Below are 55,455 nucleotides of genomic sequence, written 5' to 3'. Positions count from 1 at the left end.
CTCGCCCGACGCACGGCCCCGGCGTCACCGGATGCCCGCTATCGCGGGCATTGAAGGCATTGGGGCGAGGCGGTTCCAGCTGAGCGCTACCGCACAAGACGCCCGCCCGCCCCCCAGGCGGGCGCTGCCCTCTCGGGGGCGCGTGGCGGGCGGGACGCCCTCGGATCGTGCGCAAGCGCAGCGATGCCGTGCCTCCACCGGGGAAGCATCCCTACACTTGCGGATGGGACGACTCACCAAATGTTGTATTCGCATTTCCGAACCCGTGTCGGACTGTCGGCGTTGAGGCGGCCGGAAACCGAGAAACGGGGGACAACGGAATGCGAACGAGACGATCTTTCCTGGCCGGTGGGGCCGCGGGGCTGGCGCTGGCGGCGACCGGTGTGCGGGCGCAGGGTACGCCCGTGCCGAACTACGACCTGCCGCCGCACCTGATGCCGCAGGAGGTGCGCGTGGGCGGGAACTTCGCCCCCGGCGTGGTGCACGTGGTGCCGGACGAGTACGCGCTCTACTGGACGCTGCCGGGCGGGCGGGCCATCCGCTATGTCGTGGGGATCGGGCGGCCGGGGCTCTATGAGCCGGGCGAGTTCTTCGTGGGCGCGAAGAAGCGCTGGCCAAGCTGGACGCCGACGCCGGACATGATCGATCGCGAGCCCGAGAAGTACGCCCAGTACGAGGACGGGATGCCGGGCGGGTTGTCGAACCCGCTGGGTGCGGCGGCGCTGTACCTCTTCACCGAGGAGCGCGGCGACACCTTCCTGCGCATCCACGGCACCGACGACCCCTCGACCATCGGCATCGCCGTGTCGAACGGCTGCGCGCGGCTGGTCAATGACCAGATGGTCGACCTTTACAACCGCGTGCCTGAGGGCTCGAAGGTCATCCTGTACGAGAAGATGCGCGCCTGAGGCGGCCCGCCGCTCAGGCGGCGGGGCCGCAGCTCGTGCACTCGCTTAAGCTGGCCATCCGGCGTCCTGGCGCGGGATGGCCCAAGCCTGCTCAGCCAAGCGCGGGCAGGCGCGTTGCCGCGAGGTGCATCGACACGGCGGCGAAGAACGTCACGCTCGCCGCCAGCACGAAGACGTGCCAGATGGTGCGGTGAAACGGCAACCGCTTGAAGACGTAGAACACGAAGCCGGAGGTGTAGATCAGGCCGCCGATCACCACGAGCGTGAGCACCGGCCCCGGCAGTTCGCTGAACATGCTGGATGCGGCGAAGGCGCCGCCCCAGCCCATCACCAGGTAAAGCGCGATGGCGTAGGGCTTGGTCGATTGCGGCGCGAAGACACGCATCCCCGTGCCCATCAGCGCCGCGCCCCAGAGCCACAGCACCACCACCAGCGCATGCCCGCCCGAGAGCAGGCTGAACGGCGTGTACGTCCCCGCGATCTTGAAATAGATCGCCGAGTGATCGAGCCGGCGCAGCACGTTCTTCCATGTCCCCGCCGGCGCCATGTTGTAAAGCGCCGAGCACAGGATCATCCCCACTAGGCACAGCCCGTAGATCGTGGCGGCGGCCACGGCCGACAGGTCGCCGTGCCAGACCACGGCCAGCGTGATCAGCACCGGCACGGCGAGGATCGCGGCGGCAAGACCCGCGACGTGAACCACGGCGTCGGAGAGATTCTCGGCGGCGGAGTAGCCGGAGCGGGGGGCAAGGCGGAGTGTCATCCGACAAGCTTACCCCACGTGCCGGCGGACTCAAAGCAAAGCTATCGTGACGGGTGCCGTGACGCTCCGTCAGATCAGCCGTTGCAGCAGCGCGCGTGACGGCTCGCCCGTCACCGGCAGCCCGGCGCGGGACTGGAAGGCGCGGATCGCGGCGCGGGTGTCCGGGCCGATGACACCGTCCGCGCCGCCGGTGTCGAAGCCGCGCGCGGTCAGGCGGCGTTGCAGCAGCTTGCGGTCCTCGAGCGTCAGGCCATAGGCGTCGGGCGGGAAGCCCGCGCGCAGCGGCGGACCACCGGCGAGGCGGTCGGACAGGTGGCCCACGCCGATCACGTATTTCTCGGCGTTGTTGTAGCGCGCGATGACGCCAAAATTCGGGAATACCATGAAGGCCGGCGCGCCCAGCCCTTGCGGGATCAGGATCGAGGCGGGCCCGTGGTCGGGCACCGGCCGCCCGTCCGCGCCCCGCACGCCCAGCGCCGCCCAGGAGGCGGGGCTGCGTGTGGTGCCGCGCCCGGCCAGCGAGGTGTCGAAGCCCTGCGGCAGCATCACCTCGACCCCCCAGGGCTGGCCGCGCCGCCAGCCGAAGCGCGACAGGTAGGCGGCGGTCGAGGCCAGCGCGTCGGTCGGGTCCTCGGACCAGATGTCGCGCCGCCCGTCGGCGTCGAAATCCACGGCATAGGCTTCGTAGGACGTGGGAATGAACTGCGTGTGGCCCATCGCGCCGGCCCAGCTTCCGGTCATGCGGGCGGGCGTGATGTCGCCGTTCTCGAGGATGCGCAGCGCGGCGATCAGCTGCCGTTCGAAGAACGCGCCACGCCGCCCGTCATAGGCCAGGGTCGAGAGCGCCGAGATCACCGGCACCTCGCCTCGCCGCGCGCCGTAGCGGCTTTCGAGCCCCCAGACGGCGGTCACGACCGCGGGCTCGACGCCGTAGCGCGCCTCGATCCGCGCCAGGGACGGGCCCCAGCGGCGCAGCATGGCGCGGCCCGTCGCCACCCGCTCGTCCGAGGCGGCGATGGCCAGGTAATCCTCGAGCGTACGGGTGAACTCGGTCTGGTTGCGGTCGCGCTCGATCACGCCGGGCAGGAAGCCCACGCCCCGGAACGCCCGGTCCAGCGTGCCGGGCGCGATGCCCTGCGCCTGCGCCCGGCCGCGGAACGCCCGCACCCAGGCGTCGAAGGCCGGGTTCGGCACGGCGACCAGCGTCTCGTCCCGCGTGGCGGGGGCGAGCGCGGGGGGCGGGGGCCCGCAGGCGGCGAGCCCGAGCGCGAGAAGGCCGAAGGTGGCGGATCGTCTGGTGGTGCGCATCTGTGTCCCTGCCATCATGGGTAGACTCCCTGCCTAGCCCAGGGCGCGCGGGCCGCAAAGGGGCGCGATCGCGGGTGGCGGGGCGTTGCCGGGCATGGCATCACGCAGCCATGACCGAGCCACGCGACATCGAACTCCTGCGCGACGGCCCCCGCGACGCCCGCGCCACGCTGCTTCTGGCGCACGGGGCGGGCGCGCCCATGGATTCGGAGTGGATGGAGGCGGTGACGGCGGCCTTCGCCGCACAGGGACTCGCGGTCGCCCGCTTCGAGTTCGGCTACATGGCCGCGCGCCGCGCGGGCGGGCCGAAGAAGCCGCCGCCGCGCGCCGAGCGGCTGATGGACGAGTATCGCGCGGCGGTCCACGCGCTGTCGGCGCAGAAGCCGCTGGTGATCGGTGGCAAGTCGATGGGCGGTCGGGTGGCGAGCCTGGTGGCCGACGATCTGCACGCGGCGGGGCAAGTGGCGGGGCTTTTGTGCCTCGGCTACCCGTTCCACCCGCCGGGTAAGCCCGAGCGGCTGCGCACCGCGCATCTGGAGACGCTCGCCACGCCCGCGCTGATCGCGCAGGGCACCCGCGACCCGTTCGGCCGGCGCGAGGAGATCGAGGGCTACGCCCTGTCGGACCGGATCGAGCTTTGCTGGCTGGATGACGGTGATCACGATTTCAAGCCGCGCAAGGCCAGCGGGCACACGCTGGCGGGCCATGTCGCGGCGCTGGCCACGCGCGTGGCGGAGTGGGTCGCGGACTGACGCCCCGGCCCGCGGGCCAAGTGCGCCGGAGCGCGCCAATTTTCGCCGACCGCGCGGGGCACGGGAACAGCCCGGCGTTTCGGCAGTTTTGCCGCCAGAACCGTTTGTCACGGAAAGGAAACGCCATGAAACGCGTACTTGCGACCACCGCGCTGGCCGCTCTCGCGACCGCGCCCGCTCTGGCCCAGGACGGCCAAGCCCAGATGATGCCCTCCGACATGATCGGCGAGACCCTCTACGGCGCCGAGTCGATTCCGGTCGAACCGCTGTCCGAGGTCGACGCCGCCTGGGCCGAACTCGGCGAGGTTTCGGACGTGCTGCTGGCCGAGACCGGCGAGCCCGAGGCGCTGATCATCATGTTCGGCGACCGCGAGATCGAGCTGGCATATGACCAGATCGCCGCGCTGCCCGACAGCGATGACGAGGGCGAGTTCTTCGTCGTTACCAGCCAGGGCGAGGACGCGCTGGCCGAGGCGCCGGAGTTCGATCCCGCGGGCGCCGAGGGCCGCCTGGCCTCGGCCGGCTCCGAGACCACCGGGTCGGAGACCGGGACGGACGAATCGGACGCCGAGATCGAGACCGTCGACATCCAGGAGCCCGTCGAGGGCGAGGAGATGGCCGAGGGCGAGATGACCACCGTCCCGATCCAGGACCCGGACGAGGCCGAGACGGCCGAGGCCGGTGACGCCGCCGCGACGGACGAAGGGATGGAGACGGCCGAGACCGAGCTTGTCCCCGCCGACGAGGAGGCAGAGACCGCCGACATCGCCGTCGAGGAGATGACCGAGGACGCGCCCGAGGCCGACATGGCCGAGGCCGAGATCGTCGAGGGCGACGCCGAGATCATGGCCACCGACGACGTTCTGGCCGAAGAGGCGCCCGAGTCCGACATCGCGGAGGGCGAGACCGAGTTCGTGCCCGCCGACGACACCGAGACCGCCGCGGTCGAGGAAGGCGAGCTGATCGAGGAAGACCCGGTCACCGAGATGGCCGAGACCGAGATGGAGATGGTCGAGGAAGAGACCGCCGATCTCGCCCCCGAGATCGTGGTGGACGGCTATACCCGTCTCGCGTCCGACGCCATCACCGTCGACGACCTGACCGGAGCGTCAGTCTACGGCTCGGATGAAGAGCGCGTGGGCGAGGTGTCGGAACTGCTGCTCGACGACAGTGGCGCGATCTCGCAAGCCATCGTCGACGTTGGCGGTTTCCTCGGCCTGGGCGAGCACTCGGTCGCCGTGGACCTGCAGGAGCTCAACATCCAGCGCTCCGAGGCCGGTGACGACCTGCGCGTCTATGTGGGCGCGACCGAGGAACAGCTCGAGGCGCTGCCCGAGTACGAAGGCCAGTAAGCCAACCGGATGCCGCCCCGCGCGGGCGGTCCATCTTCGGTCCGGAAATATCCCCGCCGGAGGCATCGCGCCGGGCCGCAAGGCCCGGCGCAATCGCGTTCAGCGTGCCCCGAAGGCGCTCATTCATCGACTGGATCCTCAGCCCTTGTGAATCCAGCCGCCGCCGAAGATGCGGCTGCCTTCGGGGGCGTAGAACACGCAGGCCTGACCGGGCGAGACACCTTCCTCGGCCACCACCAGCTCGACCTCGGCCTCGGTCTCGGACAGCGGCCGGATCACCGCCTCTCGCGGGGGGCGGGTGGAGCGGACCTTGACCGACAGGTGCCATTCGGAGCGCGAGGTGAAGGGCGCGTCACCCAGCCAGTTGATCTCACGCACCGGGACGGTGCGGGTGGCCAGCATCTCTTTCGGGCCCACGACGACGCGGTGATTGTCCACGTCCAGCTTCACGACGTAAAGCGGCTCGGACAGCCCACCGATCCCCAGCCCCCGGCGCTGGCCGATGGTGTAGTGGATCACCCCGTGATGCTCGCCCAGCACCCGGCCATCGACATGCACGATCTCGCCCGGCTCGGCCGCGCCGGGGCGCAGCTTCTCGATGACGCTGGCGTAGTTGCCGTTTGGCACGAAGCAGATGTCCTGGCTGTCGGGCTTGTCCGCCACGCTCAGCCCGTAGCGGGCGGCGAGCTTGCGGGTTTCGTCCTTCGAGGCCAGATGCCCCAGCGGGAAGCGCAGGTAGTCCAGCTGCTCGGGCGTGGTCGAGAACAGGAAGTAGCTCTGGTCGCGGTTGGCGTCGGCGGCCGAGTGCAGCTCGGGCCCCGCCGCGCCCATCTTGCGCTGGATGTAGTGCCCGGTCGCCATGCAGTCGGCGTCGAGGTCGCGGGCGGTTTCCAGCAGGTCCTTGAACTTCACACGCTCATTGCAGCGGATGCAGGGCACCGGCGTGGCGCCTGCCAGGTAGCTGTCGGCGAATTCGTCGATCACCGCCTCGCGGAAGGTGTTCTCGTAATCCAGCACGTAGTGAGGGAAGCCCATCGCCTCGGCCACGCGTCGGGCGTCGTGGATGTCGCGACCGGCGCAGCACGCTCCCTTCTTCGCCAACGCCGCGCCGTGATCGTAGAGCTGCAGCGTGACGCCCACGACGTCGTAGCCTTCCTCGGCCAGTTGCGCGGCCACGACCGAGCTGTCGACGCCGCCCGACATGGCCACGACCACGCGGGTCTCGGCCGGGGGTTTGGCGAAACCGAGGGAGTTCAGCTTTTGCGTGCTGTCGAGCATGGCGCGGACCTTCCGGGAAACTGCGCGGAATATAGGAGAATGCGTCCTGCTCACAACCCCGCGTTTCACCGCTTTTTAAGGCACTGCGCCTAGCAAAGGCACATCCGGGTCAGGGGTGAGCGGATAACCAGGGGGTTAAAGGATGTGGTTGAAGAAGGTCGAGGGGCCGCGCGCCGTGCGGCTGCCTGATGGACGCGTGATGACACGCGCGGATCTGCCCGATCCGACGACGCAACGCTGGGTCGCCAGCCGCAAGGCCGCCGTGGTGCGTGCGGTCGAGCATGGGCTGCTTGCCGAGGACGAGGCGCTGCGCCTGTACGGGCTGTCGGAGGAAGAGCTGGACGCCTGGCGCGCGGCCGTGGCGCGCCACGGAGAGGCGGGGCTGAGGGTGACGCGCCGGGCGCGGAAGGTGGCGGAGATCGACGGGAACGAAAAAGACATAGACAACTTTAGGTAGTAAATGCTACTTCTTCCCTAACGGTAAGGATGATTTAACCGCTCCACACCATGGTCGCCGGCGAAGGGAATTGCGGAGAATGACATGCGAGTTCTGCTGATCGAGGACGACCCGACCACTTCGCGCAGCATCGAGATGATGCTGACCCACGCCAACCTGAACGTGTACTGCACGGATCTGGGCGAGGAAGGCGTCGATCTGGCGAAGCTTTACGATTACGACCTGATCCTGCTGGACCTGAACCTGCCGGACATGCACGGCCACGACGTGCTGCGCCAGTTGCGCCTGGCGCGGGTCGACACGCCGATCCTGATCCTGTCGGGCGTGGACGACACCGACAACAAGATCAAGGGCTTCGGCTTCGGCGCGGACGACTACCTGACCAAGCCCTTCCACCGCGACGAGCTGGTCGCGCGCATCCACGCCATCATCCGCCGCTCGAAGGGCCACGCGCAATCTGTGATCCGCACCGGTCAGGTCGAGGTCAACCTGGACGCCAAGACCGTCGAGGTGGACGGCAAGCCGGTGCACCTGACCGGCAAGGAATACCAGATGCTCGAGCTTCTGAGCCTGCGCAAGGGCACGACGCTGACGAAGGAAATGTTTCTCAACCACCTCTACGGCGGGATGGACGAGCCCGAGTTGAAGATCATCGACGTCTTCATCTGCAAGCTGCGCAAGAAGCTGAGCGAGGCGACGGGCGGCGACAATTACATCGAGACGGTCTGGGGCCGCGGTTACGTCCTGCGCGACCCCGAGCCGAAGGAGGCGGCTCAGCGCATCGCCGCCTCTGCCTGACGGCCCGCCGCGCCGCTGGGGATGGCGGCGCGCGGGACCCGGCCACCACTCACGACGACCGGCTGGACCTCCGCCGAGACCGGACCTATCACATCGGCAGGAACCCGGCGGAGGAAGCGGATGGCAAAGCAAAGACCGGTGGAGGAGCTGGATCGCACCGAAGCACAGGCGGAACTCGCGCGTCTGGCCGAAGAACTCGCCGCCGCCAACGCCGCCTATCACCAGGCGGACGCGCCCGAGATCAGCGATGCCGATTACGACGCGCTCAAGCGCCGCAACGCCGAGATCGAGGCGCGCTTCCCCGACCTCAAGCGCGCCGACAGCCCGACGGAACAGGTCGGCGCCGCCCCGTCCGAAGGCTTCGCCAAGGTCATGCACGAGACCCGGATGCTTTCCCTCGGCAACGCGTTCGAGGACGAGGAGATCGCGGATTTCGACCGCAGCGTGCGCAAGTACCTCGGCCTCGCCGCCGACGCGGCGCTCGCCTATACCGCCGAGCCCAAGATCGACGGCCTGTCGCTTTCGCTGCGCTACGAGGGCGGGAAGCTGGTGCAGGCGGCGACGCGGGGCGACGGCAGCGTGGGCGAGAACGTCACCGCCAACGCGCGCACCATCGACGACATCCCCGCCCAGCTTGACGGCGCGCCCGAAGTGCTGGAGGTGCGGGGCGAGGTCTATATGTCCCACGCCGACTTCGCCGCGCTCAACGCCCGTCAGGAGGCGCGCGGCGGCAAGACCTTCGCCAACCCGCGCAACGCCGCCGCCGGCTCGCTGCGCCAGCTCGACCCGGCGGTGACGAAACGCCGTCCGCTGCGCTTTTTCGCCTATGGCTGGGGCGCCCTGTCGGACCCTCTTGCCGGCACGCAGATGGCCTCGATCGAGCGGCTGCGGGACCTGGGCTTCCAGATCAATCCGCTGACCCGCATCTGCGACGGCCCCGACGAGATGCTGGCGCATTACCGCAAGATCGAGGCGCAGCGCGCGACGCTGGCGTATGACATCGACGGCGTCGTCTACAAGGTCGACGACCTCGAGCTTCAGGGCCGCCTCGGCTTCCGGTCGACCACCCCCCGCTGGGCCATCGCGCACAAGTTCCCGGCCGAGCTCGCCTGGACGCGGCTCGAGCGGATCGAGATACAGGTCGGCCGCACCGGCGCGCTTAGCCCGGTGGCGCGGCTGACCCCGGTGACCGTCGGCGGGGTCGTCGTGTCGAACGCGACGCTCCACAACGAGGATTACATCGCCGGCCGCGACGCCCGGGGCGAGGAGATCCGCGGCGGCAAGGACATCCGGGAAGGCGACTGGGTGCAGGTCTATCGCGCGGGCGACGTGATCCCCAAGGTCGCGGACGTGGACCTGTCGAAGCGGCCCGTCGATGCGCAGCCTTATCCCTTCCCGCAGCTCTGCCCCGAATGCGGCTCCGAGGCGATCCGCGAGGAGGGCGACGCCGTCCGCCGCTGCACCGGCGGCCTGATCTGCCCGGCGCAGGCGGTCGAGAAGCTCAGGCATTTCGTCAGCCGCGCGGCCTTCGATATCGAGGGGCTGGGCGCCAAGCAGGTCGAGCAGTTCTACCGCGACGGCTGGATCAAGGAGCCCGCCGACATCTTCCTGCTGCAAGAGCGCTATGGCTCGGGCATGCAGCAGCTCAAGAACCGCGAGGGCTGGGGCGACAAGAGCGCGGCCAAGCTGTTCCAGGCCATCGACGAGGCGCGCACCGTCGACCTGAACCGCCTGATCTTCGCGCTCGGCATCCGGCACGTGGGCGAGGTCGCGTCGGCCGATCTCGCCCGCCATTTCGGCACGTGGGAGGCGCTGACCGCGGCCATCGACGCCGCGCGGCCGGCCGAGCGACGGTACCAGGAGGCCGAGGCCGCCGTCATCGCGGAACGCAAGGCCGCGGGGGCCGAGGGACGCCGGGCCGAGATCAGCGCCGTGCGCACCGCCGCCTGGGACCGCGCGCCCGAGGTGCCGGCCGAGGCGACGGCCGCGTGGGACGACCTGATCGGCATCGACGGCATCGGCGCCACCGTGGCCATCTCGCTGGTGACGACCTTCCACCAAGAGGCCGAGCGCGCCTCGATCGACCGGCTGGTGCAGCAACTGACAATTCGCGAGGCCGAGCAGCGCGGCGCCGTCGACAGCCCCGTGGCGGGCAAGACGGTCGTGTTCACCGGCACGCTCGAGAAGATGACCCGCGCCGAGGCCAAGGCGCGGGCCGAGGCGCTGGGGGCCAAGGTCGCGGGCAGCGTGTCGGCCAAGACCGACCTGCTGATCGCGGGCCCGGGCGCGGGGTCGAAGGCGAAGAAGGCGGCCGAGCTGGGGGTCGAGACCATCGACGAGGACGGCTGGCTCGCGCTCATCGGCGCCGCATGAGTCGGCCCGAGATCCTGTTCCCGCTGTTCGGCGACCTGACGACGCTGGCCGGGGTGGGCAAGAAGACGGCGCAGACCTTCGCGCAGATGGGGATCGAGACGCCGCGCGACCTGATCTTCACCCTGCCGCATTCCGGCATCGACCGCTCGCGCCGCGCCAGCGTGCGCGAGGTCGAACCGCCCGCGACCGTCACGGTCGAGGTCCTGGTGGGCCGCCACATGCCGCCGCGCGTGAAGGGGCGCCCCTACCGGGTCGAGGTGCAGGACGCCGGCACGACGTTGCAGCTGGTGTTCTTCCATGCGCGCGAGGATTGGTTGCGCAAGCAGCTGCCCTCGGGTCAGCGGCGGGTGGTGTCGGGCAAGGTCGAGCTGTTCGACGGCATCGCCCAGATCGTCCACCCCGACCATATCCTGCCGCCCGAGGAGGCCGAGGCGATTCCGCCCTACGAACCGGTCTATCCCCTGACCGCGGGGCTGACGCAGCGGACGATGGCGAAGGCCGCAGCCTCGGCGCTGGACCGGCTGCCGGACCTGCCGGAGTGGATCGACCCGGCGCTGCGCGCGCGCGAACAGTGGCCGTCCTGGCGCGCGGCGGTGCGGGCGGCGCACGAACCGCTCGGGCCCGAAGAGCTGGCGGCGACGGCCGCGGCGCGGCAGAGGTTGGCGTATGACGAGCTGATGGCGCATCAGCTCACACTCGCGCTCGCCCGGCAGGCGCGGGGCAAGGTGAAGGGCCGCGCTTCACGCGGCACCGGAATATTGCAGCGCAAGGTCCTGGAATCGCTTCCTTATCGCCCCACGAACGCGCAGGTCCGCGCGATCGACGAGATCGCGGCCGACATGGCGGGGATGGAACGGATGAACCGCCTGCTTCAGGGCGACGTGGGCGCGGGCAAGACGCTGGTGGCCTTCATGGCGCTGCTCATCGCCGTCGAGGCGGGCGGACAGGGCGTCATGATGGCCCCGACCGAGATCCTCGCCCGCCAGCACATGGAGGGGCTGCGCCCGCTGGCCGAGGAGGCGGGCGTGGTGCTGGAGCTGCTGACGGGCCGCGACAAGGGCAGCGAGCGGGCGGCCAAGCTCGAGGCGCTGGCGAAGGGCGACATCCGCATCCTCGTGGGCACCCACGCGGTTTTCCAGAAGGACGTGAACTTCCACGACCTGCGGCTCGCCGTCGTGGACGAACAGCACCGTTTCGGCGTGCGTCAGCGGCTGGAGCTGGGCCGCAAGGGGGCTCAGGCGGACGTGCTGGTGATGACGGCGACGCCGATCCCCCGCAGCCTCGCGCTGGCACAGTACGGCGACATGGAGGTGTCGGTGCTGGACGAGAAGCCGCCGGGGCGCACGCCGGTCAAGACGGCGCTCGTGTCCTCGGGCCGGATGGACGAGGTGGTGGAGCACCTGCGCAAGGCCGTGTCCGAGGGGCGGCAGGCCTATTGGGTCTGCCCGCTGGTCGAGGAGAGCGAGTCGGTCGATCTGACGGCGGCGGAAGAGCGGTTCAAGGTGCTGCGCGCGGCGCTTGGCGAGGGTGTCGTCGGGCTGGTCCACGGACAGATGCCGCCGGCCGAGAAGGACGCCAACATGGCGCGCTTCGTGGCGGGCGGGACCAGCGTCCTGGTGGCGACGACGGTGATCGAGGTGGGGGTGAACGTGCCCAATGCCTCGATCATGGTGATCGAACGGGCCGAGACGTTCGGGCTGGCGCAGCTTCACCAGTTGCGCGGGCGCGTGGGGCGGGGCAGCGCGGCCTCGACCTGTCTGCTGATGTACCAGCCGCCGCTGAGCGCGACCGGACGCCGCAGGCTCGAGATCCTGCGCGAGACCGAGGACGGCTTCCGCATCGCCGAGGAGGACCTGGCCATGCGCGGGGCGGGCGATGTGATCGGCGTGGCGCAGTCCGGCCTGCCGCGCTTCCGCATCGCCGACCTGGAGCGGCAGTCGGCGCTGATGGCCCTGGCGCAGTCGGACGCACGCAAGCTTCTGGCCGACGACCCGGCGCTCGAGGGCGAGCGGGGGCAGGCAGCGCGGGTGCTTCTGTGGCTGATGGAACAGGACAAGGCGATCCGCCTGATCTCGGTCGGATAGGCGCGTGTTCCGCCGTGTTCGCGGATGTTCTCAAAAAGTTCTTTACCCAAGGGGCGGAGTGTGAGAACAAAGTGGCAACTCGACTCACCAGCCACGGAGCACGACGATGATTTACCAGGTCAAAGCCGCCCTTCGGTCGGACACGCTTGCCCAGGATTTCGTCGGCGCTGCGGCGCTGGTGGTGATGTTGCTGGCGGGGCTCTACCTGCCGGGCCTCGTCTGAGTTTCTGCCTGCGGTCTGTCCGACCGGCGCGTATCCCGTCCCCAACGTGGTGCGCGACCCTGTTCCACGCCCGCGGCCCTGCCTGACCGCCGCGGGCCCCCGGTCGGCCCAACACAGACACGCCACTTCCGCCGCCATCCCCCGGGATGCGCGGCGGTTTTTTGTCAAGAACATGCGATTAGGCCCCTCGGGCCGGCGGTCAGGCGCAGGCGGCCTTCTTCTCGGCCTCTTCCATCGCCTCGGCCGTTGCCTCGATCGCCAGCAGGATCGAGGCGTGGCGGTTCTTGTAGTCGCGCGCGGGTTCGAGCACCGAAAGCGCGTCGAACGGGGCCGCGGGCGCCGGACCGCCGGACTTGAGCATCGCGCGCAGCTCGTCACGTGCGCGTTCGACCTCGGCCCGGGTGCGGCCGAGCACGTTGGCGCCGACGACCGAGGCGGCGGCCTGCCCCAGCGCGCAAGCCTTCACGTCCTGCCCGAAGCGGGCCACGCGCCCGTCCTCGACATCCACGTCGACGGTGACGGTCGAGCCGCAGAGCGGCGAGCGCTTGCGCACGCTCGCCTGCGGCGCGTCCAGCCGGTCGGTGTGCGGGATCTCGGCCGCGAGTTGCAGGATGCGGCCCGAGTAGAGCTTGATGAGGTCGCTGTCGGCCATGGCTTTGCGCTTTCGTGATGCTTCCCCTAGATAGGCGCCGAGGCCCGGCTTGCAAAGGAATTCTCATGCCCTTCGACCCCCAGACGCTGAGCTACAACGACGCGGGCCTGATCCCCTGCATCGCGCAGGAGGACGCCACCGGCGAGGTGTTGATGATGGCCTGGATGAACGCCGAAGCCGTGGCCCGAACGCTCGAGACCGGGCGCGTCACCTACTGGTCGCGCTCGCGGGCGTCGTTCTGGGTCAAGGGCGAGACGAGCGGCCACGTCCAGGAACTGGTCGAGCTGCGGGTCGACTGCGACTCGGACTGCCTGCTGGCGCTGGTGCGCCAGACCGGTCCCGCCTGCCATACCGGGCGGCGGTCGTGCTTCTATACCGCCGTGCGCGACGGAGAACCGGTGGAAATCGCCGCGCCGGTCGCCTGAGGCGAGCGAATTTTCGACGAAAATTCGGGCGCTAGAGGCCGACCATCGCGCGGATGTCGGCGGGCGTCGCGCCCTCTGCCCGGTAGGTGGCGATGGCGCGGGCATCGTCGCGCTTGGCCAGCCGCTTGCCGTCGGCGTCCCGGATCAGGCGGTGGTGGTGATAAACCGGCGTCGGCAGGCCCAGAAGGTGCTGGAGCAGCACGTGAATGCGCGTCGCCTCGGCCAAGTCCTGTCCGCGCACGACATGCGTGACGCCCTGCGCCGCGTCGTCGAGCACGACCGACAGGTGGTACGACGTACCCATGCCCTTGCGCGCGAGCACGATGTCGCCGACCGTCTCGACCAGTTCGGGGCCCGTCACGGCCGCGTGGCTCTCTTGCCCCTCGCCGGTTTCGCGCCAGTCGAAGCGGGCGGCCCTTACGGGTCCGCCGGTACAGGCGGCGATGGCGGCGGCGACGTCGAGCCGCAGCGCCGCACCCTCGGGCCGCGCCCGCGGCGCGCCGGGGGCGGGACGGCAGGTGCCGGGATAGACGATGCCGTCCGGGCCGGTGGGCACCGCCCCTTCCTGCGGGGCCGAGAGCGCGTCGAGGATATCGCGCCGGCGGCAGGTGCAGGCATAGAGCAGCCCCCGCGCCCAGAGCGCATCGAGCGTGCGGGCATAGACCGGAAGCCTGTCGGACTGGCGCATCACCGGCTCGGGCCAGTGGAGGCCGAGCCAGTGCAGGTCGTCGTAAATCTGCGCCTCCCATTGGGGCCGGGCGCGGCTTCGGTCGATATCCTCGATCCTGAGCAGGAACGTCCCCCCGGCCGCGCGCGCCATGTCGTGGGCGCGCAGGGCCGAATACGCGTGGCCGAGATGCAGCGGTCCGGTGGGCGAGGGGGCGAAGCGGGTGGTGAAGGTCACGGGTGCGATACGGCGGCGGCTGGGTGTGGCCCGACCCTAGTGTCCGGCGGCGCGGGGGAGAAGGGGGCCTGAGCCGATTGATACGTGCAGCGGCCCCCTGCGCGGCGGTGATGTTTCCAGCGGGGCGCAGCCCGGGCCGTTCGTTCTGATAATATTCGAGGGGGGCGGGGGCGCTGCCCCCTCTGCGCCTGCGGCGCATTCACCCCCGGGATATTTGAGGACCGAAGATGGAGTCAGGCCGGGACGGGTGTCGTGGTGGCGAGCCAGAATTGCCAATCGTGCTTGGCGCGGTCGGTGTAGGCCTTGTAGCGGTCCTTGCGGCCGCGGCGGCCGCCCTTGGCGTCGATGGGCGGGAAGAGGCCGAAATTGACGTTCATCGGCTGGAAGGTCTTGGCCTCCGCTCCGCCGGTGATGTGGGTGACGAGCGCGCCGGTGGCGGTGGTCTCGGGCACCCCCGGCAGGGTCCGGCCGGTGATTTCGGCGGCGGCGAGGCGGCCGGCGAGCAGGCCCATGGCGGCGGATTCGACGTAGCCCTCGACGCCGGTGATCTGACCGGCGAAGCGGACGTTCGGGCGCGAGCGCAGGCGCATCTGGCCATCCAGCAGGCGCGGCGAGTTCAGGAAGGTGTTGCGGTGGATGCCGCCGAGGCGGGCGAAGCGGGCGTCCTCGAGGCCGGGGATCGTCCGGAAGACCTCGGCCTGGGCGCCGTAGCGCATCTTGGTCTGGAAGCCGACGATATTGTAGAGCGTGCCGAGCTTGTTGTCGCGGCGCAGCTGGACGACGGCATGCGGCTTTTCGTGCGGGTTGTGCGCGTTGGTCAGGCCGCGGGGCTTCATGGGGCCGTGGCGCAGGGTCTCGCGCCCGCGCTCGGCCATGACCTCGATGGGCAGGCAGCCGTCGAAGTAGGGGGCGGGGTCGGGGGAAGAGGACTCCTCGTCCTCGTGGAACTCGGTCTTGTCGGCGGCAAGGAGCGCGTCGATGAAGGCCTCGTACTGCGCCTTCGTCATGGGGCAGTTGATGTAGGCTTTCTGCTCTTCCTCGGTCTCGCCCTTGTCGTAGCGGGACTGCTCCCACGCCACGGACATGTCGATGCTTTCGGCATAGACGATGGGCGCGATGGCGTCGAAGAAGGCGAGCGCCTCGGCCCCGGTCTCGGCGGCGATGGCCTGGCCGAGGGCGGTGGAGGTCAAGGGACCGGTGGCAAAGATCCAGTGGCCGTCGCGCGGGAGCTCGGAGATCTCGCCGGGCTGGACCGAGACCAGCGGGTGGGCGCGCAGGCGCTCGGTCACGGCCTGGCTGAAGCCGTCGCGATCGACGGCGAGCGCGCCGCCGGCGGGCAGGGCGTGGCGGTCGGCCATCTCCATGATCAGGCCGCCGGCCTGGCGCATTTCCCAGTGCAGAAGGCCCACGGCGTTCTGCTCGTCGTCGTCCGAGCGGAACGAGTTCGAGCAGACCATCTCGGCCAGGTCGCCCGTCTTGTGGGCGAAGGTGCCGACCTGCGGACGCATTTCGTGGATCACGACGGGAATGCCGGCCTGGGCGGCCTGCCAGGCGGCCTCGGACCCGGCCATGCCGCCGCCGACGATATGAAGCGTGTCAGACATGCGGGGGATGTAGCGATGCGCGCGGGCGAAGGGAAGGGGTCAGGCGGCGGTGATGGGCCGGGGCGAGATCGAGCGGTCGATCCAGTCGATCACCTGCGCCAGCACCGGGTCGCCCCGGCGGGTTTCGTGGAAGCACTGCCACAACTGCAGATCGTGCGTGTTGTCGTCGAGCGGCACGAAGCCGCGGGCCCGCCCCATCTCGACCGGCAGCGGCCCGGCGAGGCCGGTGGCCGCGACGGTGTCGGCCACCTGCGCGAGGTTGTCGAGCCGGAAGACCGGCGGGCCGCCGAACCAGGCGCGCGCCATGCGCATCGGCGGATGCTCGTCGAATTCCTCGGGCAGGCCGACCCAGCCGCGTTCGTTGCCCTCGACGCCCGAGAACAGCGCGAAGGCGACGGTGCCGATGCTCTTGGCGACCAGCCGCCCTTTCTCGGGCAGCTGCGTGGTGATGATCAGGTCGTTGTCGCCTAGCGTGTTGACGTTGACCGAGGATTCGATGTGCAGCCGCAGGTTCGGCGCGGCAGACTGGAGCCCCGGGAGGTTGGGCAGAAGCCGCATCGTGCTGACCACCGGCGGGCAGCGCAGGCGCACCAGCACCGGGTCGCCCTGCGGGCCGCGGCGGCGGTTCATGGCGGTGCGGATCTGGCCCTCGAACGCCTCGGCGGCCTCGACCAGGCCGGCAATTTCGGGATTGGGAACCCAGCCCTCCGGCGTCTTGTGGAAGGGCGAGAGGCCCAGCGTGCCGGCCAGCCGGTCGAGGCGGCGCGACACGGTGCCGACATTGGCGCCGAGGATGCGCGCGGCGCCGGTCATCGTGCCGGCCTTGTGCACGGCCACCAGGTATCTCAGGTCGTCCCAGTTCTCCATCGCGCGCCGCCCCTCAGGTGAATGAGGCGCGGCGCTTACCGCCGGGACCGGCGGCCCGCAACGGAAGGAGTGCGTGACCTGGCGTCATTCGTCGCCTTCCGTCGCCGCGTCGGCGGCGCCGTTTTCGGCGATCCAGGCGACCGAGACGACCTCTTCCCCGGGGCCGGTGTTGAACACCCGCACGCCGCCCGCGTTGCGCGAGCGGAACGAGATGCCGTCGACCGGCACCCGGATCGACTGCCCCCGCGAGGTGGCGAGCATGATCTGGTCGTCCATGTCCACCGGGAAGGACGCGACGAGTTCGCCGCCGCGCATCCGCTTGTCCATCGCCATGACCCCTTGGCCGCCGCGGCCGCGCACGGGGTAGTCGTGCGACGACGACAGCTTCCCAGACCCGCCGGTGGTGACGGTCAGGATCAGCTCTTCGGCCGCCGACATCTCGGCATAGCGCTCCTGGGTGAAGTTCTCGTCCGCGACGGCGGAATCCTCGTCGTCGCTTTCCTCGTCGGTGAGGCCCGCCACGGCGCGGCGCATCTTGAGGTAGGCGGCGCGCTCTTCCGAGGTGGCCTCGAAATGGCGGATGACGGACATCGACACGACGCGGTCGCCCTCGGCCAGGCGGATGCCGCGCACGCCAGTGGAGTCGCGGCCCTTGAAGATGCGCACATCGGTGACGGGGAAGCGGATGGCGCGGCCCTGCGCGGTCACCAGCATCACGTCGTCGCTGTCGGCGGCGATGCGCGCGTTCACCAGGCTCACGCCCTCGGGCAGCTTCATAGCGATCTTGCCGTTGCGCATGACGTTGGTGAAGTCCGACAGCTGGTTGCGCCGGACGGACCCCTCGGACGTGGCGAAGACGATCTGGAGGTCGTCCCAGTGATCCTCGTCCCGGTCCACCGGCATGATCGCGGCGATCGAGACGCCCGTGGGGATGGGCAGGATGTTGACGATGGCCTTGCCCCGCGACGTGCGCGCGCCCTGGGGCAGGCGCCAGGTCTTCAGCTTGTAGGCCATGCCGTCGGTGGTGAAGAACAGCAGCGGCGTGTGGGTGTTGGCGACGAAGAGCGTGGTGACCACGTCCTCGTCCTTGAGCTCGCCGCCCGCCAGCCCCTTGCCGCCGCGCTTCTGGGCGCGGAAATCGGCCAGCGGCGTGCGCTTGATGTACCCGGACTGGGTGATGGTCACCACCATGTCCTCGCGCTCGATGAGGTCCTCGTCCTCCATGTCGCCGGACCAGTCGACGATCTCGGTCCGGCGGGGCACGGCGAACTGCTCGCGCACCTCGCGCAGCTCGGTCGAGATGATCTCCATGATCCGCTCGCGCGAGCGCAGGATGTCGAGATAGTCCTTGATCTTGGCGGCGAGGTCCTCGAGTTCGTCAGTGACCTCCTTCACGCCGATCTGGGTCAGGCGCTGGAGCCGAAGGTCCAGGATGGCGCGGGCCTGGAGCTCGGACAGGTTGTAGGTGCCGTCCTCGTTGACCGTATGGGTCGGGTCGTCGATCAGGCGGATGTAGTCCGCGATCTCGTGCGCGGGCCAGCGGCGCTCCATCAGCTTCTCGCGCGCCTCTGCGGCATCGGCCGAGGCACGGATGGTCGCCACCACTTCGTCGACGTTCGACACCGCAACGGCCAGGCCGCACAGGATGTGGCTGCGTTCGCGTGCCTTGCGCAGGTCATAGGCGGTGCGGCGGGCGACGACCTCTTCGCGGAACTGGATGAAGAAGCTCAGGAAGTCGCGCAGGGTCAGCTGCTCGGGCCGGCCGCCATAGAGCGCCAGCATGTTGCAGCCGAACGAAGTCTGCATCGGCGTGAAGCGGAAAAGCTGGTTGAGCACGACGTCCGGCGTCGCGTCCTTCTTCAGCTCGACCACGACGCGGACACCGACACGGTCGGATTCGTCCTGAACGGCCGAGATGCCCTCGACCTTCTTCTCGCGCGCAAGATCCGCGATGCGCTCGACCAGGTTCGCCTTGTTCACCTGATACGGCACCTCGTCGATGACGATGGCGTAGCGATCCTTGCGCGTTTCCTCGATATGGGTCTTGGCGCGGATGATCACGCTGCCGCGCCCTTCCTGGTACGCCTTGCGCGCGCCCGAGCGGCCCAGAAGGATGCCGCCGGTGGGGAAGTCGGGGCCGGGGACGTACTGCATCAGCTGCATTGAATCGAGGTCCGGGTCCTCAATCAGCGCGAGCGTGGCGTCCACGACCTCGCCCAGGTTGTGGGGCGGGATATTCGTGGCCATGCCCACGGCGATGCCGCCGGCGCCGTTGACCAGCATGTTGGGGAAGCGCGCGGGCAGGACCGTCGGTTCGCGGTCCTTGCCGTCGTAGTTGTCCTGGAAGTCGACGGTCTCTTTCTCGATATCGGCGAGAAGCGACTGCGCCGGCTTGTCCATGCGCACCTCGGTGTAACGCATGGCCGCGGGGCTGTCGCCGTCCATCGAGCCGAAGTTGCCCTGCCCGTCGAGCAGCGGCAGCGACATCGAGAAGTCCTGCGCCATCCGCACCAGCGCGTCATAGATCGCCGAGTCGCCGTGGGGGTGGTACTTACCCATCACGTCGCCGACCGGGCGCGCTGATTTGCGGTAGGCCTTGTCGTGCGTGTTGCCGGTTTCGTGCATCGCGTAAAGGATACGGCGGTGCACTGGTTTCAGGCCGTCGCGAAGGTCGGGGATCGCGCGGCTGATGATGACCGACATCGCGTAGTCGAGGAACGACGACCGCATCTCGTCCGAAATCGAGATCGACGGACCATCGTGGTGCGGCCGCTCGGGGCCGTTTTCTTCTTCGTTCTCGGGGGGTTCCGGCGTGTCGCTCAAGGGGTCCGGTGCTCCGTTCGGATGCGCTATATTTTGTTGTGCGTCTTATAGCCTACCGTGAATGTTGCGTGCAATGGTTGCCGCCGTTTTGCGCAAGCAGCCGCAGTGCGCGAGTGCTAACATACTGTTTTCGTTGAAAAGTGCGGGCGATCGGGCATCATCTTCCTGTGGAAGGAAGAAAGGTGGCGCGCATGGACATGTCCGAGACCGAGATGCTGCTGAAGGGATACGGCCTGACGACAGCGGAGTTCTTCTACCGGATGCCGGATTACCAGAGCGTCCTGAACACCTTCGTGTGGCAGGACTACGACCTGGCTCCGGACCATCCCCGGCTGTTCCGGTTCATCGAGTACTGGAAGGACGAGATCGAGGGGCCGCTGCACTCGGTCCGTTTCACCCACCGCAAGCTGGTCGCCCCGGGCGAGTGGCGCAACGTGACGGGAGAGTTCACGCTGCACTGAGCGGCGGAAACCGTGCGGAACGTACGCTTCCGGCGCAACGGTGTACGTTTTCCGCCCGGCGATACCCCCCGAGGGCAGAGCCCGGCCGCGGGCGGGGGCGAAGCGCCCGCCCATGCGGGCGGTCGGGCCCTGCCCGGGCCACGGAACCGGGCGGGGAGCAGGGGTCGGCGAAAGGTGAGCTCCGGGCGGTTAATGGGCAGCCTCCCCCGACCGTTCAGGTCCCGCGGAGCACGCTGGTCAGCATCTCGCGCACGCCGACGGGCCGGATGGGGTCGGCCATCTCGGACTCGGCCAGCGCCTCTTCGTCGGGCGACAGGGGGCGGTCGGGCAGGGTGCGCAGGTCGCGTTCGCCGCCGTGCAGGGACGAGATGGCGGCCAGAAGACGGTCGTCATGCGCCTGGAGCGCCGCCGCGACCTCCTCGGCCGGACGGGAGAGGTGTTCGCCCACCAGCCCGTCGCGGATCGCGGCGATGGTGCGGCGGCGGGCGGGCTCGTCCTCGCCGGCCTCGATCACGATGTCGCACTCGGTGTCGTAGCCCATCGAGCGGTTGTTGAGGTTCGAGGACCCGATCTTCAGGATGCGGTCGTCCGCGATCATGATCTTGGCGTGCACGTAGATCGGCGAGCCCGCCGCGTTGACGGGGTAGGACATGAAGAACCGGCCGTGCAGGTCGGCCTCTCGCAGAAGCGCCACCATGCGCGCCCGTGCGCCGTCCATGGCCTTGGCGCGCAGCCAGCCCTCGGAGATTTCGGGGTTCACGATCACCACGTCCGGCCCGTCCGGCTCGCGCAGGCGGGCGCAGATGGCGTCGGTGATCTTGCGAGAGGCCAGGTACTGGCTCTCGATATACAGGTTGCGTTGCGCGGCGCGGATGATGGCGAGCGTCGCGTTCTCGATCTCGCAGACCTGGTGCTGGTCGCGGTACTCCGGGATCGTCCGGGCGATGCCGATGTCGATGTCGCGGAAATGGACCTCGACGCCCTCGGGCCAGACCGGCTCGGCCGGGCCGGGCGGTTGAAGCCGGTCACCGGTGGCGGCCAGCCAGCGGATGCGGGCGAGATCGCCGAGTGCGCGGGCGGCGGTGCCGTCGAAGCACGTCGTGGCGTCGTGCCAGGGCTTGAGCCCGCGGCCGCTGGGCGAGCGGCGGCCGGGGCGGCGTTCGTCATGGGTGCGGGTGTCCCACCGGCCCATGGTGATGTCGATCCCGCCGCAGAATGCGATGGCGTCGTCGACGACGAGGATCTTCATGTGGTGCGCCGCGCCCGGCGGGTGCGCCCCGTCGAGCGTGATGTTTACCCGGTCGTGCAGCAACCAGTTTAGGATCAGTGCGCCCGTCTCGCCGCGGGCGAGCGACTCCATCAAGCCAATGTCCCACTTGAGGATGCGCACGTCGAGCCCTTCGCGGTGCTTGGCCAGCCAGTTGAGGAACTTGCCAATGCGGTCCGGTCCTTCGAGCGTGCGACCCTCGGGCTCGAGCTTGACGCGCGCGTCGAAGTCCCAGCCGATCAGATAGATCGAGCGCCTGGCGTTCAGCATCGCGTGCTTGGCTGCGCGGAAGAAGTCGGCGCCGTCCACGATGACACCCAGCCGGTTGGCGCGTGCGCGGGTCCAGCAGGTCTCTCCCGGCAGGATCGCAGTCTGTGTCCCGTCGCTCATCTTGCGCCCGTCCCTTCGTCCATCGACGGTTCCTGAACCTGCAGATGCTACTCAGGTTCCGGACGAACGCCTGTCAGGGCAACAGCTTTTTCACGTAGCCGGGCAGCGCGAAGGCGGCCTTGTGCACCTCGGGCGTATAGTACTTCGTCTCGATCCCCGCTTTGTGGAAGCGGGCCGAGAGGACCTCGAGCGGCTCGTCGCGGCCGGGTCCGTCGGTGCCCCAGCCGAAGGCCATCGGCCCGCCTGCATAGGTGGGGATGGTCGCCATGTAGCAGCCCCAGTCGTCGAACAGCGCCTGGAACGCGCGCATGGTGTTGGTCAGCTCTTCGCCCTGCAGGAACGGCACGCCGTTCTGGGTCACCAGAATGCCGCCGCCCGCGAGCCGCGTCTTGGCGTGGCCATAGAAGGTGTCGGTGAACAGCACCTCGCCCGGGCCCACGGGGTCGGTCGAATCGACGATGATGACGTCGAAAGTCTCATCGCTGTCCTTCATGAACTTGGCGCCGTCCTCGATCACGAGGTTCAGGCGCGGATCGTCGAAGGCGCCGGCCGAGATGTTCGGCAGGTATTTCTTGGAGAAGTCAACCACGCCCGCGTCGATCTCGACCATGGTCACGTGCTCGACGTTGTCGTGGCGCAGCGCCTCGCGCGCCATGCCGCCGTCGCCGCCGCCGATGATCAGGATGCGCTTGGCGTTGCCGTGGGCCAGGATCGGCACGTGGGTGAGCATCTCGTGATAGATGAACTCGTCGCCCTCGGTCACCTGCACGACGCCGTCGAGGGTGAGGACACGGCCGAAGGTCGGGTTCTCGATGACCCGCAGGCGCTGGTGCCCGGTCTCGCTGTCATAGAGCACCTTGTCCTCGCGCAGCGCCTGGGCGTGGTCGGCGTGGAGGCGCTCGACGCTCCATCCGGTCATGTCGGTCATGGACGATCCCCTTGAAACGGAAATTCTGCGGCGGCCTCCCACGGGCCGCCGCGGTAGTGCCAGAGCAGCAGGCCCGTGGCCACCCCGTCGAAAGGCGCGAAGGCGGCGCGCAGTTCCTGCACCGTGGCGCGGGCGGCGTCGGGGGCGACCTTGTTCTGGACGGTGACGTGCGGGTGCAGGCCCTGTCGGTCCTGCGGGCTGAGCCGGTCGTGCCAATCGTGCAGGAGGCTGCGGTGCAGCGGCTTCAGCCCCGGCACGTCGAGCCGGAAGGCCGCGCCGCGGCCCAGGCTGATCACCTCGATGACGGTGAAGGGCAGGGGCGGTGTCGCCCGCGCGAGGGCGGCGAGGCGGTCGCGGATCGCGGGAAGCTCGTCGTCGGGCAGGGCGTGGAACAGGGTCAGGTGCGCCGGGATGAAGTTCCGCTCGGGCGGGAAGTGGCGCCGGCGGGCGGCGTCGAACACGGCGAACGTCTCGGCGTCGAAGGCGAGGGTCAGGATCAGGGCCATGCGCGTCCCCCGATGCGAAAACGGCGGCGCACCCGCGCCGCCGTTCCGTGTTCGTCAGGCCGCCTCGGCCTCGTTCACCAGGCCGTCGCCGCGCAGGAGTTCCTTCACGCGGACGTCCGGGGTGTCGAACGCGCGCGAGAGGACGTCGACCGCGCGCCACGGCTCGGCGTCGCCGCACATGAACACGTCGAACGCGCCATAGCCGATCTCGGGCCAAGTGTGGACCGAGATGTGGCTTTCGGCCAGCACCGCCACGCCCGAAACGCCCTGGGGCGAGAACTTGTGGGTGTGGATGTGCAGCAGCGTCGCGCCGCATTCGTCCACGCAGTCGCGGAACGCCTGCTGGATGCGCGCCTCGTCATCGAGGCCGGTGCCGTCCACAACCTCGATAATCAGGTGCGTGCCGGCGAAGACCTTGCCGTCGCGGCGGATGAAGTGATCGTCGCGGGTGTCGTCGAGCACGTCCCGGGTTTGCGCGGCCTCGCAGCCGCGGGTGTCTTCCGCATGGGCGCCTGTCTCCAGACCGATCCCCAGTTGGAAGAGGTTGGCGCCGTCCATCATGGCACGCCCCTTTCAGCCAGCAGATTGAATCCAGAGGCCCTTAGCGCCCCCCGGAACTGCGCCCGGGTTGGGATCGGTGCCTCAACTCGTGACGGGGCATCTATGGATGCAGTCCGACTCGCGCAAGGAGAAATTCGGGCGATTGCTGAAAATCTTCTCGATCCGCTGGGGGCCGGTGCGGATCCGGGCCCTCAAGCGTGGGGTATTTTTATACCTTATTTTCAAGCCTTTGTTTTCACGATATTTATCCAGGCCCGCGGCTCTTGACGCGGTGCGGGAAATGCGTGACATACCGCGCCATCCCGATGCGCGGCTCGCAAGGCCGCCCCATTCGACAGGACCGTGAGATGAAAACGTATACCGCGACCCCGGCGGACATCGACAAGAAGTGGATCCTGATCGACGCCGAGGGCGTCGTTCTGGGCCGCCTCGCCTCGATCGTCGCCATGCGCCTGCGCGGCAAGCACAAGGCGACCTTCACCCCGCACATGGACATGGGCGACAACGTCATCGTCATCAACGCCGACAAGGTGCAGCTGACGGGTAACAAGCGGGCGAAGCCGAACTACTGGCACACCGGCTATCCGGGCGGCATCAAGTCCCGCACCACCGGCGAGATCCTCGAGGGTGCCCACCCCGAGCGCGTGGTGATGCAGGCGGTCAAGCGCATGCTGCCGGGCAACCGCCTGAGCCGCCAGCAGATGACCAACCTGCGTGTCTATGCCGGGGCCGAGCACCCGCACGACGCGCAGCAGCCCGAAGTGGTGGACGTCAAGTCCATGAACGCCAAGAACACCCGGAGCGCGTGACGATGGCCGATCAAATCAAATCGCTGGACGAGCTGAACCAGGCCGTCACCGAGAACGTGGGTGGCGTGCAGGGCACCTCGCCCGAGCTGGACAGCCCGCGCGAACCCGTCCGTGACGAGTTCGGCCGTTCCTACGCCACCGGCAAGCGGAAGGACGCGGTCGCCCGCGTCTGGATCAAGCCCGGCTCGGGCAAGGTCACCGTCAACGGCAAGGAAATCAACGCGTACTTCGCGCGTCCGGTGCTTCAGATGATCCTGAAGCAGCCGTTCCAGGTTGCCAATGTCGAGGGCCAGTTCGACGTGATGGCCACCGTCAAGGGCGGCGGCCTGTCGGGCCAGGCCGGTGCGGTCAAGCACGGCATCAGCCAAGCGCTGCAGCTGTTCGACCCCTCGCTGCGCGCGCCGCTGAAGGCCGCCGGCTTCCTGACCCGCGACAGCCGCGTCGTCGAGCGGAAGAAGTACGGCCGCGCGAAAGCCCGCCGCAGCTTCCAGTTCTCGAAGCGTTAAGGCTTGCGGCACGGCGCGGGGGAAAGCCCCTCGCGCTGCCGAGACGAAAAGAAGACCCGCCGCGCCTTGCGGCGGGTCTTTTCGCGTTTGGCATCGGGCCGGTCAGTTGCTTGCGCTGCAATTATAGCCGCACTCGCCCACCGCGCCGGTGAGCGCGTCGATGTCGCCGGCGTCGCCGCCGCCCGTCGCGGTGTTGCCCGAGGTGGCGTAGCTGGCATTCACCACCGTGTCGCCGTTCGCCTGGTCGTCGAGGATGGCCGCCGAGCCGAGGATGGCCGCCGACGTCAGCGCGGCGCTGCCGAGGCCCGAGGCCATTTCGAGGCCCACGCCGGGGGCCGACGCCGATTCACGCGCCAGCACCGCCGTTCGGCCGGGGATGGTCACGTCAAAGGTCGTCAAGGCGGTGACCACCGGCGCACCGCCGGACTTGTGCGCTGCGACCGAAACGACGTCCTGAAGGACCTGCCCGTTGGCGAGTTGATAGGCCGGAAGCACGGTCGTCTGCGTCTCGGCGCAGCCTGCGAGGGCGAGGGGGACGGCGAGTAGCCCTGATCTGAAATTGCTGAACATGCCGCCCTCAGTTGCTTGGCTTGCAGTCGGCATGGTCGCCCGGGCAAACCACCGTCACCGCATCGATATCGGCGTCGCCGGCGGAGTCGTTGTCCGAGTTGTGATAGGTCACCGACACGTCCCCGAGCGCGCCGCCCGCGCCGTCGGGATTCCCTGCCGCCACCAGGTCGGCGCGGAAAATGCGCAGCGTGGTGTCGAGGCCGGACGTGCCGCCGACGGGCTGGAAGAATGGCTCCATCTCACTCTCGCGCCAGGTCGAGAAGGCGTCGAGCCCGTCGAAGACCAATGCGCCCTCGACCCGAGTCGCGCCGTCCGATGGCGGGCCCGAGGTCACCACGCGGGCGACCTGCGGCGCCTCCGCCATCCCGAGAATCCGGGCCGTCAGGTCGCCCTCCGCCTGCACGTCGGTGGCCGTGAACTCGAAGACGACGACGGTGTCGGAGCTCGGAGCGGGGGCGTCCTGTCCGGCCTGGTCCTGCGCGGCGAGCGGCCCGGGCGCGGCGGCGAGGATCAGGGCGCAGAGTGGTGCGAGGCGGGAAGTTGTGATTGGCATTAACTGATCTCCTGGCTAATGCGCTGTCAAAGCGGGCATGCCGGGCCGGGTTCCGGTGCAGCCCGGCCGCGTGGCGGGCCGGGCGGCGCACGCGGCACGCAGCCCCTTGTGAAGCACGCGCGCATCGCGCAATTGTCGAAGGCGCAGGCGGTTGGGGGGCAACGAAGTCTTGGCTGAACGCGCACGTAACTGGGGCCGCTTCGCGCGCAGCGACGCGGCGCGGGGCTGGCTTCTGGTCAGTCCGACGGCGCTTTACGCGCTGCTTCTGCTAGCCGCGCCGCTGGCGACGGTGCTGGCGTTCAGCTTCTGGACGCAGGACTTCCTGGACATCGACCGGACGTTCACGCTGAACAATTACCGCGAGGCGCTCGCAGAGCCGCTGTACCGCGAGCTGATCCTGCGCTCGGTCCTGATCGCGGGGGCGGTGACGCTGGCGACGGTGGTGCTGGCCTATCCCATCGCCTACTTCGTGTCGTTCCACGTGCGGCCCGAGCGCAAGTCGATGTGGATCTTCCTGATCACCATCCCGTTCTGGACGAGCTACCTGATCCGGGTGTTCCTGTGGAAGGTGATCCTGGGCTTCAACGGCGTGGTGAACACGTCGCTGCAAGGGTTGGGGCTGATCGAGGAGCCGCTGTCGTTCATCCTGTACAACCCGAACGCAGTGGTCATCACGCTGGCACACGCCTTCGCGCCCTTCGCAATCCTGCCAATCTTCGTCGCGCTGGAGAAGATCGACCGCTCGCTGCTCGAAGCCTCGCGCGATCTGGGCGAGAGCCGGATCACCACCTTCTTCCGCGTGACGCTGCCTTTGTCGGTGCCCGGCGTGGCGGCGGCGGTGCTGATCGTGTTCATCCCCACGGTCGGCGACTATGTCACGCCGCGGCTGGTGGGCGGGCCGGACGGGCTGATGATTGCCAACATGATCCAGACGCAGTTCCTGCGGCTGAACAATGCGCCGATGGGGGCGACGCTTTCGGTGCTGGCGATGGTGACGGTGGGCGTGATCTCTCTGGTGTTCCTGGCGCTGCTGGCGCGCTGGCTGAGGGTGAAGCAATGAAGGGGCGCGGGCTTTACGTCTATGCGCTGGCGTACCTGATCTTCCTGTACGCACCGATCGTGCTGCTGCCGATCTTTGCGTTCAACGACTCGACCGTCATCGCCTTTCCGCTGTCGGGCTTCACCACCCAGTGGTTCGCCGAGATCCCAGAGACACCGGCGCTGATCGACAGCGTGCAGACGTCGCTGGTGATCGCGGCGACGACGGCGATCCTGTCGACGGGCCTGGGCATCTGCGCCGCGCGGGCCGGGGCGAAGTACGACTTCCCCGGCAAGCGGCCGGTGCTGGGCTTCATCATGCTGCCGCTGGTCCTGCCCGAGATCATCGTCGCCGTGTCGCTGCTGGTGGTGCTGCTGGGGCTGGGGCTGAGCCTGTCGAGCTGGACGGTGATCCTGGGTCATACGCTCATTTGTACGCCGTTTTGCATAGCAATCCTGAACTCGGCCTTCGGCAATCTCGACCCCTCGCTCGAGGAGGCCTCGTTCGACTTGGGCGAAACGCGGTTCACCACCTTCCGGCTGGTCACGCTGCCGTTGGTGATGCCCGGCATCATCTCGTCGCTTCTGATCGCGTTCACCATCTCGCTCGACGAGTTCATCATCGCCTTCTTCCTGACCGGCACCGAGCCGACGCTGCCCGTCTATCTGTGGGGGCAGCTGCGCTTTCCGCAGAAGATCCCGGTGGTCATGGCGCTCGGCACGATCCTCGTCGCGTCATCCGTTCTCATCCTGGCCGTAGCCGAATATTTCCGTTGCCGCGGCATCGCGCGGACCGGCGGCAAGGACACCGGAGGGTTCCTTTGAAGTCACCGATCATCCACCTGACCGGCGTGCACAAGTACTATGGCGACTATCACGCGCTGCGCGGCATCGACCTCGACATCGCGGAAGGAGAGTTCTTCTCACTCCTCGGGCCCTCGGGCTGCGGGAAGACGACCCTTCTGCGCACGATCGCGGGGTTCGAGGACGTGTCGGATGGCACGCTCCTGCTCGACGGGAAGGACATGGAGGGCGTCGCGCCGAACCGGCGTCCGACGAACATGGTGTTCCAGTCCTATGCCATCTTCCCCCACCTGAGCGTGGCGCAGAACGTGGGCTTCGGCCTGCGGCGGTCGTCGATGTCGAAGGAAGCGAAGGCGCGCGCCGTGGGCGAGGCGCTCGAGATGGTGGGGCTGGGCGGCTACGGCAACCGCGCGGCGCATGCGCTGTCGGGCGGTCAGCGGCAGCGCGTGGCGCTGGCGCGCGCGCTGATCCTGAAGCCGCGGGTGCTGCTGCTGGACGAGCCGCTTTCGGCGCTCGACAAGAAGCTGCGCGAGCAGATGCAGAACGAATTGCGGCGGTTGCAGCGGCAGGTGGGCATCACCTTCATCCTGGTCACCCACGACCAGGAAGAAGCGCTGATCATGTCCGACCGCATCGCCGTGATGTTCGAGGGCGAAATCGCGCAACTGGCCGATCCGCAGACCCTCTATCGCCGCCCGGCGACGCGGCGGGTGGCCGAATTCATCGGGATGATGACGTTCCTTCCGGCCACGGTGCGCGGGCAGGAGGTCGAGGTCGCGGGCCTGGGCCGAGCCGAGGTCGAGGCCGAGCAGTGCCCGGGCGGGCTGAGTGACGGCGACGCGCATGCGGGCATCCGGCCCGAGCTGCTGTCGATCCTCTTCCCGGGGGAAGAGACGACGCGGCGGGTCGCCGAGGGCGTGGTCGAGGAGCTGACGTATTACGGTGACATGACGTATTACGACGTGCGTCTGGAAGGCTGCGAGCGGCCGGTGACGATCTCGATGAAGAACATGCCGGGCCGCCCGGTGCTGGAGCGCGGCGCGCCGGCGCGGGTGGCGTGGGACGCGCGGTCACTGGTCATCTTCGGCTGAGGCCCGGACAGGAAAAGCGCCGCAAGAGCAATGTCTTGCGGCGCGATCCTCGTTCAAAAAGCCCGGAGGCTCCGCTTGCATGTCTGCCGCCCCCCCTGAGGGCACGGCAGAGCGGCGGCTTAGCCGTCGAAGTTCACTTCCTCGACAAGCCGCAGCGCGTCGGCGCGGTGCTCGGCGATGGCGGTCAGGTCGGTTTCGTCCGCCGCCAGCGCGCCCCAGCTCGACACCAGCTCAGAAGGCTCGGCCGCGGGCGAGGCGGGGTATTCGTGCACGACCTCGGCATAGATCTCCTGCGCCTCGGGCGAGGCGAGGAACTCCATCAGCGCGAGCGCCTCGTCACGGTTCGGGGCTGAGGCGGTCATCGCCATGCCCGACACGTTCACGTGCGTGCCGTGGGATTCGAAGGTCGGGAACAGGACGTTCACGCTCTCGGCCCACTGGGTCTGCTCTTCGTCGGCGAGCATCGCGCCCATGTAGTACGTGTTGCCCAGCGAGATGTCGCACTCGCCGGACCAGATGGCGCGGACCTGCGCACGGTCGTTGCCCTCGGGCGGACGGGCCAGGTTCGACTTCACGCCCTCGAGCCACTCTTTCGTGTACTCTTCGCCGTGATGCTCGATCATCGCGCCGACCAGGCCCAGCGTATAGACGTGGGTGCCCGAGCGGGTGCAGATGCGGCCTTCCCACTTCGGATCGGCGAGATCCTCGTAGGTCGTCACCTCGGACGGGTCCACGCGGTCCTTCGAGGCATAGACGATGCGCGCACGGGTGGTCAGGGCGAACCACTGGCCTTCGTCGTCGCGCAGGTTGGCGGGGATCGCCTCTTCCAGCGCCTCGGACTCGACGGACTGGGTGACGCCCGCCTCGACCGCCTGGTCGAGCCGCGAGATGTCGGTGGTCAGGATCACGTCGGCCGGCGACCGCTCGCCCTCGGCCACCAGACGCTCGGTCAGGCCCTTGTCGATGAAGGCGACGTTGGCCTCGATCCCGGTCTGCTCGGTGAAGGCGTCGAGCAGTGGCTGGATCAGCTCGGGCTGACGATAGGAATAGATGTTTACTTCCTGGGCCACGGCGGGCGCGGCGATGGCCGTCGCGGTGCCGGCCAGAAGGAGTGCGCGAAGCGTCATCGGAACCTCCGGTTGCTTGATTATTGGGCGGACTTAAAACCGACTATTTCAGTCGGGTCAATGCCCGATAAAATCACTCGGCAACTTTCTTCTCCGCCGCCTTCGCCGCGTCCCACAGCGCGTCCATTTCCTCAAGCGTCGCCTCGCACGGGTGACGCCCCTTGGCGGCCAGCGCGTCCTCGATCGCGCCGAAGCGGCGGGTGAACTTGGCGTTGGTGCGGCGCAGCGCGGCTTCGGGATCCACGTCGAGGTGGCGGGCGAGGTTGACCAGCACGAAAAGCAGATCGCCCATCTCGTCCTCCACCGCGTCCGCGTCACGCTCCCGCGCCGCCTCGGACAGCTCGCGCGCCTCCTCGGACACCTTGGACAGAACGTCCGCCACGTTCCCCCAGTCGAAGCCCACGCGGGCGGCGCGCTTTTGCAGCTTCAGCGCCCGCGTCAGCGCCGGAAGTCCCAGCGCCACGCCGTCGAGCGTGCGCGTTTCGCCCTTGGCCGCGCGCTCCTTCGCCTTCTGCACTTCCCAGTCGCGGGTCTGCTGTTCGGCCGACTTGTCGCGGCTTTCGTCGCCGAAGATGTGCGGGTGGCGGTCGATCATCTTGGTCGACACGGTGCGCGCGACGCTGTCGAAATCGAACAGGTCGCGCTCGGCCCCCATCTGCGTGAAATAGACGACCTGGAGCAGCAGGTCGCCCAGCTCGCCCTCGAGTTCGCCCCAGGCGCGGCGCTCGATGGCGTCTGCGACCTCGTGCGCCTCTTCGATGGTGTAGGGGGCGATGGTGTCGAAGTCCTGCTCGATGTCCCACGGGCACCCCGCTTCCGGATCGCGCAGGCGGCGCATGATCTCGACCAGCCGGTCCAGCCCGTCGGGCAGGTCGAAGATCGGATCGCGTGAATTGGTCATGGACGCCGTTCCCCGTTCCTGAGACGTATGCCTTATCGACACACGCCGCGAAGGAGTCCACATGCCGGTCGTCAATCGAATCGCCGAGTTCGCCCGCGACATGGCCGAGTGGCGCCAGTGGATGCACCGCAACCCCGAGCTGGGCTTCGACTGCCACCGCACCGCCGCCTTCGTGGCCGATCGGCTGCGCGAGTTCGGCGTGGACGAGGTGCACGAGGGCGTGGCGCAGACCGGTGTCGTCGCGGTCATCGAGGGGCAGGGCGAGGGCCCGACCATCGGCCTGCGCGCCGACATGGACGCCCTGCCGATGAACGAGGAGACGGGCGCGGACTACGCGAGCGAAACGCCGGGCAAGATGCATGCGTGCGGGCATGACGGGCACACCGCGATGCTGCTGGGCGCGGCGCGCTACCTGGCCGAGACGCGCAACTTCGCCGGCCGCGTGGCACTGATGTTCCAGCCGGCCGAGGAAGTGGGCGGCGGCGGCGGCGTCATGGTCGAGGAGGGCGTGCTGGACCGCTTCGACATCGGGCAGGTCTATGCCCTGCACAACGCGCCGGGCGTGCCGGTCGGACGGTTCGAGACCGGGCCGGGGCCGATCATGGCGTCGGTCGACGAGTTCGACGTGACCTTCCGCGGCCAGGGCGGACACGCCGCGCATCCCGACCTGGCGGTTGACCCGATCCCGCCGGCGCTGGCCTTCGCGCAGGGCTGCGACACCGTGGTGTCGCGCAACCGCCCGCCGACCGAGCCGATGGTGGTGTCGGTCACGCAGATCCACGCGGGCAGCGCCTTCAACGTCATTCCCGGCACGTCGCGCGTCGGCGGCACGGTGCGCTGCTTCTCGGAGAAGATGCGCGACCTGGCCGAGCGTCGCATCCGCACGCTGGCCGAGGCGCAGGCGGCGGCCTTCGGAGCCGAGGTGACGATCGACTACCTGCGCGACTACCCGCCCACCGTGAACCATGCCGAGCAGGCAGCCTTCGCCGCCGGCGTCGCGCGCGAGGTGGCGGGCGAGGACAAGGTCGTGGAGGACCGCGCGCCGCAGATGGGGGCGGAGGATTTCGCCTACATGCTGCAGGCCCGGCCGGGCGCGTACCTGTTCCTGGGTCAGGGCGAGGGGCCGTTCTGTCACCACCCGGCCTACGACTTCAACGACGAGATCGCGCCCATCGGCGCGTCGTTCTTCGTGAGGCTGGTCGAGACGGCGCAGCCCGTGCACCCCGCCGCCGCGGCGCGCTAAGGTGCGGCCAGGCAACTGATTCTGTTCGACGGGAGACGGTCATGGGTCTGGAAGAGGCGAGAACGCAGGTCGACACGGCCTTCACCCGGCGTGGCCGCAAGGGGCTGAGCTTCGAAAACGCCTTTGGCGGCGCGACGTCGTTCCTGCGACGCAGCTACACCAAGGACCTCGGCGGCGTGGACGTGGCGGTGACCGGCATCCCCTTCGACCAGGCCGTGACCAACCGGCCCGGCACGCGGCTGGGGCCGCGGGCGATCCGCGAAGCCTCGACCCTGCAGACCTTCGATCCGCCCTGGGGCTGGGACTTCGACCCGCTCAGCGAATTCTCGATCGTGGATTACGGGGACATGGCGTTCGACTACGCCGACGTCGCCGCCTTTCCGCGCGCGTTGCAGGAGCACGTCGCGGGCATCCTCGACAACGACGTGGCGACGGTGACGCTGGGGGGCGATCACTCGATCTCGCTGCCGATCATCGCCGCTTATGCGGAAAAGTACGGCCCGCTCGCCCTGATCCAGTTCGACGCGCATTCCGACACCTGGCCCGATGACGACTTCGAGCGGATCGACCACGGGACGATGTTCTACAAGGCGGTGAAGTCGGGGCTGATCGACGCCTCGCGCTCGGTCCAGATCGGCATCCGCACGGTGAACGCCGATCCACTGGGCATCCGCACGATCAGCGCGCAGGAGGTGCACCGTAACGGCGTCGACTGGGTGGCGAACGCGGTGCGCGAGACGGTGGGCGACAAGCAGGCCTACCTGTCCTTCGACATCGACGCGCTCGACCCGGCCTTCGCGCCGGGCACCGGCACGCCGGTCTGGGGCGGGCTGGCCAGCTGGCAGGCGGCGGCGATCCTGCGTGGCATCGCGGGCGTGAACCTGCTGGGCGGCGACGTGGTCGAGGTCTCGCCCCCGTTCGACACCACCGGCGCGACGGCCATCGCGGGCGCGCACGTCGCGATGGAGCTTCTGTGCCTGTGGGGCTGGACGCGCCGTAAGTCCTGAGGCGCCGGATTTTTGCCGAAAATCCGGGAGGGGAACTGTCGACGAAAATTCGCTGGCTTGGCGGTCCTTGTGGACTAGCATCTCGGGCATGGGACGTTTCGCAAGCATTTTTGCCGTCGTGGCCACCGCCGGGCTGGCGTGGTTCCGGCTGGCGCCGACCGAGCCGGCGGTCTGGCACGTCGATCCCCTGCGCGCGCCGGTGCCGGCGGGCAGCGGCTGGCTTTTGCGGTCGGGCGACGGCAACGGCGATGCGCAGCGCTTTTCGCAGCCTCCGGGAGAGGTGCTGGCTGCACTCGACGACATCGCGCTTGCCACGCCCCGGACAGACCGCGTCGCCGGCAGCACCGGCACGGGGCGCCTCACCTACGTCACCCGCTCACTGGTCTTCGGTTTTCCCGACTACACCACCGTGCAGGCGGCCCCGGCCGAGGGCGGCACCGAACTGACCGTGTTCGCCCGGCAGCGCTTCGGCGCCAAGGACATGGGCGTGAACCGCAAGCGGGTCGAGGACTGGATGGCACGGCTGCGCAAGCGGCTGGGCTAGGACGCGCGGCGCAGGCGGTCGAGCAGCCCGGCGCCCGGGCAGCCGTCCTGGATCTTGCGCCACATCACGTTGTTCTGACTCATCTCGCAGCGCGCCAGCCAAGTCTGGCAGCTTGCCGTGATGCAGATCACCTCGCCTAACTCGCGCCGTTCGCCCTGGCCGTCGGTGCAGTAGAGTTCGATCTTGGGCAGCGGCGGCGCGGCGGGGCGCTCCGCGGCGTCCTTTCGGTCGGCCGCGGCGGCGGGCAGAGCAAGAAGAAGCAGCGCCAGCGCGTATCGCATGGAGCGAGGCTAGCATGCGCCGCGGCCTTGACCAAATCACGAGGATGGACGAGAGGAACCGGATGGTTCCCATGGAAAAACTCGCCCGGATCGAGGAGCGCTTCGAGTACGTGCAGGCGCGGATGAACGACGCCGGTGCGGACGTTGCGGCGCTCGGCCGGGAATACGCCGAGCTGCGCCCGGTGGTGGCGCGGATCGAGGAATATCGCCAGCTGTCCTCCGACATCGAGGATGCCGAGGCGATGCTGGACGACCCCGAGATGCGCGAGCTGGCGGAGGACGAGCTGCCGCGCCTGCGCGAGCGCCTGCCGCAGGTCGAGCAGGAGCTGCGTCTGGCGCTTCTGCCCAAGGACGCCGCCGACGACCGGCCGGCGATCCTCGAGATCCGGCCCGGCACGGGGGGCGAGGAGGCGGCGCTGTTCGCCGCCGACCTTCTGCGCATGTACCAGCGTTTCGCCGAGCGGATGGGCTGGCGGTTCGAGATCGTCGAGATGCAGGAAAGCGAACTCGGCGGCCTGCGCGAACTGGTGGCGAACGTGAAGGGCGACGGGGTCTTCGCGAAGCTCAAGTACGAATCGGGCGTGCACCGCGTCCAGCGCGTGCCCGCGACCGAATCGGGCGGCCGCATCCACACCTCGGCCGCGACCGTGGCCGTGCTGCCCGAGGCACAGGAGGTCGACGTCCAGATCGACCCCAGCGACCTGCGCATCGACACCATGCGCGCCAGCGGGGCGGGCGGCCAGCACGTCAACACCACCGACTCGGCCGTGCGGATCACGCACGTGCCGTCCGGCATCGTGGTGACGAGTTCCGAGAAGTCGCAGCACCGCAATCGCGAGATCGCTCTGCAGGTGCTGCGCACGCGGCTTTACGACATGGAGCGGCAGAAGGCCGACAGCGAACGCTCGGCCAGCCGGAAAAGCCAGGTGGGCTCGGGCGATCGGAGCGAACGCATCCGCACCTATAACTTCCCGCAGGGCCGGATGACCGACCACCGCATCAACCTGACGCTCTATCGCCTGAACGAGATCCTGCAGGGCGACCTCGAAGAGGTGATCGACGCGCTGGTGGCCGAGGATCAGGCGGCGAAGCTGGCCGAGATGGAGGCATGAGTTGGACGCACCTGCTGGCGCAGGCGGCGGCCGAGCTGCGCGCGGCGGGCGTGCCCGACCCGATGCGCGACGCGCGGCGGCTTCTGGCGCACGCGCTTGACGCGCCGACCGAGCGGCTGACGCTGCTTCTGGGTGACCCGGTCGAGGCCGGGGCCGAGGCGCGGTTCCGCGCGGCGGTGGCGCGGCGGGTCCGGCGCGAGCCGGTGTCACAGATCACCGGGCGGCGCGCCTTCTGGGGCCGCGACTTCCGCGTGAGCCGGGCCGTGCTCGACCCCCGGCCCGAGACCGAAACGCTGGTGGCGCTGGCGCTTGACGCGCCGTTCAAGCGCGTGCTCGACATCGGCACCGGGTCGGGCTGCATCCTGGCCACGCTTCTGGCCGAGCGGCCGGGGGCGCGCGGAACCGGCACCGACGTCTCGGACGAGGCGCTCGAGGTGGCGGCGGAGAACGCCGCGCGGCTGGGCGTCGCCGGGCGGGCAGAGTTCAGGCGTACCGAGTGGGCGCGCGATGTCGCCGGGCCGTTCGACCTGATCGTGTCGAACCCGCCCTACATCGCGGCGGCGGAAATGCCGGACCTTTCGCCCGAGGTGCGCGAGTGGGAGCCGCGGCTCGCCCTGACCGACGGCGGCGACGGGCTGACGGCCTATCGCGCCATCGCGGATCAGGCTCCGGCGCTGCTTGGCCCCGGCGGGCGGCTGATCGTCGAGATCGGTCCGACGCAGGGTGCGCAGGTTGCGGCGCTTTTCGTCGAAGGGGGGCTTGAAGAGGTCCGCCTGCACCACGATCTTGACGGAAGGGACAGGTGCGTTTCGGCCCGCCATGCGTGACTTGACGCCGACGCAGGGGGCCGGAGACGCGGAAAAGACGCAGTTTTCCCTTGTCAATCGCGCCGGTGCGTGTTTTGACAGACATGCGGGCGGTGGAATGCGCGACAGCCGTTCCCCTCGCCGATAGCCCAGAACATCGCGACCCTCCGGATACGTGCCGGCCTACGGCGCATCAGGACAGACCGGGTCGGGCGCTTGCCAAAACAAGGCTGGAATCAGAGCAATATGAGATCGTCCAAGTCACGCTCGCGGTCGAAGTCGAACCGCAACCGTTCGGTCGGGAACATCGTCAACCGCGTGTTCGACAGTTCCGGGCCCGAGGGCAAGGTGCGGGGCACGCCGCAGCAGATCATCGACAAGTACAACCAGCTTGCCCGCGACGCGCAGTTGGCCAACGACCGCGTGGCGACCGAGAATTTCCAGCAGCATGCCGAGCACTACACGCGCATGCTGGCTGAGGCGCAGCGCGAGCAGGACCAGCGGCGCGAGCAGCAGGAACAGCAGCAGCGCGATCGGCAGCAGCAGAACCAGGGCGGCGGCAACGGCCGTGACGACCGCCAGCAGGGCGGCCAGGACGAGCAGCCGCGCCAGGACAAGCAGCAGCAGGACAAGCCTCAGTCGGACAAGTCCCAGCAGGACAGGCCGCAGCAGGACAAGGCGTCCGAGACGGCTGCCCAGTCCGATCAGCCCCAGCCGAAGCCCGAGAAGGCGCGCCGGGAGGACGACGTGATCGACACCGGCAGCGACGCCGACAGCGGTCTGGTCGAGACGCCGGAAAGCAAGCCCAAGCCCAAGCGCGCCCGCCGCACCAAGCCCAAGGCGAAGGACGGCGAAGGCGACAATGGTGGCGACGGCGACGGCAAATCCGGCGGATCGCAGGGCGCGGCCGAAGCGGCGGAGTAGGGCGTCAGCCCTTCTCCAAGCCGGGATGGAGCGCCCATTCCCCTCAGGCTGAACCGGAGCGCCGGTCTCCTGCGGTCGGAGCAGGATCTCGGCCCTGTCCCGGGCCGCGAAGGACAGCGGCCTTCCGCCGAAGGGAGAGCTTCTGTCCCGGTCCGGGTGAAGTTGAACGTACGCCCCCTGCGGGCGGAGCGGAATTCTGCTTCCCGCTCCGAGCCGCGACGCACGTAAGGCTTACGCTAGGTGGGCTGGAGCGCCGGTTCCTCTCAAGGTGGAGGGGAGCGCCCGCCTTTAGACAGGATCGGACCCAGACAGAGTCGGACCCAGGCCCACTTCCGGACCGAGAAGACCGTCAGCCCTCCTCCAGCGTCCGGGCGAGGGCGCAGAACCTTTCCAGCGATACCTGCTCCGCGCGTTCGGTGGGTTCGATGCCCGCGGCGCGGAGCTTGTCCTCGATATCCGGCGCCACGCCCTTCAGCGCGGCGCGCAGCATCTTCCGGCGTTGGTTGAACGCGGCGGCGACGACGCGGCCCAGCATCTTGGCCGGGGCCGGGAAGCGCGGCTCTTCCAGGCGCGTCAAGTGCACCACGGCCGAGCGCACCTTGGGCGGCGGTGTGAACGCCTCGGGCGGCAGGTCCATGACGATGCGCGGCTCGGTGCGCCACTGCGACAGGATCGCCAGCCGGCCGTAGGCCTTGCCGCCGGGCTGCGCCACGATCCGTTCGGCGACTTCCCTTTGGAACATCAGCGTCAGGCTTTGCCAGAAGGGCGGCCACTCTGCGGGCTCCAGCCAGCGCGTCAGAAGCTCGGTTCCGACGTTGTAGGGCAGGTTCGCCACGACGCGGATCGGCGCCTCGAGGTGCGCTGTCGGGTCGACCTGAAGGGCGTCGGCGTTCAGCACCTCCAGCCGCCCCGGATAGGCCTCGGCGATCTGGGCCAGGGCCGGCAGGCAGCGCGCGTCCTTCTCGATCGCCAGCACCCGCCGCGCACCTTCGGCCAGAAGACCGCGCGTCAGACCGCCGGGGCCGGGACCCACCTCCAGCACGTCTGAGCCCGAGAGGTCTCCGGCCTGCCGCGCGATCTTGGCCGTCAGGTTCAGGTCCAGCAGGAAGTTCTGTCCCAGCGACTTGCGCGCCGACAGCCCGTGCTCGGCGATCACCGTGCGCAGCGGCGGCAGCCCGTCGAGTGTGCCCATGTCTCTTCGGTCCTCAAATATCCTCGCCGAAGGCAGCCGCGCCAGCGGCTTTCCTCATGCGGCCTGCCGGGCGCGCGCCATGCGGTCGGCAAGCTTCAGCGCGGCCACCAGCGACGTCGCCTCGGCCCGGCCCTGTCCCGCGATGTCGAAGGCGGTGCCGTGGTCGGGCGAGGTGCGGATGAACGGCAGGCCCAGCGTGACGTTGACGCCGCCGGCGAAATCGATGGTCTTGATCGGGATCAGCGCCTGGTCGTGGTACATCGCCACCGCCGCGTCATAGCCCTTGCGGGCGGCGGCATGAAACATCGTGTCGGCCGAAAGCGGTCCGATTAGCGCGAGCCCCTCGGCGCGCAGCGCTTCCAGCACGGGGACGATCACCTCGATCTCCTCGCGCCCCATGACGCCACCTTCGCCCGCGTGCGGGTTCAGCCCGGTGACGGCGATACGCGGGTTGTCGATGCCGAAGTCGCGGCGCAGCGCGGCGTGGGTGATGCGCAGCGTATCCGAAAGAAGCGGCTTGGTCAGCGCCGCCGGAACCTCGGCCAGTCCGATGTGGATGGTGGTCGGCACCACACGCAGCTCGTCGCAGGCCAGCATCATCACCACCCGCTCCACGCCCGCCAGCGCGGCGAGGTACTCGGTATGGCCGGGATGCGGAAACGCGGCCCCGTCCTTGAGCACCTTCTTGTTGATCGGGTTCGTCGTCAACGCCGAGGCCGCGCCCGAGCGCACCAGGTTAACGCCCCGTGCGATGACCTCGATGACCGCGCGCGCGTTCTCGGGCGCGGGCAGGCCGGGCTGCGCCGGCGCGGGGAAGTCGTGGGCGAGGACCGGCAGGCCGCTGGCGGCAGCGCGCTCGGCCTCGGCCGGGTCGTGGATGACATTCGCCTGTGCCCCCGCCGGCAGGTGCGCCGGATCGCCGATCAGGAAGAAGGGAAGCTGCGCGCCCAGCTCGGCCCAGGCCTTCACCGCGATCTCCGGGCCCACGCCCGACGGATCGCCGCAGGTCAGCGCGATCGGAGCGGGGCGCATCACTCGGTCACGATGTGAGCGTTGGCACGCAATTCGGCCATGCGCGCCTCGGACCGGCCGGCGGTCTGCTGGTTGAGCAGCCCGCGCTGCACCTGCTCGGCGGTGATTTCGGCATCGGCGTCGAAGATGCGCTCGCACAGCATCGCGAAGCGCAGGGCCTGGCCGTCCGGCGTGGTCAGCCGGGTCGAGATCTCGCCCGCGTCGAGCCGGGCGAGCTCCAGCGCGACGTCGGCCGGGATCTCGGACAGCGCCCGCGTCTCGCGCGCCAGCGCGCCTTCGGGCCGGGTGCGGGCGACCTCGTACAGGTCGTCGCAGGTCTGCACTTCGGCGCGCAGGCGGGCGGCCTGTTCCAGCGCCTCGGCGCTGCGGCCGCCGGGGATCAGGTAGACCGCGTAATCCAGCGCCTCGGCGCGCGGAATGGCGGTGTTCGTCTCTTCCAGCGCGCGCAGCTGGAAGATCGCCAGCGCGTTGGGAAGCTGGATCGGCTGGGTCACGTCGCCGGGCTCGAGCGTCAGGAGCTGTTGGGCCAGCTGCGGCGGCAAGTTCGACAGCGGCAGCCAGTCGATGCGGCCGCTGCGTTCGCGCGACTGGCTGGCCGAGTACTGGCGCGCCGCGGCGGCGAAGCCGTCGAAGGTGGAGATGCCCGACACCTCGTCCGCGATCTGCTGCGCCATCGCGGCGCGCTGCGGCGTGTCGGCGGGCATGATGATCTCGGACAGGAGCGCCCGGACCGTGGTCTGGGGGCCGCGTGCCTCGGTCAGGCTTTGCTGCACGTCGGCGGGGGCCACGTTCGATTGCGGGGCAAGCGTTTCGCGCACCACCATTCGCCACAGGACGCCCGCGCGCACGAAGTCGCGGAACGTCTCTGCCGCGACGCCGGCCTGGCCGAGCCGCTGGATGAACTCCTCGCGCGAGAGCTCGGCGCGCTGCGCGAACTCTTCCTCGCCGGCGACGATTTCTTCCTCGGTGGCGGTGATGCCCAGGCGGTCGGCCTCCTGCAGTTGCAGCCGCTCGTCGATCAGCGCCTCCAGCGCCTCGGCGCGCGGGTCGGCGGGGTTGCCGAACAGCTCCAGCATCCGCGTCCGCTGGTCGAGCTCCCACGCCGTGACGACGCGCTCGTTCACCTCGGCCACCGGCCGGAACAGGTTCTGCGCCGCCGCCGGCACCGCCGGCATGGCCAGCGCAAGGATGGTCAGGATCCGCACGATCAGCTGCTGCATGTCGCCCCGCTTGAGTTTCTTGTTGTCCGTCATCCGCGACACCTGCGCGCCGGCACGGCGTCGCCCGCCCCCGATCCGAAGCCCGCCAGCGACACCTGGAGCCCGAAATCCGTGGTCGGCGACACACTAGTCGAGGACGTGAACCGGCGCGAGAGGGAAAGATCGACCGTCAGGCACTCGGACTGGTAGACGAGCCCGAGCCCCGCGCGCGACGTCTCCTCGGCGTCGAGGTCGAAGCGCCCGTCGAGCCGCCCGGTCCAGCCCGGCGTGATGCGCCAGGCCGCGTCGAGGTCGAGTTCGCGGGTCTCGAGAAGGTTCTGTCCCGGCTCGGCCTCGAGCCAGAGATAGGTAGCCGAGACCGCCGCGCGGCCCCCGTCATAGGCCAGCCGCATCTCGTTGCGGGTGAAGCTTAAATCGGAACCGAACAGCGCACGGCCGGTCAGCGTCAGGTCGTCCATCGCCAGTTGTCCCGAGACCAGCCAGTCCGACGAGTCGCCCGACAGGCCGGTTCCCTCGGCGAAGCCGCTGTCCTCCAGCCGCAGCACCCGGCCGCCGGCCAGCCCCAGGGACCAGCCGGCCGGGTCGTAGCGGGTCCAGCGCAGGCCCAGATCGGCGCGCGCGCCGTCCTCGACGGCGTCGTCCCCCGGGTAGCGGCCGAAGCCGAACAGGTTGCCCTCGTCGAACTCGATCAGGCGGCTGTCCTCGTTCGGGATGGCGTCGCCGGTGCTGTGGGCCCAGGCCAGCTGCACGACGGGTTCCAGAAGGTGGTGCGCGCCCGAAGCGTTGGTGCGCCCCAGCGGCCAGCGCAGCGCGACGGCGGCGCGGGGCGCAACCCGGCCCGGCGCCTCGTCGAAGCTGTCGTCCTGCGTGACGGCGTAGCCCGCGGCGGCCGCGCCAAGCCGGGCCTCGGCCACCATGCCGTTGGCAAGCGTCGTGTCGTCTCGCCAGCCGACATCGACCGCCAAGCGCTGCACGTCGCGCCCTTCGGGCGAGTCCGAGCTTTCACGGTAGAGCGTGTAAGTGTCGAAGCCCAGCGTCAGGTCGCCGCCGAGCGCGTCGTAGCGCCGCTCCCACTTGACGGTGCCATAGACCTCGGGCAGCTCGTTCTCGATGGACAATTCCGAGGGGCGCAGGGTACGGAAATTGGTGACGCTCGCCCGGAAGAACTTGTCGCGGCGCATACGCTCCAGCGCCACCTCGCTTTCCAGGCGGTCCTGCTCGCTCCCGCCGTAGTCGAGAAGGTACGCGCTGTCCGAGACCAGTTCGAGGTCGAAGCTCAGCCGGTAGTCGCGGGGCAGGGCGAAGCTGCCCTCGCCGAAGAGGAACCCGCGCGTCTTGCCGGGCTCAAGCTCGTCCGAGGTGATTGCGCCCTCGAATTCCAGCGCACCCGGTGCAACGGCCTGCCGATAGCGGAACTGAAGCGTGTCCGTCCTGGGCGAGATGTAGGGCGCCAGCGTCAGGTCGGCGTGGTCGCCCATGCGGATGAAATACGGAAGCTTCAGCCCGGAGCCAAGCCGGCTTGTCGTGCGCACGCTGGGCAACAGGAAGCCCGTGGCCCGCTCCAGCGTCGGGTCGGGCAGGCGCAGGCGCGGGATGTAGAAGATCGGTACGCCCAGCAGGCGGAAGGTCGCGTTCTCGAAGTAAAGCTGCCGTTCCAGTTCGTCGTGAACGATGCGGCGGGCGCGGATTTCCCACGTGGGAACGGGGTTGTCAGGGCAGACCTGACAGGCCGAGGCGACCGACTTCGACAGCTCGGTATAGCGTCCGTCCACTCGCGCGATGCGGTTCGCTGCAAGCTGAAGCTGCCGGTCCAGCACCAGCCGCGCCGAGGTCAGGATGCCGTTGCGCAGCTCGGGATCGAGCGCGGCCGCGTCGGCCAGAACGATCACGTCCTCGCCCTCGGTCAGGGTGATCGGACCCTCGATGCTCAGCCGGTCCTCGGACCGGTCGAAGATCACGCGCGTGGCGGTCAGGCGGGTCGTGCCGTACAGCACCTCGACCTCGCCCTCGGCGATCAGCCGGTCGTCGGCCGCGATCTCGAGCCGGTCGGCCACGAGCGAGGCGGTCTGCGCCTGCGCGAGGGCGGGCAGAGCGGCAAGGCAGAGGGTGGCGGCGAAGCGGCGGATCATCCGTCCTCCCAGTGCAGAAGAAGTCCCAGGGGCAACAGCATGGCGGCGATGGGCGGACCCCAGGCAGCGAGCAGGATGGGTATCTGCCCCGTTTCGCCCAGGATCTGCGCCAGGCTGCGCACGAAGTACAGGGAAAAGCCCATCACCAGCGCCAGCAGCACCATCAGGCCGGTGCGCCCGAAACGGGTGTGGCGCATGGTGAAGCCCGCGCCGACCAGCACCATCGCCGCCAGGAGGAGCGGCTGCGCCAGCTCCATGTGCAGCCACACGCGGTGCTGCCGGGCCGAGAAGCCCGCCTGTTCGAGCTGGGCGATGAAGCGCGGAAGCTCCCAGATCGGGATGGCCGAAGGCGTGCCGAAGCTTTCCAGGATCTGGCTGCGCGTCAGGTTCGAGGGCAGGGTCATGGTGTCCTGCTCGGTCGCCTCGCGCTCGGGGTTGTCGCTGTCGAGCTCCCAGCGCTTGACGTCGCGCAGCTGCCATGCCCCGGCCTCGAGCCGCGCCGCCCCCGCCTCGATCCGGAACGACGGCCCGCCTTCGGGCGCGAAGCCAAGGAAGCTGACATCGTAAAGCTCGGTCCCGTCGAGGTTGGCGCGGGCGGCGCGGATCACCGTCTGCCCGTCGGCGTCACCCTGCCGCAGCCATAATCCCTCGCGGCTGATCGACAGAACAGAGGCGCCGCCCGATTGCAGACGCTCGGATACGATCTCGTACTGCTTCTGCGTCGCGGCCACGATCGGGTTGAACGCCGTGACGGCGAGCACGCCGATCAGCAGCGCGACGATGACCGGCGACATCAGGCTGCGCAGGGCCGAGCGGCCCGCCGCGCGCGTCACCACCAGTTCCGAGGTGCGCGCCAGCGACAGGAACAGCGCCAGCGTCGCCAGGATCACGATGAGCGGCAGGATGGTGTAAAGGCTGTCGGGGATGTGCAGGAGCGTCAGGCCCAGCTTGCCCAGGAAGCTGACCTCGGGGAATCTCCGGATCTGCTCGATCAGGTCGAAGAGGACCAGGATGCCGACGAAGATCATGAACACCGCGCCGAAGGACAGCAGGAACCGCCGCGCGAAATAGAGGTGCAGCTTCATGCCACCGCCCCCGCGCCGCGCGGCCGCCCCCGTGGCCGGCCGGCCTGCCACAGGATCACGACCGCCGCGCCGACGCCAACGACGCCGGGCAGATAGAGCAGGGGCCACATGCCCGGTCCGCGCTGCGCGGCGTCGGCGGCGGCGTTGTCGAGGAACTCGAACACCGAGATGGCGAAGATCGCGCCCAGGATCTGGCGCCACAGGCCGAAGCGGCTGAACCCGCCGACCAGCAGGATCGAGAAGCCCAGAAGCGGCGCGACCAGCCCCTTGACGGCCTGCGTGAAGCGCGCGTGCGCCTCGTACAGCACCTCGGCGCGGTCCTCGTCCGTTTCCCGCGCGATGGCGTCGGGGGCGGTCAGGAGCTCGAGCGTGCCGACCTCGCGCAGGCGGCGGGGGCCGGGATCGGCCATTTCCAGCACCGAGCCCAGGTCGAAGGTGAAGTCGCGGAAGGTGGTCGTGGCAAGCTGCCGCGTCTCGTCGCGCAGCGACTGGATCATGCCGTCGAACATCACCAGCCGCGGGCCCTCGTCCCCGCGCAGAAGCAGCGCGCGTTCGGCGGTATAGGTGCTGGCCCGGCGGTCGCCGCGGCGGTCCGAGAGGTAGATGTCGCGCAGCTCGCCCTCGGGCGTAATCTCGCGGATATAGAAGGTGACGCCGTCGCTGGGATGCAGGAACTCGCCCTCGGTCAGCAGCCGCGCCGTCGCGTTCTCCGAGATCTCGGCGGTGCGCTGGCGCAGTTGCGCGCTGCTCACCGGCACGAGCACGTGCATCAGGACCGAGATCAGGACCGCCACGATCACGCCGAAGACCGCCACCGCCCGCGCCAGCCGCATGGGCGAATAGCCCGTCGCCTGCACCGCGACCAGTTCGCTTTCCGACGACAGGCGGTTGGTGACGTAGACGGCGGCGGCGAAGGCCGACACGGGCAGCACAAGCCGGATGACGTTGGGCAGCGTCAGCGCCGTGAACTCCAGGAACACGGCCGCCGAATGCCCGTTCGCGATCAGCCGGTCGAACAGCGACACCGCGCGGTTCACCCAGTAGACCAGCACGAGCACGAGCGAGAAGAAGCCGAACAGCCGCATGAGCTGTGACAGCATGTATCTGTCGAATCTGGCCACTGATCCCCCGACCGGCCCCGCGTGCCGCGCGACCCTAGCCCATCGCCGTGGGGGGGAAAACTCCCTTCTGGCCAAGGTCAGGGTGGGCGGCTAGGTATGGCGCAACCTAGCAGACAGGAGTTTTCCGAATGACGACGCCAGCCTCCGTCACCTTTGCCGACGCCGACCTCGACGCCATCGCCGGGGCCGAGGGCCGCGTGGTCGTGTTCATCGGGCAGGACGGCAAGCTCGACCAGCTCGCCCGCCGGGTGAACCGGTTGACGAAGGGCGCGCTGGAGCGGTTCGCGGCAAGCGAGAAGTTCGGCAAGATGAAAGCGGCCGACGCCGCCGAGATCGCGTTCCCCGCGGGCATGGCCGCCGAGGCGGTGCAGGTCGTGAAGCTCGACCGCAAGCCGGGCGAGGGCGAGGCGCGCCGCGCCGGCGTCGCCGTGGGCAAGGCGGCTGGCAAGGGTCCGGTCCTGGTGCTCGCCGGCAACCTGAAGGGGGCCGAGGACGTGGCGCTGGCCGCCGTGCTGCGTGCGTATTCCTACACCGATCAGAAGTCGCAGACCGACGACGCGGGCACGCCGACCTTCACCGTCATGGTGTCGAAACCCGAAGAAATGCAGGACGCCGCCGCGCATATCGACGCGCTGGCACAGGGCGTGTTCTTCACCCGCGACCTTGTCAGCGCGCCGTCGAACGTGCTGACCACGACCGAGTTCGCCAGCCAGCTCGAAGGCCTGCGCGAGCTGGGCGTCGAGGTCGAGGTTCTGGACGAGGCGCAGCTCGAGGAGCTCGGCATGCGCACCCTGCTGGCCGTCGGCATGGGGAGCGAGACGCCGTCGAGCGTCGTCGTGATGCACTGGAAGGGCGGCCAGGGCGATCCGCTCGCGCTGGTCGGCAAGGGCGTGGTCTTCGACACCGGCGGCATCAGCCTCAAGCCCGCGCAGGGCATGGAGGACATGACGATGGACATGGGCGGCGCCGGCACCGTTTCGGGCGTGATGAAGACGCTCGCGCTGCGCAAGGCCAAGGCGAATGTCGTCGGCCTGGTCGGGCTCGTCGAGAACATGCCCGACGGGCGGGCGCAACGCCCGGGCGACGTGGTGAAGTCGATGAAGGGCGACACGGTCGAGGTGATCAACACCGATGCCGAGGGCCGGCTCGTCCTGTGCGACGTGATGTGGTACACGCAGGAGCGTTTCAAGCCGGCCGCTATGATCGACCTCGCCACGCTGACGGGCGCCATCATCATCGGCCTTGGCAACGAGAAGGCGGGCGTCTTCTCGAATGACGACGCGCTCGCCGATGCCTTCCTGAGCGCGGCGAAGGCCGAGGGCGAGGGCGCCTGGCGGATGCCGCTCGACGAGGCCTATGCGCAGCAGCTCAAATCCGACATCGCCGACGTGAAGAACGTGGGCGGCCGCCCGGCGGGCTCGATCACGGCGGCCGAGTTCCTGCACCGCTTCGTGCAAGACGGCACACCGTGGATACACCTCGACATCGCGGGCGTGGCCAAGACACCGGGCGACAGCGCCTATGCCGGAAAGGGTGTGTCGGGCTGGGGCGTTCTGTCGCTCGACCGGCTGGTGCGGGACCGCTTCGAAGCCTGACCATGGGCGCGGCCTACTTCTATCACCTGACCCGCCGCCCGCTGGAGGAGACGTTGCCCGTCCTTCTCGAGCGGGCGCGCGGCGCGGGCTGGCGCGTGATCGTGCGCGGCCAGACCCCGCGCCGGATGGACTGGCTGGACGAAAAACTGTGGCTGCTGGGGGAGGACAGCTTCCTGCCCCACGGCCTGTCGGGCGGTCCGCACGACGCGGACCAGCCGGTGCTGCTGACCACCGGGCCAGGGAACCCCAACCGCGCGGCCTGCCTGATGTCGGTCGATGGCGCCGACGTGACGCCCGAGGAGGTGACCGCGCTCGAACGGATCTGCGTGCTGTTCGACGGCAACGACGCGGACGCGCTGGACAAGGCGCGGGGCCAGTGGCGCGCGCTTACGAAGGCGGGATGCGCGGCGCAGTACTGGAGCGAAGAGTCCGGGCGCTGGGAAAAACGCGCCGAGACGTGATCCGCGCTCTGCTTCAGACTTTGGAAAGATCCGTCCTCTAATCGTTCGCGGACCCACCGTGAGCGATCGGAGAAACGGAAAGATGAAACGACCCGCGCTCGCCGCGACGTGCGGCGTGCTTCTTGCGGCGCCCCTGTTTGCGCAGGAGGATGACCTGGCCGTCATCCGCGCCTACGCGGAACGGCACGTCGTGCCGCTGGCGCAGGAAGAGGTGCTCGCCGCCGCCGCGCGCGAGCAGACCCACCGCCTCGCCGGGCTGAGCCGACAGGACATCCTCGACCGCGACGCCGAATGGCGGGCGCAAACGGACCTTGAGACCCGGCCGCTCATCGACGCCGTGCTGGAGCATCCGGCGGCCGACTTTCTGCGCGCGCATGTCGACGCGGCCGAGGGGGCGATCACCGACATCTTCCTGATGGACGGGCACGGCCTGAACGTCGCCGCGACCTCGGTCACCTCCGACTACTGGCAGGGCGACGAGGCCAAGTTCCTTGAAACCCACGAAAAAGGCGCCGGCGCCATGCATGTGTCCGAGGTGGATTTCGACACCTCCACCCAGTTCTACCAGGCCGACGTCTCCCTGCCGGTGATCGACCGGTTCGGAGAGGTCGTCGGCGCCATCACCGTTGGCCTGAACGCCGAATACCTTTTCTGACCGCCGCACGCGAGATCCCGATGACCACGCAAGCCGTCCACTTCCCCCTCCTGCCGCGCAGCGTCTTCCTGCGCTGCGCGCTCCTGCTCGCCGTCTGTACCGCCGTCGTCACTGCGTCGCTCTCGGCCCTGTCCATTTCCTCCAGCCTGAACGCCGCCAGCGAACGGGTCGTGGACGAGGCATGGCAGGTCACGACCTTCGTCGGCGACCAGGCCGGCGGCGCCATCCGCTTCGACAAGCCCGACCGGTTGGAGAAGCTCTTCCGGGACGCGGCGGACGCCGCGGGCGGCACGCTCCTGGGCTCGGTCGCGGTCGACACCCGCGGCGACCAGGTCGCGGCCTCGGGCGCCACCGATATCGATGCCGCCGCCGCGCTGGCCGCACGCGCGGTGGAGACGGGCGAGGTTCAGCGCGCGGCAGACGGGCTGACACTCGCCCTGCCGGTCCGGTTCGGCAATAGCGGTTCGACCGTGGGCGCGGTAACGACCGTCTGGACGGACGCGCCGCTGCGCGCCGAAGCGATGGCCGACCAGTGGACGGCGCTCGGTGCGTCCATGGTCGTCTTCCTCGTTGCGCTCGCCGCCGCCACCGCGTTCCTGCGGCAGGGCGTGACCCGCCCCTTGCTCGAGGTGCGCGACGCCATGACCCGCGTGGCCGCGCGCGACTACGGTGCCGAGGTGCCGGGCACCGAACGAAGTGACGAAGTCGGCGGCATCGCCCGAACACTGGACGAGCTGCGCACGTCGCTGGCCGGGGCCGAGGTCGCCGCGCGCGAGGGCCTGTTCCGGGGCGCGGGGTTCGAGGGATCGTCGGCGGCCATGATGATGGTCGATCGGGACTTCAACGTCGCGCATGTCAACGCTGCGTTCCGAGACCTCGTCGCCGGCCGCCCCGCCCTCGCCCGCCGCGCCGGCACCGACCCGGCGGCGCTTACCGGCCGCGACTTCGACGTTTTCGGCGCGCTCACGCCCTCTGCGCGCCAGCGGCTGCGTGACCCGTCGCAACTGCCCGTGCACGGAGAGGTCACCGTTGGCGACACCACCGTCTCCGTGGCCGTGGCCGCAGTACATGACGACGACGGCACCCTGACGGGCTATGTTGTCGAATGGGGCGACGTGACCGTCGAAAGCGCCAACGCCGCACTGCTCGCCGCGCTCGACGCCCAGCAGGCGAAGGCACAATTTGCCGCCGACGGACGTCTCATCTCCGCCAACGATAATTTCGCCCAACTCATCGGGCGGACGGCCGGCGATCTGCATGGCGAGCCGGCGGCACGGCTGCTCACGGCCGAGGACAGCGACCTGCGCGAGGTGATCTCCGCCGGCCGGTCGGTCAAGGACGTCTTTAGCCTCGCCATCCCGGACGGCGCGCCGGCAATTCTCGACGGCAGCCTCACTGCAATGCGCGACAGGGAAGGTGCCGTTACCGGCTTCCTCCTCCTCGCCTCCAACATCACCGAGGCCCGCGCCACGGCCGAACGCGCGGCCGCCCGCGAGCGCGAGATGCAGGCGGCGCAGGCCCGCGTGGTCGAAACGCTGCGCCAAGGGCTCGAGCGCCTTTCCGACGGCGACCTCACCAGCACGATCGAAGACGCGTTTCCCCTAGACTACGAGCGGTTGAGGAACGACTTCAACGCCGCCGTCGGCCGCCTGCGCCAAGCCATGACAACGGTGCTTGAGAACGCGCAGTCCATCACCAACGAGGCGCGCGACATATCTTCGGCCTCCGATGACCTGTCCCGACGGACCGAAACCCAGGCGGCCACGCTCGAGGAAAGCGTCGCCGCGCTCGACCGGATCACCGGTAGCCTGAAGGACACCACCGACGGTGCGCGGAAGGCTGACCAAGTCGTCCGAGACGCCCGTGAGAACGCAATCTCCTCCGGCGGCGTGGTGCAGCAGGCGGTAGATGCGATGAGCGAGATCGAGTCTTCCTCCGACCAGATCACGACCATCATCAAAGTCATCGACGACATCGCCTTCCAGACAAACCTTCTCGCGTTGAACGCCGGTGTCGAGGCCGCGCGCGCGGGCGAGGCCGGACGCGGATTTGCGGTCGTCGCCAGCGAGGTGCGCGCACTGGCGCAACGCTCGTCCGAGGCCGCGCGCGAGATCAACACGCTGATCTCTACCAGCGGCGACCACGTCAAACGCGGTGTGACGCTCGTGGGGGAGGCAGGGCAGGCGCTCGAACGCATCCTCTCCTCCGTCACGGACATCGCACAGCATGTGACCTCCATCGCCAATTCGGCCGAGGAGCAGTCGGCAAGCCTGGACGAAATCAACGTCGCCATGCAGCAGCTCGACCAGGTGACCCAGCAGAACGTCGCGATGTTTGAGGAGACGACGGCGGCCAGTCACGCCATGACCCGCGAGGCCGAAACGCTGAACGAAACGATGTCACGTTTCCGCCTGGGCGCCGAAAGAGCCAAGGTGATCCCGGCACGCTTCGGGCGCGACACGTCGCCGGTGCCCACGTCGGCGCCCAAGCGTGCGGCATCCGGCGGCGGCGGCGATCAGGACCTGACCGGCTGGGAGGATTTCTGATGCCGCGCTCAGCGGTGAAGGATCATGCGGTCGTCGGCTATCTCGATCCGACTGAACCGGTCGAGATAGCTCATCCCCATGAGCGACATGCCCATCTCACCGCCGTTGACAGAGGCGGCCACGGCCAAGTCCATTGCCGAGCCCAGCTCGACAGTATCCAGCATGACCCGCGCAATCGGCACGGTCCCATTCGCCGTCCGGGCCTGCCCAATGAAGGCAAGACGGGCCGGGTCGATGCCGGCGTGCATGGCGTCCTCACGCGTGAGCACCATGTCGGTCGCACCGGTATCGACCACGAAGTCCACCGGCGCGCCGTTGATCTCCGCGGTCAAGTAATAGTGCCCGTCGAAGGCCCGAGGGACCGCGATGGCGCCGCGCTCGCCCAGATAACTTTGCCGCGGCACAACGTCGTCGCGCACATCGTTCCAAAGTCCGATTGCAGCGACCGTCCCGAGGAAGATCATCGCCCAGATCATCGCCTGCTGCGCCATCCGCCCCAGCTGCCGCCGATTGGCCGCGACAAAATAGCCTCCGACGGCCGCGCCCAAGAGCGCGAGGTAGAGGAACTGGGCGATCTGATCTCCGGTCATGCGCACAAGATAGGACCGCGCCGCCGCCGCGGAAAGGTCGCGTCACGCGAGCGTCAACCGCTGATCAGCCCGATATCTGCCACTCCATCGAGCACGAATTGCACCGACAGCGCGGCGAGCAGCATCCCCAGAAGGCGGGTAACGACATTCACGCCGACGTCGCCAAGCGCCCGCTCGATCAGCTCTGCCGCCAGAAACATCACGAAGGTCAGCACGAGGACGGCCGCCATGACCCCGTGCACTGCGGCAATTTCCGCCAGATCGCCGCCGGTCTGGCCAGTCAGCAGGATCATCGTGGCGATGGCACCGGGTCCCGCGATCAGCGGCGTGGCGAGCGGGAAGACCGACGGGTCATCCTCGGAGGGGTGGACCTGGCCCTGCCGCCTCTTCGTGCGCCGCTCGAACAGCATGTCGAGCGCCGTGAGGAACAGCAGGATGCCACCGGCAATGCGAAAGGCGGGCATGGTAATGCCGATGAAGTTCAAGACCTGTTCACCGAATAGCCCGAACAAGGTCAGAAGTCCGACGCCGATCAAACAGGCGCGCACGGCGACCGCCCGACGATGCTGGCGGCTCATACCCTGCGTGAGCGCGACGAAGACGGGCGCCAGCCCGATCGGGTCGAGGATCACGAAGAGCGTGAAGAAGGAGGTGAGAAGCTGTGCCTGATCCATCAACCGCCCGCTCCAAGAAGCGTTGCAGCGAAGAGCGTCGCGCCAAAGCCTAGGAAGGCGAGGCCGATCACGAATTCAATCAGCGGCGCGCGGTCCCGGTATACGCGTTCAGCGCGCGCAGTCGAAAAAAGGAGGGCGTGCGCCCCATAGATGACGAAGCCAGAGGCGGCCACAGCGGCCCCGGTGGCGATGAGCGCAAGGCGGCCGAGGCCGAGCGATGCCAGCAGCGCCGTCACCGAGACCCAAAGCAGTGCCGCCTTTGGATTGGCCATCACCACCGCCAGACCTGCGGTGTAGGCGCGGCGTGGGGTCAGTACGCGGGGAGATGTCGCCGCGCGATCCCGTATCCGCCGCGCCCGCCAGAGCGCGCGAAGGCCGAAGGCCATGAGAAAGAATCCGCCGACCAGGCGGAGCGCATGCACCACACTGGGGGAAGTCGCGATGAAGGTTCCGACGCCGAGCGAGAAAAATGCTGCCCAGATTAGTGCGCCTGTGGCAATGCCCGCAGAGGTGGCGAGCCCGCTCGTGCGCCCGGATCCGAGCGTGACGGACGCCACGGCGAAGGAATTCGGCCCCGGCGACACCTGTGCCAAGAGCACCACCCCGACAAGCGTGAGGATATCGGTCACGGTGTTCCGACGGCGCAGGTCATGCCTCTGCGGCCTCCAACTTTTCGAGCGCCTTCATCCAAAGCGCCTCGGCCCGGTCGAGCCCTTCCATCACCTCGGCGTATTTCTTCTGCCAGACCTCTGCCTCGCCGGCCTTGCCCTCCTCGTACATCGCCGGATCGGCGAGACGCGCGGCCAGCTTCTCGCGCATCTCGCTCAGCTTCTCGACACGGCTTTCGCATTTGCGAACCTCGCTGCGCAGCGCCAAAATCTGGTCCCGTTTCGGGCGCTTCGGCTTCGGGTCTTGCGCCGCGCGCGGCTTCGCCGGCGTGTCGGACGACAGGAGCATGCGCCGATAGGCTTCAAGGTCCTCCTCGAACGGCGTTACCCGACCGTCCTTCACCAGCCAAAGCCGGTCGGCAACAAGGCTGAGGAGGTGCATGTCGTGGCTGACAAGAATCACCGCCCCGCTATAGGCGGTCAGCGCCTCGACCAGTGCTTCGCGGCTTTCCATGTCGAGGTGGTTCGTCGGCTCGTCGAGGATAAGCATGTTCGGCGCGTCGAGCGTCGCGATCAGGAGCGACAGCCGCGCTTTCTGGCCCCCCGACAGCCGCCCGACCTCGGTCTCGGCCTGCGCCGCCGCCAATCCAAAACCGGCGAGTCGGGACCTGTGGCGGGCCGGCAGTTCATGGGGCTTCAGCCGCCGCAGGTGGTCCAGCGGCGTTTCCTCAGGTCGCAATTCGTCCAGCTGGTGCTGCGCGAAATAGCCGATCCGGAGCTTCGAGGCACGCGTGATCCGCCCGCCCATCGGATCGAGCTTGCCGGCGAGCAGCTTGGACAGCGTCGACTTGCCTTCGCCGTTGCGCCCGAGCAACGCGATGCGGTCGTCCTGGTCGATGCGCAGCGTCAGCTTGGACAGGACGGGACGGTCGTCATACCCGACCGACGCCGACTCGGTGTTTACGATCGGCGGCGACAGTTCCTCTGGCTCGGGGAAGGTAAAGGCGCGCAAAGCGGCCTCCTGCGGCGTCGTGATCGTCTCCATCCGCTCGATCATCTTGAGCCGCGACTGCGCCTGCTTCGCCTTCGACGCCTTGTAGCGGAAGCGATCGACGAAGCTTTGAAGGTGCGCCCGCCGCGCCTCCTGCTTCTTCGTCTCGGCTTCTTTCACGGCAAGCCGTGCCGCGCGCGTGCGGGCGAAGGTGTCGTAGTTGCCCTGATAAAGCGTGAGCTGGCGGTCCTCGAGGTGCAGGATCGCCCCCACCGCGCGGTTCAGAAGCCCACGATCGTGGGAGATCACGATGACCGTGTGCGGATAACGGGCGAGGTAGCTTTCGAGCCACAGCGCACCCTCGAGGTCCAGATAGTTCGTCGGCTCGTCGAGCAGCAGCAGGTCAGGGGCCGAAAACAGCACCGCGGCCAGCGCCACCCGCATGCGCCACCCGCCCGAGAAGGCGGAGCAGGGCATGCGTTGCTCGGCATCGGTGAAGCCCAGCCCCTTGAGGATGGACGCCGCCCGCGCCTCGGCCGACCATGCCTCGATATCGGCCAGCCGGGTCTGGACCTCGGCGATGCGGACGCCCTCGGCCGTCTCGGATTCTGCCAGCAGCGCCTCGCGCTCGGTGTCGGCGGCGAGCACGGTGTCGAGCAGCGATACGTCCGAGCCCGGCACTTCCTGGCTGACGCCACCGATGCGGGCGCGCTGGGGCAGGGTGATCGTGCCGCCCTCGAGCGCGAGTTCGCCCCGGATCAGGCGGAAGAGAGTAGTTTTTCCGGTGCCGTTGCGGCCCACGAGCCCGACCTTGTGTCCGTCGGGGATGACGGCGGAGGCGTGCTCGAACAGCGGGCGGCCTTCGACGGCGTAGCTTATGTCCTCGATCTTCAGCATGAACGCGGTGTGCCGCAGCCGCGATGCCCCGTCAATCGCGGCTTTTCACGGGCCGGACCCCGTGCTAGCAGAGCGCCGGAAATCCGCGGCGGGCACCGGGTCCGCCAGCTGTCATCTTACAAGAGGCACCCCAATGGCCATCGAACGCACGCTGTCGATCATTAAACCCGACGCCACCACCCGCAACCTCACCGGCAAGATCAACGCCAAGTTCGAGGATGCCGGGCTGCGCATCGTCGCGCAAAAGCGCATCCAGCTGACCAAGGCGCAGGCTGGCGAGTTCTACAAGGTGCACGCCGAGCGGCCGTTCTACGACGAACTGACCACGTTCATGGCCTCGGCGCCGGTTGTCGTTCAGGTCCTCGAGGGCGAGAGCGCCATCGCGAAGAATCGCGAAGTGATGGGCGCCACCAATCCGGCCGACGCCGCGCCCGGAACCATCCGTGCCGAATTCGCCGAGTCGGTCGGTGAAAACTCGGTGCACGGTTCCGACGCGCCCGAGACCGCGAAGGAAGAGATCGCCTACTTCTTCTCGGGCCTTGAACTGGTCGGCTGATCGGCCTGCAGATCGAACAAGGGAGGGCCGCCCGCTTGGGTGGCCCTTTTTTCTTGCGCGGCACGTCCCTCGACGTGTCGGCGCAGCAGGGCGACGTTCCGTCGATTGGCCTTAAGGCCGATGTCGAGCAGGTCGCCGACCAGCGGTATCGTCCCGATCAAGGCGTCGACCCCGACATTCACCCCCATCCGGGCAAGCAGCGGCGGCGGCGCCCCCAGACGGTGGGCGCGGTAGACGATATAGCTGGCCGGCGCGAGCGCGGCCGCATCGCCGATGCCGGGGATGAGGCCCAGGATCGAGTCCCAGCCGACCCGCACACCCACGACGGGGATGCGGAAGGCCGCGTCCATCCGGTCAGCCAGCCGTTCGAGCCGTTCGAGCTCAGCGTTTCGCGATGATGTATACGGCATGAACGATCCCCGGGATGTAGCCCAGAAGGGTTAACAGGATATTAAGCCAGAAGTGCTTCCCTAGGCCTACCTGCAGGAAAACTCCCAGCGGCGGCAGGATAATGGCAAGTATGATGCGAACGAGGTCCATCTTTGTCTCCGACCTATTGTTGTCGATCCAATGGGTGAGTGTGCGCGACAGTTCCTGCGGCTGTTCTGGGCGTTGAGTCGCGGTGGGCGCGAGTGCCGCTGGGGCAGGGCGTCGACGAGGCGTGTGCGTCGCCGGAGCGCCTTGGCAGCCTCGCTCCGAAAGTTACTCGCGGGCTCCTGATTTTGCGGCCGGTGACGTGGCTCGTGCCAGATATTGGGTCACGATCTGTCGTTTCGCAAAAAGTTGGTGTTTTTCGCCAGAAAGCGCTTGCGGGGTGTGGGTGTGATCCGTAAATAGCCCCTCACCGGCGGCGCTGACGCGCTGGCGGGCGTCAGACGGGGCGGCGGCGCGGGAGCGGGCTGCAGACGAGGCGGACTTTCGGGAGATGGGGCAGGCGGGCGCGCCGGACGAGTTAGGGCGCAGTCGGTCGGTTTTGTCTCTTGTGCTCTTTGATATCGCTGGTGACTGAAGAGATATGCGGGCGGTTTGGTCCAATCGATGGATCGACGCTCTGTATATCGGCTTCCTAGGCTTCGGCCGATGATGGAAGTGTCAGCTTCACT

The 55,455-nt window shown here is 68.8% G+C and carries 54 protein-coding genes; 25 read left to right on the top strand and 29 right to left on the bottom strand.

What is annotated here, in order from left to right; all coding sequences use genetic code 11:
- Positions 1-320: 320 nt before the first annotated feature.
- Entirely contained in the window at positions 321-908 is a 588-nt protein-coding gene (locus tag BM162_RS10195; protein ID WP_093421279.1) for a L,D-transpeptidase, read from the top strand.
- Between the two features lie 91 nt (positions 909-999).
- On the opposite strand, the gene trhA is transcribed toward BM162_RS10195, so the two are convergent.
- Both trhA and BM162_RS10185 read right to left on the bottom strand, forming a co-directional pair.
- Positions 1,000-1,671: a PAQR family membrane homeostasis protein TrhA gene (gene trhA, locus BM162_RS10190; protein ID WP_093421276.1), complete on the bottom strand. Its 672-nt coding sequence runs from the start codon at positions 1,669-1,671 to the stop codon at positions 1,000-1,002.
- Between the two features lie 69 nt (positions 1,672-1,740).
- A complete protein-coding gene (locus BM162_RS10185) occupies positions 1,741-2,979 on the bottom strand; it encodes a lytic murein transglycosylase (RefSeq protein WP_093421634.1) in 1,239 nt (412 codons plus the stop codon).
- A 110-nt stretch (positions 2,980-3,089) separates the two neighbouring features.
- Here BM162_RS10185 and BM162_RS10180 point away from each other — a divergent pair, with 110 nt between their 5' ends.
- Together BM162_RS10180 and BM162_RS10175 are read left to right on the top strand one after the other, a co-directional pair.
- Positions 3,090-3,731, top strand: coding sequence for an alpha/beta family hydrolase (locus BM162_RS10180; RefSeq protein WP_093421274.1), 642 nt, complete (start codon positions 3,090-3,092; stop codon positions 3,729-3,731).
- A 125-nt stretch (positions 3,732-3,856) separates the two neighbouring features.
- Complete coding sequence (locus tag BM162_RS10175; protein WP_093421271.1) at positions 3,857-5,083, top strand: PRC-barrel domain-containing protein; 1,227 nt, start codon at positions 3,857-3,859, stop codon at positions 5,081-5,083.
- A gap of 138 nt (positions 5,084-5,221) precedes the next feature.
- Here BM162_RS10175 and mnmA read toward each other — a convergent pair whose 3' ends face one another.
- Positions 5,222-6,361, bottom strand: coding sequence for a tRNA 2-thiouridine(34) synthase MnmA (gene mnmA / locus BM162_RS10170; RefSeq protein ID WP_093421269.1), 1,140 nt, complete (start codon positions 6,359-6,361; stop codon positions 5,222-5,224).
- A 142-nt stretch (positions 6,362-6,503) separates the two neighbouring features.
- Between mnmA and sciP the strand changes: the two genes are divergently transcribed.
- The 4 genes from sciP (at position 6,504) to recG (ending at position 12,073) form a co-directional block, all read left to right on the top strand.
- The gene (gene sciP / locus BM162_RS10165; RefSeq protein WP_093421266.1) at positions 6,504-6,818 is read left to right on the top strand and encodes a CtrA inhibitor SciP; all 315 of its coding nucleotides are present in this window, start codon (positions 6,504-6,506) and stop codon (positions 6,816-6,818) included.
- 84 nt (positions 6,819-6,902) lie between these two features.
- Positions 6,903-7,616 (top strand): response regulator transcription factor CtrA, encoded by a 714-nt coding sequence (gene ctrA, locus BM162_RS10160; RefSeq protein WP_093421264.1) that lies wholly within the window; start codon positions 6,903-6,905, stop codon positions 7,614-7,616.
- 120 nt (positions 7,617-7,736) lie between these two features.
- The gene (gene ligA / locus BM162_RS10155; protein WP_093421261.1) at positions 7,737-9,989 is read left to right on the top strand and encodes an NAD-dependent DNA ligase LigA; all 2,253 of its coding nucleotides are present in this window, start codon (positions 7,737-7,739) and stop codon (positions 9,987-9,989) included.
- A complete protein-coding gene (gene recG / locus BM162_RS10150) occupies positions 9,986-12,073 on the top strand; it encodes an ATP-dependent DNA helicase RecG (RefSeq protein WP_093421259.1) in 2,088 nt (695 codons plus the stop codon). The genes ligA and recG overlap by 4 nt, the downstream gene beginning before the upstream one ends.
- Before the next feature lie 422 nt (positions 12,074-12,495).
- On the opposite strand, the gene BM162_RS10145 is transcribed toward recG, so the two are convergent.
- Entirely contained in the window at positions 12,496-12,948 is a 453-nt protein-coding gene (locus BM162_RS10145; protein ID WP_093421256.1) for an iron-sulfur cluster assembly scaffold protein, read from the bottom strand.
- Between the two features lie 65 nt (positions 12,949-13,013).
- Between BM162_RS10145 and hisI the strand changes: the two genes are divergently transcribed.
- Positions 13,014-13,373, top strand: coding sequence for a phosphoribosyl-AMP cyclohydrolase (hisI, locus tag BM162_RS10140; protein ID WP_093421253.1), 360 nt, complete (start codon positions 13,014-13,016; stop codon positions 13,371-13,373).
- A 31-nt stretch (positions 13,374-13,404) separates the two neighbouring features.
- Here hisI and gluQRS read toward each other — a convergent pair whose 3' ends face one another.
- The 4 genes from gluQRS to gyrA all read right to left on the bottom strand — a co-directional run bounded on the left by gluQRS (position 13,405) and on the right by gyrA (position 19,571).
- A complete protein-coding gene (gene gluQRS / locus BM162_RS10135) occupies positions 13,405-14,277 on the bottom strand; it encodes a tRNA glutamyl-Q(34) synthetase GluQRS (RefSeq protein ID WP_093421251.1) in 873 nt (290 codons plus the stop codon).
- A 233-nt stretch (positions 14,278-14,510) separates the two neighbouring features.
- Positions 14,511-15,881: a methylenetetrahydrofolate--tRNA-(uracil(54)-C(5))-methyltransferase (FADH(2)-oxidizing) TrmFO gene (gene trmFO, locus BM162_RS10130; RefSeq protein ID WP_093421244.1), complete on the bottom strand. Its 1,371-nt coding sequence runs from the start codon at positions 15,879-15,881 to the stop codon at positions 14,511-14,513.
- A 39-nt stretch (positions 15,882-15,920) separates the two neighbouring features.
- Complete coding sequence (locus tag BM162_RS10125; RefSeq protein ID WP_093421242.1) at positions 15,921-16,748, bottom strand: LysR family transcriptional regulator; 828 nt, start codon at positions 16,746-16,748, stop codon at positions 15,921-15,923.
- 84 nt (positions 16,749-16,832) lie between these two features.
- A complete protein-coding gene (gyrA, locus tag BM162_RS10120; RefSeq protein ID WP_093421239.1) occupies positions 16,833-19,571 on the bottom strand; it encodes a DNA gyrase subunit A in 2,739 nt (912 codons plus the stop codon).
- A 191-nt stretch (positions 19,572-19,762) separates the two neighbouring features.
- Here gyrA and BM162_RS10115 point away from each other — a divergent pair, with 191 nt between their 5' ends.
- Entirely contained in the window at positions 19,763-20,032 is a 270-nt protein-coding gene (locus BM162_RS10115; protein ID WP_093421632.1) for an usg protein, read from the top strand.
- Positions 20,033-20,246: 214 nt separating this feature from the next.
- Here BM162_RS10115 and BM162_RS10110 read toward each other — a convergent pair whose 3' ends face one another.
- From BM162_RS10110 to speD, 4 genes are all read right to left on the bottom strand, one after another.
- Positions 20,247-21,689, bottom strand: coding sequence for a phospholipase D-like domain-containing protein (locus BM162_RS10110; protein WP_093421237.1), 1,443 nt, complete (start codon positions 21,687-21,689; stop codon positions 20,247-20,249).
- 73 nt (positions 21,690-21,762) lie between these two features.
- A complete protein-coding gene (gene speE, locus BM162_RS10105) occupies positions 21,763-22,617 on the bottom strand; it encodes a polyamine aminopropyltransferase (protein ID WP_093421234.1) in 855 nt (284 codons plus the stop codon).
- Positions 22,614-23,123, bottom strand: a complete 510-nt coding sequence (locus tag BM162_RS10100) for a 2'-5' RNA ligase family protein (RefSeq protein ID WP_093421232.1) — start codon at positions 23,121-23,123, stop codon at positions 22,614-22,616. The genes speE and BM162_RS10100 overlap by 4 nt, the downstream gene beginning before the upstream one ends.
- A 54-nt stretch (positions 23,124-23,177) precedes the next feature.
- Entirely contained in the window at positions 23,178-23,681 is a 504-nt protein-coding gene (gene speD / locus BM162_RS10095) for an adenosylmethionine decarboxylase (RefSeq protein WP_093421629.1), read from the bottom strand.
- A gap of 350 nt (positions 23,682-24,031) precedes the next feature.
- Here speD and rplM point away from each other — a divergent pair, with 350 nt between their 5' ends.
- Together rplM and rpsI are read left to right on the top strand one after the other, a co-directional pair.
- The gene (rplM, locus tag BM162_RS10090) at positions 24,032-24,493 is read left to right on the top strand and encodes a 50S ribosomal protein L13 (RefSeq protein ID WP_093421229.1); all 462 of its coding nucleotides are present in this window, start codon (positions 24,032-24,034) and stop codon (positions 24,491-24,493) included.
- Positions 24,494-24,495: 2 nt separating this feature from the next.
- Positions 24,496-24,999: a 30S ribosomal protein S9 gene (gene rpsI, locus BM162_RS10085; RefSeq protein ID WP_093421226.1), complete on the top strand. Its 504-nt coding sequence runs from the start codon at positions 24,496-24,498 to the stop codon at positions 24,997-24,999.
- A gap of 102 nt (positions 25,000-25,101) precedes the next feature.
- Here rpsI and BM162_RS10080 read toward each other — a convergent pair whose 3' ends face one another.
- Positions 25,102-25,569 carry a hypothetical protein gene (locus BM162_RS10080; RefSeq protein ID WP_093421224.1) on the bottom strand — a complete coding sequence of 156 codons (468 nt, stop codon included), beginning with the start codon at positions 25,567-25,569 and terminating at the stop codon, positions 25,102-25,104.
- 7 nt (positions 25,570-25,576) lie between these two features.
- Positions 25,577-26,122, bottom strand: coding sequence for a hypothetical protein (locus BM162_RS10075; RefSeq protein WP_093421221.1), 546 nt, complete (start codon positions 26,120-26,122; stop codon positions 25,577-25,579).
- 169 nt (positions 26,123-26,291) lie between these two features.
- Here BM162_RS10075 and BM162_RS10070 point away from each other — a divergent pair, with 169 nt between their 5' ends.
- The 3 genes from BM162_RS10070 to BM162_RS10060 are packed head-to-tail and all read left to right on the top strand — an operon-like array spanning position 26,292 to position 29,055.
- On the top strand, positions 26,292-27,182 hold the full coding sequence (locus BM162_RS10070; protein WP_093421627.1) for an ABC transporter permease: 891 nt from the start codon (positions 26,292-26,294) through the stop codon (positions 27,180-27,182).
- Positions 27,179-27,985 carry an ABC transporter permease gene (locus BM162_RS10065; RefSeq protein ID WP_093421219.1) on the top strand — a complete coding sequence of 269 codons (807 nt, stop codon included), beginning with the start codon at positions 27,179-27,181 and terminating at the stop codon, positions 27,983-27,985. The genes BM162_RS10070 and BM162_RS10065 overlap by 4 nt, the downstream gene beginning before the upstream one ends.
- Entirely contained in the window at positions 27,982-29,055 is a 1,074-nt protein-coding gene (locus tag BM162_RS10060) for an ABC transporter ATP-binding protein (protein ID WP_093421216.1), read from the top strand. The genes BM162_RS10065 and BM162_RS10060 overlap by 4 nt, the downstream gene beginning before the upstream one ends.
- Before the next feature lie 119 nt (positions 29,056-29,174).
- On the opposite strand, the gene BM162_RS10055 is transcribed toward BM162_RS10060, so the two are convergent.
- Both BM162_RS10055 and mazG read right to left on the bottom strand, forming a co-directional pair.
- On the bottom strand, positions 29,175-30,182 hold the full coding sequence (locus BM162_RS10055; protein WP_093421214.1) for a Fe(3+) ABC transporter substrate-binding protein: 1,008 nt from the start codon (positions 30,180-30,182) through the stop codon (positions 29,175-29,177).
- A gap of 73 nt (positions 30,183-30,255) precedes the next feature.
- Entirely contained in the window at positions 30,256-31,083 is an 828-nt protein-coding gene (gene mazG / locus BM162_RS10050; protein WP_093421211.1) for a nucleoside triphosphate pyrophosphohydrolase, read from the bottom strand.
- A 61-nt stretch (positions 31,084-31,144) separates the two neighbouring features.
- On the opposite strand from mazG, the gene BM162_RS10045 reads away from it, so the two are divergent.
- From BM162_RS10045 to BM162_RS10035, 3 genes are all read left to right on the top strand, one after another.
- Entirely contained in the window at positions 31,145-32,326 is a 1,182-nt protein-coding gene (locus BM162_RS10045) for a M20 aminoacylase family protein (protein ID WP_093421208.1), read from the top strand.
- A 41-nt stretch (positions 32,327-32,367) separates the two neighbouring features.
- A complete protein-coding gene (gene speB / locus BM162_RS10040) occupies positions 32,368-33,333 on the top strand; it encodes an agmatinase (RefSeq protein ID WP_093421206.1) in 966 nt (321 codons plus the stop codon).
- 88 nt (positions 33,334-33,421) lie between these two features.
- Positions 33,422-33,877 (top strand): DUF1499 domain-containing protein, encoded by a 456-nt coding sequence (locus BM162_RS10035; protein ID WP_093421203.1) that lies wholly within the window; start codon positions 33,422-33,424, stop codon positions 33,875-33,877.
- Here the strand turns inward: BM162_RS10035 and BM162_RS10030 are convergent.
- Positions 33,874-34,158, bottom strand: a complete 285-nt coding sequence (locus BM162_RS10030; protein ID WP_093421201.1) for a hypothetical protein — start codon at positions 34,156-34,158, stop codon at positions 33,874-33,876. The genes BM162_RS10035 and BM162_RS10030 overlap by 4 nt on opposite strands.
- Positions 34,159-34,220: 62 nt before the next feature.
- On the opposite strand from BM162_RS10030, the gene prfA reads away from it, so the two are divergent.
- The 3 genes from prfA (at position 34,221) to BM162_RS10015 (ending at position 37,000) form a co-directional block, all read left to right on the top strand.
- A complete protein-coding gene (gene prfA / locus BM162_RS10025) occupies positions 34,221-35,270 on the top strand; it encodes a peptide chain release factor 1 (protein ID WP_093421198.1) in 1,050 nt (349 codons plus the stop codon).
- Complete coding sequence (gene prmC, locus BM162_RS10020) at positions 35,267-36,097, top strand: peptide chain release factor N(5)-glutamine methyltransferase (RefSeq protein ID WP_093421195.1); 831 nt, start codon at positions 35,267-35,269, stop codon at positions 36,095-36,097. The genes prfA and prmC overlap by 4 nt, the downstream gene beginning before the upstream one ends.
- Before the next feature lie 225 nt (positions 36,098-36,322).
- Positions 36,323-37,000 carry a DUF4167 domain-containing protein gene (locus tag BM162_RS10015; protein ID WP_093421193.1) on the top strand — a complete coding sequence of 226 codons (678 nt, stop codon included), beginning with the start codon at positions 36,323-36,325 and terminating at the stop codon, positions 36,998-37,000.
- Between the two features lie 349 nt (positions 37,001-37,349).
- Here the strand turns inward: BM162_RS10015 and rsmA are convergent, their stop codons facing one another.
- The 6 genes from rsmA to lptF are packed head-to-tail and all read right to left on the bottom strand — an operon-like array spanning position 37,350 to position 44,758.
- Entirely contained in the window at positions 37,350-38,192 is an 843-nt protein-coding gene (gene rsmA, locus BM162_RS10010) for a 16S rRNA (adenine(1518)-N(6)/adenine(1519)-N(6))-dimethyltransferase RsmA (protein WP_093421190.1), read from the bottom strand.
- 54 nt (positions 38,193-38,246) lie between these two features.
- On the bottom strand, positions 38,247-39,224 hold the full coding sequence (gene pdxA, locus BM162_RS10005; protein WP_093421188.1) for a 4-hydroxythreonine-4-phosphate dehydrogenase PdxA: 978 nt from the start codon (positions 39,222-39,224) through the stop codon (positions 38,247-38,249).
- Positions 39,224-40,477 (bottom strand): peptidylprolyl isomerase, encoded by a 1,254-nt coding sequence (locus BM162_RS10000; protein ID WP_093421184.1) that lies wholly within the window; start codon positions 40,475-40,477, stop codon positions 39,224-39,226. The genes pdxA and BM162_RS10000 overlap by 1 nt, the downstream gene beginning before the upstream one ends.
- Positions 40,474-42,573, bottom strand: a complete 2,100-nt coding sequence (locus BM162_RS09995; RefSeq protein WP_093421182.1) for an LPS-assembly protein LptD — start codon at positions 42,571-42,573, stop codon at positions 40,474-40,476. Before BM162_RS09995 ends, BM162_RS10000 begins: the two co-directional genes overlap by 4 nt.
- Positions 42,570-43,658 (bottom strand): LPS export ABC transporter permease LptG, encoded by a 1,089-nt coding sequence (gene lptG / locus BM162_RS09990; RefSeq protein WP_093421624.1) that lies wholly within the window; start codon positions 43,656-43,658, stop codon positions 42,570-42,572. The genes BM162_RS09995 and lptG overlap by 4 nt, the downstream gene beginning before the upstream one ends.
- A complete protein-coding gene (gene lptF, locus BM162_RS09985; protein ID WP_093421179.1) occupies positions 43,655-44,758 on the bottom strand; it encodes an LPS export ABC transporter permease LptF in 1,104 nt (367 codons plus the stop codon). Before lptF ends, lptG begins: the two co-directional genes overlap by 4 nt.
- Positions 44,759-44,907: 149 nt before the next feature.
- Between lptF and BM162_RS09980 the strand changes: the two genes are divergently transcribed.
- From BM162_RS09980 to BM162_RS09965, 4 genes are all read left to right on the top strand, one after another.
- On the top strand, positions 44,908-46,374 hold the full coding sequence (locus tag BM162_RS09980; protein WP_093421176.1) for a leucyl aminopeptidase: 1,467 nt from the start codon (positions 44,908-44,910) through the stop codon (positions 46,372-46,374).
- A 2-nt stretch (positions 46,375-46,376) separates the two neighbouring features.
- Positions 46,377-46,835: a DNA polymerase III subunit chi gene (locus BM162_RS09975; protein ID WP_093421174.1), complete on the top strand. Its 459-nt coding sequence runs from the start codon at positions 46,377-46,379 to the stop codon at positions 46,833-46,835.
- Positions 46,836-46,917: 82 nt separating this feature from the next.
- Positions 46,918-47,490: a cache domain-containing protein gene (locus BM162_RS09970; RefSeq protein ID WP_093421171.1), complete on the top strand. Its 573-nt coding sequence runs from the start codon at positions 46,918-46,920 to the stop codon at positions 47,488-47,490.
- Positions 47,491-47,510: 20 nt separating this feature from the next.
- The gene (locus BM162_RS09965; protein WP_093421169.1) at positions 47,511-50,036 is read left to right on the top strand and encodes a methyl-accepting chemotaxis protein; all 2,526 of its coding nucleotides are present in this window, start codon (positions 47,511-47,513) and stop codon (positions 50,034-50,036) included.
- Between the two features lie 8 nt (positions 50,037-50,044).
- Here BM162_RS09965 and BM162_RS09960 read toward each other — a convergent pair whose 3' ends face one another.
- The 4 genes from BM162_RS09960 to BM162_RS09945 are packed head-to-tail and all read right to left on the bottom strand — an operon-like array spanning position 50,045 to position 53,796.
- Positions 50,045-50,626, bottom strand: a complete 582-nt coding sequence (locus BM162_RS09960) for a retropepsin-like aspartic protease family protein (protein ID WP_093421166.1) — start codon at positions 50,624-50,626, stop codon at positions 50,045-50,047.
- A gap of 53 nt (positions 50,627-50,679) precedes the next feature.
- A complete protein-coding gene (locus BM162_RS09955; protein WP_093421164.1) occupies positions 50,680-51,300 on the bottom strand; it encodes a MarC family protein in 621 nt (206 codons plus the stop codon).
- Positions 51,300-51,929: a LysE family translocator gene (locus BM162_RS09950; RefSeq protein WP_177215123.1), complete on the bottom strand. Its 630-nt coding sequence runs from the start codon at positions 51,927-51,929 to the stop codon at positions 51,300-51,302. The genes BM162_RS09955 and BM162_RS09950 overlap by 1 nt, the downstream gene beginning before the upstream one ends.
- A gap of 19 nt (positions 51,930-51,948) precedes the next feature.
- Positions 51,949-53,796: an ABC-F family ATP-binding cassette domain-containing protein gene (locus BM162_RS09945; protein WP_093421159.1), complete on the bottom strand. Its 1,848-nt coding sequence runs from the start codon at positions 53,794-53,796 to the stop codon at positions 51,949-51,951.
- Positions 53,797-53,929: 133 nt separating this feature from the next.
- Between BM162_RS09945 and ndk the strand changes: the two genes are divergently transcribed.
- Positions 53,930-54,352 carry a nucleoside-diphosphate kinase gene (gene ndk / locus BM162_RS09940; protein ID WP_093421156.1) on the top strand — a complete coding sequence of 141 codons (423 nt, stop codon included), beginning with the start codon at positions 53,930-53,932 and terminating at the stop codon, positions 54,350-54,352.
- Here ndk and BM162_RS09935 read toward each other — a convergent pair.
- Positions 54,319-54,702, bottom strand: a complete 384-nt coding sequence (locus tag BM162_RS09935) for a DUF4112 domain-containing protein (RefSeq protein ID WP_439332829.1) — start codon at positions 54,700-54,702, stop codon at positions 54,319-54,321. The genes ndk and BM162_RS09935 overlap by 34 nt on opposite strands.
- Before the next feature lie 31 nt (positions 54,703-54,733).
- Positions 54,734-54,892, bottom strand: a complete 159-nt coding sequence (locus BM162_RS09930) for a YqaE/Pmp3 family membrane protein (RefSeq protein WP_093421151.1) — start codon at positions 54,890-54,892, stop codon at positions 54,734-54,736.
- Positions 54,893-55,455 lie beyond the last annotated feature (563 nt).

It is taken from the genome of Tranquillimonas alkanivorans, from assembly GCF_900115595.1.
GTDB lineage: Bacteria > Pseudomonadota > Alphaproteobacteria > Rhodobacterales > Rhodobacteraceae > Tranquillimonas > Tranquillimonas alkanivorans.
The sequence above is the reverse complement of the archived record's forward strand: the minus strand, read 5'-3'. Positions and strand labels throughout refer to the sequence as shown.

Coding starts and splice junctions, on each gene's coding strand:
- sciP (WP_093421266.1), top strand. CDS start 6,504: ATGTGGTTGAAGAAGGTCGAGGGGCCGCGCGCCGTGCGGCTGCCTGAT.
- BM162_RS10195 (WP_093421279.1), top strand. CDS start 321: ATGCGAACGAGACGATCTTTCCTGGCCGGTGGGGCCGCGGGGCTGGCG.
- recG (WP_093421259.1), top strand. CDS start 9,986: ATGAGTCGGCCCGAGATCCTGTTCCCGCTGTTCGGCGACCTGACGACG.
- trmFO (WP_093421244.1), bottom strand. CDS start 15,881: ATGTCTGACACGCTTCATATCGTCGGCGGCGGCATGGCCGGGTCCGAG.
- BM162_RS09935 (WP_439332829.1), bottom strand. CDS start 54,702: ATGGACGCGGCCTTCCGCATCCCCGTCGTGGGTGTGCGGGTCGGCTGG.
- BM162_RS10125 (WP_093421242.1), bottom strand. CDS start 16,748: ATGGAGAACTGGGACGACCTGAGATACCTGGTGGCCGTGCACAAGGCC.
- BM162_RS10015 (WP_093421193.1), top strand. CDS start 36,323: ATGAGATCGTCCAAGTCACGCTCGCGGTCGAAGTCGAACCGCAACCGT.
- prmC (WP_093421195.1), top strand. CDS start 35,267: ATGAGTTGGACGCACCTGCTGGCGCAGGCGGCGGCCGAGCTGCGCGCG.
- trhA (WP_093421276.1), bottom strand. CDS start 1,671: ATGACACTCCGCCTTGCCCCCCGCTCCGGCTACTCCGCCGCCGAGAAT.
- BM162_RS09945 (WP_093421159.1), bottom strand. CDS start 53,796: ATGCTGAAGATCGAGGACATAAGCTACGCCGTCGAAGGCCGCCCGCTG.
- BM162_RS09955 (WP_093421164.1), bottom strand. CDS start 51,300: ATGGATCAGGCACAGCTTCTCACCTCCTTCTTCACGCTCTTCGTGATC.
- BM162_RS10035 (WP_093421203.1), top strand. CDS start 33,422: ATGGGACGTTTCGCAAGCATTTTTGCCGTCGTGGCCACCGCCGGGCTG.
- prfA (WP_093421198.1), top strand. CDS start 34,221: ATGGTTCCCATGGAAAAACTCGCCCGGATCGAGGAGCGCTTCGAGTAC.
- lptF (WP_093421179.1), bottom strand. CDS start 44,758: ATGCTGTCACAGCTCATGCGGCTGTTCGGCTTCTTCTCGCTCGTGCTC.
- ligA (WP_093421261.1), top strand. CDS start 7,737: ATGGCAAAGCAAAGACCGGTGGAGGAGCTGGATCGCACCGAAGCACAG.
- mnmA (WP_093421269.1), bottom strand. CDS start 6,361: ATGCTCGACAGCACGCAAAAGCTGAACTCCCTCGGTTTCGCCAAACCC.
- ctrA (WP_093421264.1), top strand. CDS start 6,903: ATGCGAGTTCTGCTGATCGAGGACGACCCGACCACTTCGCGCAGCATC.
- BM162_RS10065 (WP_093421219.1), top strand. CDS start 27,179: ATGAAGGGGCGCGGGCTTTACGTCTATGCGCTGGCGTACCTGATCTTC.
- BM162_RS10075 (WP_093421221.1), bottom strand. CDS start 26,122: ATGCCAATCACAACTTCCCGCCTCGCACCACTCTGCGCCCTGATCCTC.
- BM162_RS09930 (WP_093421151.1), bottom strand. CDS start 54,892: ATGGACCTCGTTCGCATCATACTTGCCATTATCCTGCCGCCGCTGGGA.
- BM162_RS10175 (WP_093421271.1), top strand. CDS start 3,857: ATGAAACGCGTACTTGCGACCACCGCGCTGGCCGCTCTCGCGACCGCG.
- BM162_RS10110 (WP_093421237.1), bottom strand. CDS start 21,689: ATGAGCGACGGGACACAGACTGCGATCCTGCCGGGAGAGACCTGCTGG.
- BM162_RS10055 (WP_093421214.1), bottom strand. CDS start 30,182: ATGACGCTTCGCGCACTCCTTCTGGCCGGCACCGCGACGGCCATCGCC.
- mazG (WP_093421211.1), bottom strand. CDS start 31,083: ATGACCAATTCACGCGATCCGATCTTCGACCTGCCCGACGGGCTGGAC.
- pdxA (WP_093421188.1), bottom strand. CDS start 39,224: ATGCGCCCCGCTCCGATCGCGCTGACCTGCGGCGATCCGTCGGGCGTG.
- BM162_RS09970 (WP_093421171.1), top strand. CDS start 46,918: ATGAAACGACCCGCGCTCGCCGCGACGTGCGGCGTGCTTCTTGCGGCG.
- lptG (WP_093421624.1), bottom strand. CDS start 43,658: ATGAAGCTGCACCTCTATTTCGCGCGGCGGTTCCTGCTGTCCTTCGGC.
- ndk (WP_093421156.1), top strand. CDS start 53,930: ATGGCCATCGAACGCACGCTGTCGATCATTAAACCCGACGCCACCACC.
- BM162_RS09960 (WP_093421166.1), bottom strand. CDS start 50,626: ATGACCGGAGATCAGATCGCCCAGTTCCTCTACCTCGCGCTCTTGGGC.
- BM162_RS10000 (WP_093421184.1), bottom strand. CDS start 40,477: ATGACGGACAACAAGAAACTCAAGCGGGGCGACATGCAGCAGCTGATC.
- BM162_RS09980 (WP_093421176.1), top strand. CDS start 44,908: ATGACGACGCCAGCCTCCGTCACCTTTGCCGACGCCGACCTCGACGCC.
- rpsI (WP_093421226.1), top strand. CDS start 24,496: ATGGCCGATCAAATCAAATCGCTGGACGAGCTGAACCAGGCCGTCACC.
- BM162_RS10115 (WP_093421632.1), top strand. CDS start 19,763: ATGGACATGTCCGAGACCGAGATGCTGCTGAAGGGATACGGCCTGACG.
- BM162_RS10030 (WP_093421201.1), bottom strand. CDS start 34,158: ATGCGATACGCGCTGGCGCTGCTTCTTCTTGCTCTGCCCGCCGCCGCG.
- speE (WP_093421234.1), bottom strand. CDS start 22,617: ATGACCGACATGACCGGATGGAGCGTCGAGCGCCTCCACGCCGACCAC.
- rplM (WP_093421229.1), top strand. CDS start 24,032: ATGAAAACGTATACCGCGACCCCGGCGGACATCGACAAGAAGTGGATC.
- BM162_RS10100 (WP_093421232.1), bottom strand. CDS start 23,123: ATGGCCCTGATCCTGACCCTCGCCTTCGACGCCGAGACGTTCGCCGTG.
- rsmA (WP_093421190.1), bottom strand. CDS start 38,192: ATGGGCACACTCGACGGGCTGCCGCCGCTGCGCACGGTGATCGCCGAG.
- BM162_RS09995 (WP_093421182.1), bottom strand. CDS start 42,573: ATGATCCGCCGCTTCGCCGCCACCCTCTGCCTTGCCGCTCTGCCCGCC.
- BM162_RS10180 (WP_093421274.1), top strand. CDS start 3,090: ATGACCGAGCCACGCGACATCGAACTCCTGCGCGACGGCCCCCGCGAC.
- speB (WP_093421206.1), top strand. CDS start 32,368: ATGGGTCTGGAAGAGGCGAGAACGCAGGTCGACACGGCCTTCACCCGG.
- BM162_RS10080 (WP_093421224.1), bottom strand. CDS start 25,569: ATGTTCAGCAATTTCAGATCAGGGCTACTCGCCGTCCCCCTCGCCCTC.
- BM162_RS10185 (WP_093421634.1), bottom strand. CDS start 2,979: ATGCGCACCACCAGACGATCCGCCACCTTCGGCCTTCTCGCGCTCGGG.
- BM162_RS10145 (WP_093421256.1), bottom strand. CDS start 12,948: ATGGCCGACAGCGACCTCATCAAGCTCTACTCGGGCCGCATCCTGCAA.
- BM162_RS09975 (WP_093421174.1), top strand. CDS start 46,377: ATGGGCGCGGCCTACTTCTATCACCTGACCCGCCGCCCGCTGGAGGAG.
- BM162_RS09965 (WP_093421169.1), top strand. CDS start 47,511: ATGACCACGCAAGCCGTCCACTTCCCCCTCCTGCCGCGCAGCGTCTTC.
- speD (WP_093421629.1), bottom strand. CDS start 23,681: ATGGACGGCGCCAACCTCTTCCAACTGGGGATCGGTCTGGAGACAGGC.
- BM162_RS10045 (WP_093421208.1), top strand. CDS start 31,145: ATGCCGGTCGTCAATCGAATCGCCGAGTTCGCCCGCGACATGGCCGAG.
- hisI (WP_093421253.1), top strand. CDS start 13,014: ATGCCCTTCGACCCCCAGACGCTGAGCTACAACGACGCGGGCCTGATC.